This is a genomic window from Paenibacillus sp. GM2FR, assembly GCF_002803325.1.
In the GTDB taxonomy this organism is placed as follows: Bacteria; Bacillota; Bacilli; order Paenibacillales; family Paenibacillaceae; genus Paenibacillus_AQ; species Paenibacillus_AQ lautus.
In genome coordinates, this window is record NZ_MKZM01000008.1 from 3,455,044 (window position 1) to 3,512,714 (window position 57,671).

Genomic DNA, 57,671 nt, shown 5'->3' on the forward strand with positions numbered 1-57,671 from the left:
AACGATTGATTTCGACGGCCGGCTTTACGGCCGGCTCCATCCCGATCACCGGGATCGGATAAACCTTCCTCAGATCGGAAATCGCCATGCTTGTTGCCGTGTTGCATGCAACGACGATGGCTTTGACTTCTTCCTTCATGATCGTTTCCATCGCATGATGGATGTAAGATTTCACGTCTTCCTTGGCTTTGGTACCATATGGCACATGGAGGGTGTCCGCATAAAACAAAAAGTCTTCATGCGGCAGCTCCTTCATAGCCGCCGATAACACGGTTAAACCGCCTAAACCTGAATCAAAAAAAGCTATTCTCATGTTTTTCACCTATCGTTGTATGTTTTTCTGTCAGCATCATTACGTTCATGTCCTTATACATTATACTCCACTACCCGAATCCTCGCAGGGCCATCTGTGCGAATTGAATCGTAAGTGGATCAGGTTCAAAATACAGAACGACCCAGCCTTATTGTAATCTCAGAGGCCGGGTCGCGTGCGTCGTTCCTATGCGATTCTGAGAAGAATACGTAATTTCCTTCGCGGACATGAAGAAATACGTGTTTTACTCAAAACATTTCAACAGTGCCAAGGCCTCTTCATGATCAGGCTCCAGAACAAGCGCCTCACGCGTGTATTCCAGAGCCTCCTCGTCGAGACCCAGCTCATAACAGCAGATCGCCAAGCAATATAAAACCGTTGGCACCGGCTCGTCTTCATCCGTTTCCACGGATTCCTTCAGGAAGAACCTCGCATCCTCGTACATATCCATCTCGAACAGCACCAGCCCCGCGTCCAATGCCAGATCATAACGCTGCTCCATTACATAGTACGATGACCACATCTTGTAGATGCCTGTTCGAATATCCAGCATTTCTTCGTCATTGGCATCCGGCAGCAAATTCGAGATACGCTTTGCACTCTGAATGAAGAACTCGGCGTCATACCCGCCCAATCGCCAAAACGACAATATTTGCTGCATGCCCATGCTCTCAATATTCCGGTCGATCCATTCCTTCATGCAGAAGAATTCATCAGGTCCGAAGCGTTCAATAAATTGGCGGTAAGCGATCCGAGTATTCGTATAACTCATCGGTCCTTCCAGCATGAGGATACAGCCGATGTTAATATTTTTATAATGCTGCGTGGGGAAAATCGCCTGTGCGCCCCTTTGCTCAAACACATGCTGCAGTGCATGATAATTAGCCGTTAAAGAGAAGCTGCCATGGTAAATTAATTGCGGCGGTTCGGCGAACTTCCAATTATCGATACGATGATCTCCTTTATCCGCAGTGAGAAGCATGAAACCTGACGTTGATAACTGATTCAGTCGCTCCAGGCAGGTCAAACCCACCTCCGGAAACAGGATGTGTGAATCCTCCAGCTCTTGCTGGTAATAGGCAATCACATCGCGGTACGGGTAGGTATCCTCCTCGTATCTGGGTGCGCGGCTGTGCTCGTATGCCAGTTTCATACGTTCCAGTGCTTCAGCCGGCTTGAGCTTGTCGTGCTGATCCGGAAATTCGATGACAACATCGCTCTCATAAATCTTGCCTTCTCCCACGTAGATCAATTCTTGCGGAATGCCGTCAAAAAAATAGTTAGCCACAACCAGCAGCGGCTGCTTCAGATCTCCAGGACGTATCGTTGTCTTCGATACCACCAGGTTCAATTCTGTATCATGCACGGCATCAAATCTCGCGAAGTCCAGCAGTCCCTGTTCAATATAGGATTGCATGGCAGGATGTTGATTCCATGCCGTAACATTTTTAATCGGCAGATCGGTCATGACATAGCGGAAAGGGGGCAGCGCTATACCCGCAAAATCTCTCAGCTCACACAGCTTGTGCAGGACATGATAACCGAGGCGCCCGGCTCCGGCTCCCAGTTCCAGAATCGTAACCGTTTCGGTTAGATCGCCTTGATCGGCGCGGTCCCGAAGGAATCCGAATATAATTTCGGCGTAAGCCGTTGCAATCATAGGGTTGCTCGTAATATACTGCGGAACCTGGTCATTATTCCAAGCCTTCATCCCCAGTTCTTCGTAGTAAGTCCGCTGTAATTCCCAGATGGGTGCTTCACTGAAACGGAAGCGTTGTTGAATATTGTCCGTCATTCTTTATAACCCTGCTCTCTATGTATCTTTAAAGTACAATCTGATGACGTGCATGCTGATGCACCTGTCAACCAAAAACGTCTATTGAATCGTACCATATAACTCGGTTCTACCCAAACCCTTCTGATAATAAAATCCGTGTTAAGCTTGGACTTGATGGTGGATTCGCTATTCTCAGGCGTATAGGCACCTTTCCTTCCACACCCTAATATAGTGTAGGAGAACAGAAGGGCGGGATGTGCATGGGTACGAGCATGGAACGAGAACAATGGGCCATTTTTCTGGCAGCGATCTGCGGACAGACCTATACACAATTCACCAATACGGACGGCTCATTTGTCCTTCCGCTAAATTATTCGCTTTATGACACTATTGAGGCGAACTCCTTAATCAGCGTGTCCGAGCGCTTTGGTTTTATTCTAGAATCACCGGACGAAATTATTATTGCCTTTCGGGGAACAAGTTCAACGACAAACTGGATCTCAGATGCCATCGCCTCCCAAAAAAACTTCAAATATATGAAGGACTCTTCTCTCACACACCGCGGTTTCACTAACATCTACGCCTCTGCTCGCGGCCAGGTGATGTCGGCGCTTAACCGACTTCCTACACACAAGACACTGTTCATTACAGGCCACAGCCTTGGAGGAGCACTCGCAACCTTATGCGCAGTCGATGTTGCCGTCAACACGGACCACCAATCCCCCTATGTGTTTACCTACGGGTCCCCTCGTGTGGGAGATCCCGATTTTGCCAAGGCCTTTGCTAAATATGTTCGAAGCAGCTCCCGTATTGCCAACCTGTTCGATGTCGTAACGCATGCTCCGCCTCATATCTACAAGATGCCGAAACGGGAGAAGAAGTACTATTACAGCCACGTGCATACCCAATGGCCTTTGACCTTCCAGAATGGGTCGGTGAGCGGAAACCACGTGATCGGAAGTTATTATACGGAGCTTGCCAAGCTCCAGCCGCAATTTGCCGAACGCTTAAGTTCGACGAATCCCGAATTCTGTCCAGTTACAGAATCACCATTAGAGAAGGTGTAAGCTTATTATTCAGATCATATAAAGAAAGCGGATTTCCCTGAGAAGGGAATCCGCTCTTTTTCTTATTTAACCAAGAATAGATTACACAGGATTAACATAGGGAACAAAATCTTCATTTCAGCCTCATTCGGTCTTCTGCCATAGTCCGCAATTTCGAAAGGCTCTGCATATTGTACGCTGGCTGCATAATCTTGGCCATATTGCTTCGCAAGCGAAGGGAGCATTTCGTCCGAGACGCTCAGGAACCGATCCCAATACTTCAGAATAAAATCCCGCTTCTCTTCCCAAGTATTCGGTACCGCTTCCAAGAAACCGCCCTGCCAAGGTGCAAACTCATAGAATTGGGAAGCATGGGCATCGCAGGCCAGCAATTTCTTCTCGATGACGGCTCCTGCATCGAACACCATATCCGGTTGATACGTCGCTCGTGCCGCGTAATCCGGCATCAGCAGGAATATCGGGGATTTCTTCAATGACGGCACTTCAGGGACGGCATTCGGCACATTCGCAACAAAATCGGCCGCATCCCGCACGACCTTCCCGACATGGCGGTTATCTACATGACCGGGACCGTCCGGATGGAACGTAATGACGATATCCGCCTCCCAGCCACGGATTTGACGGATCATCTCCTTGCGTACTTCGAGCGTGGGCATCAATTCGCCATCGGGAATGGGCAGAACGACGTATTCCAGCACCCCAAGCCGCTTTGCTGCCTCATGAGCTTCTTGAATCCGACGTTCGACCAGCTGCTGCCCGCTCATTTCATGATGACCACAGCATCCATCGGTTAGCGTTACGAACTTGACCCGATGACCCATCTCCGCGTAAGCTGCCGAGATCGCGCCTGCATAGATTTCAGGTTCATCCGGATGTGCAGCAATGACAATAAGATTGAGAATATGAGACATCTGCTGCTCCCTCCTTGTAATTTCTTGAATGAACGATCAATATACCAATTACTTCGTTCGTTTCATCAATGGATGATCTTCCTTCAACTCCAGCAAATCCCACAGATTGCCGTATAAATCCTTAAATACCGCCACCATGCCGTAATCCGCTTCTTTGGGCTCTCTTACAAATTCAATCCCCCGCGATACCATTTCACGATAATCTCTCCAGAAATCATCCGTATTCAAGAACAGGAACACTCTGCCGCCCGACTGGTTGCCTATAAATGGCTCTTGCTCTGGCTTGGACGCCTTCGCAAGCAATATCGTTGTGCCGACCGATCCCGGTGGTGCTACGACCACCCAGCGTTTATCTTGTTCAGGCTGGTATGTATCTTCAATCAAGGTGAAATTCAGCTTTTCGGTATAAAATGCGATGGCCTCATCATAGTCCTTCACGACTAACGCGATATGAACAATGGATTGTATCATGCTCTCTCCCCCTCTGATATGATTTTTCATTTCCGTTTCTTATTTATTTTCTAGTACAATCATCATGATGTTCCCGTCCAGAGCTGTACATCTTCCCATAAGACCGGATCCGAAAGGTCCGGATGCCTTGTATACATTCTACCGATTTTTCCATAGGGTTACATCAATAAAAACAGAAGCTATCTTTTTCTGAATTAACGGGTTCCATTAGGTTGCAGCGGCACAACTGAGTTGGCGGACTGAATTAATTCTTGCTTATCTAACTTAGGCTGTCCTTCATTAAGAAAATATACAAATCTATACGTTAAGCCGTTATTTCTCCACCATAATGATTGAGCATCATCATCTTCTTCATAATATCCTTGAATGCCATGTTCCAGAGCGTGGCTTGTCTTCCCTCTCGCAATGGATTGTTCACTGTATATCTGGTCAGTCTCATCATACGTAATGATTAAATTATAAAGCTGCTGTTTATCATTATTCCTATGATGGTATACCACTTCCTGAAATTTCCCTTGCTTGGTTTCATACGATTCCAAAGAGGCGGTTTCTTCTGCCACATCAATCGGGATGTATATTGGAATCTCCGGAATGAATTCCAGTTTGGATTCAATAAGCTCAACCGGCTGCTCCGTTACATGCACATAATTTGTAGTTGAACCTTCAGAGTTGGTCTTACATGATGTAATGACAATCAACACAATAGTTTTGCTACCTTCATGAACCCCTCCAGATCGAAATTGGCATTATCGAGTCATTAAACCGGCGCCAAGAGTTTTTCCCTACTCTACCTTCCAATCATGTGCTAATTTTATGAGTTCTTCTTTGGCTTCTATTTCACTGTCGCCTATAACTTCTCCTTCAATATAATAAGTTCTTATGAGTTCGAGCCTCTCGGGCTGATTCCGCTTTCTCCTCATTATCGTTCCTACATATTTCGCACTAGATGATCCTTTCTAATTCCGTCAGCTTCTTTATGATGTTATCGGGCTGTATATGATCCGGCTTCATTTTGTTCATGCGATTGATCCAAACGGCTCGTATTCCCAATGTTTGAGCCCCTATAACATCACTTGTTAATGAGTCCCCGACATGCAGTACCTCCGTATTCTTTAAATCATACCTTCGAAGTGCTTCTGCAAATATTTCCGACCTAGGTTTATATGATCTAACGTCTTCACTCGTAATCACGCCAGTAACCTTTAATTCGTGAAACTTTATGGCTGCCATTACATCTGATGTATCAATATTAGAAATGATATATAGGGGCAATTCACACGACTTAAAAAATGAGAGAGCATCTTCATAAATGCCTGGCCTTTGCCAATGCTCAAATTGCTCCTGTATGATCTCCTCTGCAATGCAATCCGCTTTGAAGTAGTCTATCGTCATGCTTAGGGACATCCTACCCAGATTTCTTTGAGTATCAAAGTTTTCCCCGTAGCTTTCTTGAAACATCTTCGAGAATGATGTCCACCAGTATTGCCCTATTTCCTGAGTAGTACATTTTTTACGAGAACTTTCTTTAATTTTCCGGCGTATTAAAGGAATGATCTCATCATCTTCATGAACTACAGTCCCATAAAAGTCGAGGAAAATCGCTTTGGTTGTCAGCATAGCAAGCCCTTTAACGCTCTCAGTCGCAATAAAATTTCAGCAACATGTCCTTTCATACATACGCTGATGAATAACCCTTCATTGAATCGGTCACCGCGAACATAACTGGTCATCAATTTTCTAAGGGTTACCAGATCGGCGCTGCTAATGCTGCTCCCAATATGATTATTTAAATCTCGATAAACCTCGTTCTCCGCTAACCATTCGCTCCAGTTAAATACCATGAGGAAGCCGACATCATCTAAGGCTTTACGAAAACTTCGGATTTCCTGGCTTTCGCATCGATATCCATTAACATCGTGGTAAAAAACGGACCTGGGATTTTGAAAATAATCGAGGTATGAGAGCAATCGCTCCACATCTGAAGCAGTTAAGTCTGAATCATACGGCATACCATCACCTCACTTCATTTTCTGCGAAAGTTTCTTATGGCACCTCGGATAAACGCCCTAATGACTGTTAACGCCCCCTTAAAGCCTTCCTAGCCTCGTATGTCATCATCTGACCCGCAATTACAGGTTGATTCATCCAGCGATAGTCAGCCGACTTCGTAATCTCTTCGTATCCCTGCTTCTCCAGCATGAGTTCAAACTCATGCATCCCATACCAGCTTAGAGGAAACCGCTGCAGCTCGGTCTGAACCAGATGGCCTTCCTTCCATTTTTCATATTTCAGAATCGAGACGATGCGCTGATCAAGCAGATTGCATTCCGTACGTCTTTCCTCCAGAACGATGACTTCGTTATCGGAAGTTTCCCAGCTTCTAGTCGAGGTGTGATTCGCGTCTAAATCCGTAGGAATATACAGATCCACGATCAATCTACCCCCAGGCGTCAAATGAGAAGCATAATGTTTCAGAGCCGAATCCGCCCGCTCGCGTCCCTCCACTAACTGAAAAGATCCTGCTGGAATGATAATGGCGTCGTAGTCATCCGCCAACGAAAAGTTATGCATCTCGTCTTCAAACAGCTTAGCCTCAAGGCTCAATTCCGCTAATCTTCTTCTGCAGGAATCCAGCATCGCAGCCGAATTATCCACGCCTTCGATGTTGATGCCTGCTTGGAGCAACGGGATTAATACCCTGCCCGATCCACATCCAACTTCCAGCACCTTGCCCTTAACGTCTTTTAGGCGCTCTACATAATATTCCACGTCGCCAAACGAGAAACCTAACGGTTTGCTCAGATCATACACCTCCGTACACAGCGCTCCGTACAAACTATACATTGGAATAACCTCACTTTTTTATAAATGTTTTTTATTTCCCATTAACTCAGCTGTTATGATCACTCACTACACTTCCCGCTTCTCTTCCGGCCGATAGAGGATTCTTTGGTAGTCCCAATCTTTAGAATCCATATCACGAGGCAGCGCGCCATCGAATGTCGTGAACAGCGTCCCATCCTGAAACCATTCGTTTAGCTCATCAAGATGGCTACGGATGTCCCGGGGCGGGTCGTGGACCAAGACTTGATCGTCCTGATACACATTCAAATAAACTAATTAGGTAGTATGTGGTTTCGTGTTTTTGTATTCCTCGAATGTGATCAGCACTTCACTCGCGTCGCTCTTTTGATCCTATGAATATCTATAGCTATGAGGTCATTCCTTATATCATACAAATGAGCAGTAGGAAGCTGTATACCAACGATATTTATAAACATTCTTTACATAAAACGACTTCCGATCATCCTTCTGTTGACCTGAGCATTCTCAATCTATTTTACATCCTCATTTCCGTTTGGTAAAAATAGCAAAAGGACTCCCCCGGCTCATGAGATCATGACACAGGAAGTCCCCTATGTGTGGTTTCGTTTAAGCTACACTCTTAAAAAAGCAATATAATCCGTTATGATTCCTTTGTGTCCCAAATGCCGAAGCATGGTCGTGATATTGCCTCTATGGTAGGTTCCATGATTTACGACCTGCTGGAGAATCTCCGAAATCGAATTCTGAAATGCCTCACCCGCAGTATTGTGATAAGTCACAACCTTCCCCATATCGCCAACCGACGCTAAATATTCATGGTGCTCGGTTTGGAGCTGGCTCATGTATTGACGAACTGCTTCCATATTCGCGAATGGTCTCGCGGCAAGCGACGGAGGACTTTCCTCCTTGATCCGGGCAAACCAAACTTCCTCCGCAGCTGCAAGGTGACCGAAAACTTCGGCGATGGATTTGAAGCCCAGGTTCACTTCCTGGAGAAACACGCCTTCCGGCAAGGATTGCAAATGATTCCATACTCTTTCGTTCGCCCACATGTGATAGTCGTACAATTGAAGAAAAGGTTTGTTCATTCTGCTCTCTCCTTACTTGATTGCTATATCGGTAAGCCTGAGTTTACGATGCTAGCACCTGACACCTGACTAGGAAATTATACCATATGTTCCGAAAAAGGAGGCACGCGGATCAAACAAAATATAGAGCATATTCGGATTACTCTTTCACGCTGCCCAGCACGATGCCTTTGACGAAGAAACGCTGGAGGAAGGGATAGAGCAGCAGAATGGGCAGCGAGCCGATGAATATTTGCGCGGCTTTAAACGTTCGGTTGGACACTTCGGAAAGGGCCGCGGCATCGTCCGCATTGATCGACGTTAGATTGGTCTGAACGATAACGGTCTGCAGGTAACTGGACAGCGGGTATTTTTCCGGCGAATTCATGAGTAACAGTCCGTCGAACCATTCGTTCCATTGGCCGACGATCGTAAATAGCGTAACGGTAGCCATGGCCGGCAGCGACAGCGGCGCGTATATTTTCCACAGGCTGGTGATGTAGCTGCCGCCGTCAATAAAACAGGATTCCTCCAGCTCCTTAGGCAGGCCTCGAAAAAAATTGAGCAGCAAAATCACGTTGAACACCGCTACAGCGCCCGGGATGACCAACGCCCACATCGTGTCGATCAGCCCCGTATCCCTGATGGTCATATACCTCGGTATCAACCCTCCGGAGAACAGGGTCGTGAACACGAAGAACCAGGCATACTGCGTGCGGAATTTAAAATCCCGCGGTTCCTTCGACAGCGGATAGGCGATCAGCAATGTTAGCAGCATGCTGATCCCGGTCCCGAGAACGACACGCTGCACGGTGACCCACATCGCTACCATAAATTGCGGTTTATTCAGCACGTACTGATAGGAGCTAAGCGTGAAATCGACGGGCCACAGCTTTACGATCCCCGCCGTCGCCGCGCCTTTGGAGCTGAGGGAAACCGCCAGAATATGAACGATGGGAAGAAAGCAGAGCAGCCCCAGACCGATCAGAAAAGCGTAGGTGAAGCCAAGAAAGAATTTGCGGCTGAGTGACGGTTTATGCATAGGGACACCTTCCTTCCTAAAATATTCTGTAATTGGCGAACCTGGATGCCAGGGCGTAGGACGTCACGATAAAGACGAACGAGATCAAGGATTTGAACAAGCCGATCGCCGTGGCCACCCCGTACTGGGCGCCCTGCATGCCGATCCGGTAAATAAACGTATCCAGAATATCCCCGCTCTCATACACCTGCGGGCTGTACAAGTTGAACACCTGGTCAAAACCGGCATTCAGCACGTTCCCAAGCGAGAGGGTCGCCAGCAAAATGATGATCGGCATCATGCCGGGAAGCGTGATGTGCCAGGTCTGTTTCCAGCGGTTTGCGCCATCGACCGTAGCCGCCTCATACAGGGATGGATTGATGGAGGTTAACGCAGCCAAATAGACGATGGTGCTAAAGCCGAACTCCTTCCAGATGTCCGTTATGACGAGGGTATAAGGAAACCATTGGTTGCTGCCCAGGAAAAAAATCGGCTCGATGCCGAACCAGCCCAATACTTGGTTTACGATCCCGTTTGTCGGCGACAAAATGTCGATGAAAATTCCCCCGAGGATGACCCACGATAAAAAATGCGGCAAATAGACGAGCGTCTGCACGCCCCGTTTGATCAGCTCGTTCCTCAGCTCATTCAGCAGCAGCGAGACCAGGATCGGCACGACCAATCCTCCGATGATTTTCATGAAAGCGATAAACACCGTATTCCAAATGATTTGACCGGTTTCCGGCAAATCGAACACATAGCGGAAATTGTCCAGCCCAATCCAATCCGAGCCGAAAAGGCCTTTGAACGGCACGAATTTCTGAAAGGCCATGGCGATGCCGATCATCGGCCAATAGCTGTAAATCAATACGATGACGATGCCGGGCAAGATCATCAAATGAAGCGGCCACTGCCGCCGAAATTTTTTGCTTAACATGGCGATCCTCCTGTCTGTCAATGTATATCCCATTCGCCTTCAGCAGGTGGTGAAAAGAGAACAGGGGCGGGTGTCAGAAACCTCCCTCCCCTGTTCCCGTTAGCCGAACTTCTTATCTGGCGGCCTTCCATGCATTAACTTCTTCGGTAATCTTGTCGCCGCCGAGCTTCTTCCAATTGGTCACGAACTCATCAAAGGCGTCGATGCTTGCCTCGCCCAAAATGATTTTGATGAACGTCTCCTGTTCCAGCCGGTCGAGCGTCGCTTTTTTGTCGGCCATGGTCTCGGTCGGAGCGCCGACATAACCGTTCGAGATGACTTTGCCCGCATCGTTCAAATCGCGAAGCTGCTTCATGGAGCCTTCCGGACCATTGGCGGCATAGCCGGACCAGCCCATCGGATTGTTGCCTGCGAGATAGTCCTGAAACTCCTTGAACATGATCTTCGTTTCGGCGCTGGTGATGTCCGCGTCGCTTTCGGATTCCAGTGCTTTGGCCAGCTCCTCCTGCCGGATCAGGTCTTTGTTCGGATTGACGACCTCAACCAACGAATATTTGTTGACCCCGATGGATACGCCGTCTTCGATGATTTGGCCGTACTTGTCAAATTCGGCATTGTCGCTGTACAGCTTCTCATAATACTGGTTAGCCAGCTTGACGATGACCTCGGGATGCTCGTACCCCTTTTTGACCACGTAATATTGGGATACGGCAAAAGGCATCTGCACCGTCGCCGGACCGCCCTCCAAAGACGGGATCGGGTAGGACTTCCAATTCACCGATTCATCCTCTTTCACCATGTCCCAGAAAGGCCATGCCGGATACCAGCTCGGTCCGATCAGCATGCCGATTTTGTGGGTGGTCACGGATTCAAAGACCTTGACGGTATCCTTTACGCCGAACTCCGGGTCGATCAGCTTGTTATTGAACATCTCCTGCAGCTTGGCTAGCGCTTCCTTCATCTCCGGCTGAATGCTGCCGAACTGCAGTTGTCCCTCCGCGTCTTCGATCCAAATCTGCGGAAATCCGCCGAAGCCGTTAAAGAAACCTACCGAAGAGCTGTTTAATCCGATATCCTTAGTCAGCGCAAGTCCGTAGGTATCCGCCTTGCCGTTTCCGTCCGGATCCTGCTTGGCAAACGCCTCCGCAATGGCCACAAGGTCATCCATCGTGTTCGGTTCAGGCAGATTCAGCTTCTCCATCCAATCCTCCCGGACCCACAGCAGCGGAGCCGAGCCGCCGATGACCGGCTGGGTGGACGGGATCGCCAACAGCTTGCCGTCAAACGTCGCGGAAGGGAGCGCGTTTTTCTCGATCTCCATGACCTTCTTCAGGTCATCGCTGGCGAAATTCTCGAAAGCGGGCGTCAAGTCCGCCAATTGCCCGGCGTCCGCAAGCTGGCGCAGCTGCTCCGGCGTCACCTGCATGATATCCGGGAGGTCATTCGAAGCAATCGCGATATTCATTTTGGATTCATACTGCTCCTGACCCGTCACCACCCATTTATAGTTGAGGTTGATGCCCATTTCCTTATAAAGGTCGGTCCACACGTTGTTTTTAATATCCTGTCCGGACGGGAACTTCACTTCTTCTCCCACAAACCGGACGGCATCCAGCTGAATGGGGGGATCATACTTGCCGAACGGGTCGCCCGGCTCCAAGGCCGAGGCTTCGCTATCGGTGGATGAACCAACCGCGCTGCCTCCGCCATTTTCCCCTTTGCTGCAAGCGCTTAAAACAAACACGAAAGCCAGCATACTGATCCACAATACGGACAAGATCTTATTTCTCTTCATGTTTGCGACCTCCTTGAATTCGATGTTTGTTTAGAGTATAAGGGAACAAAAAAAGAGCTATCTACTCCAAGCTCTTTACTTTGATATCTTCTCTTTACATGTTGTGAAGTTCTCTGTATTCCTGCGGCGTCAAATGGGTCGTTTTTTTGAAAAAGCGGTAAAAATACGGCGGAGAACTGAAACCCACCGCGGCGGCAATGACATGGATTTTGTCCGTCGTTTCCTTCAGCAGCTGCTTCGCTTTGGCCAGCCGAGCCGCATTAATCGACTCGGACAGGCCCTCACCGGTCACTTGTTTGTACAATCTGGACAAATACGAAGGGTTGTGTCCCACCGCCTCCCCGATCTGCGTCAAGGACAGGTCGCCGCTTAAGTGATCCTCGATATACCGTTGAACTTTGGCAATCACCTCATGCTGCTGATCCTGCTTCCCCTGCTCTTTCCGGCTGAAGATGATGTCTGCCAGTCTTTCGAAATACCGGGCTGCCTCCGTCCAGGAATCATGTTCCTCCAGATGGGTCAGTGCGATATAATCGACCGCCCCTCCCCCTTCCACGTTCTGGCAAAATGCCTCCATATCCACCAAAGACGGCATCATCACGAACACCAGGCCGTAATATACCTCCATCTTCAGCAAATACTCAACCTCCGGCGGGAAGGAAGAGGTATCGGTCACCTCATGGAGCAGCTGCATGAATTCCTCCCGGTCCCCGTTGTCTAGACAGCCGCGCAGCAGCTCCATCCGCTTCAGATGCGAGCGAGAGCGCCCCGGAAAATGCCCCATACGATCCGGGCGGCTGCGCTCACCGGCTTCGGTCAACAAAGATTCGTGGCCGATCCCGAGGCCGCTGTCCAGCAGCTGCTTCAGCCCTTCGAATTTGTCCGGCAGCCGCTCCCAATCAACCCATTCGCCAGCCATGGCAAACGAAGTCTTCAATTTCAGAAGCGTTTTGCAAACGTCCTGAATTTGTTCCAGCATCCCGCAGACAAAACGCTGGACCCGTTCCGCCGCCGGACTTTGAACCTCCTCCGGATGCTCCTCCCCCTCCTCTTTGCGCTGCAAAATCCAGATCATCTTGGCCCTGCCGTACTCCACGGCCATGCCGACGGTCATCGGGCCGAGCAGCTCGCCGATGATGTTCTGGACCGCGTACAGCATCAGCGAATGGGCCGATGGACCATCCTGCCTTCGCCAGCCGTCCAGCCGGCATAACAGCAGCAGGCAAGGCTTGCCGGGATCCAGCTTCATCTCCAGCTCCGCAAAGCGCTGCTCCAGCTCCTCCCGCCGAATATGTCCGGATGCTTTTTGCATGAGCTCCAGCACGTACTGCTGCTGTAAAAACGGCAGCGACATGCGCATATTGTCCTTCGCTTTGGCAATCAGACTTCCCTCTTCCATCTCCTGGTCAAGCAGCTCCACGGTCTTCTCGATCGCGCTCAGCACGGCATCGTTTCCCTCCGCCTTAAGAACGTAATCGACGCTCCCTTGCCGGGTGGCCTCCTGGATATAAGAAAAGTCGTCGTATCCGGTCAAAAAAATCACTTTGCAATGGGGCCACTGCCTGGATATTTCCTTTTGCAGGGCGAGGCCGTTTAACCCCGGCATTTTGATATCCGACAAAACGATGTCCATTTTCGCCCGTTTTAGCCAGCTCAAGGCTTCCGATGAGGAATAAGCCTTATACACCTCAAGCTCGAGAAATTCCGCGCCAAGGCACAATTCCGCAAGCCCGTTCACGATAAAAGGTTCGTCATCCACGATCAGTATTCTGTACCTGCTCTTCATCCATCTCGCTCCTTTCTTGCTTTGGCAGTGTCATATCGATTCTCAAACCGCCTAATCGGCTTCTCGAAAAGGTCAATCCGCCCGCAGGCCCGAATTTTAATCGAAGGCGTCGATGCACGTTGGATAAACCGGTGATCTCTCCTTTCACGTCCGAATTCGCGATCATGGATTGCAGGTTCCGCAGCTTTTCGTCCGTCAACGTCTCCCCGTTATCCTCCACGATGATATGCAGGACATGCCGTTCAGCGGCCATGGTCACCCGGATTTGCCCGTCCGCTTCCTTCTCCTCAAGTCCGTGCTCGTATCCATTTTCGATTAAGGGCTGCAGGATGAGCAGCGGAACGTCCTGTCGCTCCCAATCACCGGGGATGTCATCCCAATACGCCGATATCCGGTTATGGAAACGGATGGACTGAATGTCCACGTAAGCCTTGGCATGCCCCACCTCCGCCTTCAACGAAACTTCGTCGGCAGCGTTGCGGGTAATGAACCTGAAATATTCCCCCAAATGCCTCGTAAAACGAACGATATTCTCGTAATCCTGCATCTCTCCCATTTGATGGAGCGTAAAGAAGCTGTTATATAAAAAATGGGGGTTGATCTGGGATTGGAGCTGCTTCAGCTCGGAACGCTGCGAACGGATTTTCTGCTCGAACACTTCGTGAATCAGTACCTGCAGACGCTTCACCATATGGTTAAACTGCTCGTACAGATCGTGGAACTCGTCATGATGCTTGTGGCGCAGCTCCACCCGGGGACTGTCGAAATCGATGTTGCGGAATGTCCTCACCATTCGCTGAAGCGGCTGATGAATCCGCCTGTAGATCCAACCCGAGAACAGAATAACCACAAGAAGGGAGAAGCCCGACAGCCCGAAGAATATCAGGCGGTATTTCCCAAGCGGGCCCAAAAATTCGTCCTCCGGCACATACACGACCAGATCGGCATTCAAAAAGGCGGAACGCTCCACGCTCACCCAATAATTGGCCCCATCCGCCCTTACCTTCGTGTTGTAGGGGAGCTTTGAAAACTCCGTGTTTGTTAGCGCTTCCATCTCAATGCGTTCGACTAACCGAGGCCCGATGCTGCCTGCGTCCTCCCGAGTCAGGACCCAGCTATTGTCCACGCCGATGAGAACAGCGCCCCCGTCCCCCGTGGCCAGTTGCAGGAGCGCCGTTTGCAATTTCGGTACGGAGAGCTCCGCGGCAATCGCAAAATTAGGCGGATTGTCGTTTCGCATTCGTTCCGGATATACCATACCCAGCAGAAGCTTGTTCTTCCACTCAAAAATGACCCGATCGGGATGCTCCTCAAGCGCCTTCATCTGTTCCGGCGGCATGGCTCCTTCGTACGACACCTGCTCAATCGTTTTCTCAATCAGCGGAATATAGGTTTTGGCCTCCTGAACGTATTGATTGGAGCTTTGCAGCAGCCGCATTTTGCCCTGGAGGCGGTTGATCGCCTGAAAATATTCGGAACGGCTCATGGCGGGCGCGATAGTGCTTAGCTTTTGCAAGTCCGAGTCCTGCGACAAATCGTTCATCAGCAGCACCGTCGATCGCAGCTCCTGTTCCAGCGTGCGCATAAAGAAATTAGTCCTCGCATTCAATGACTGGGTAATTTCCTGCTCCACGCTCGCAAGCCCGGACTCGTTCATATACAGGGCAGCGGCGTAAACCGGCGTAATGGCCAACAAAAAGCCGGCCACGATTTTGGGATAAATCGATTTGAACCACAGTAGCATCATCGTTCGCCTCCACTTCGTTACCATGATCGCTTCTCCTGGCCGATTGAAGACAGGAGGAATGCGGACAATAACGGTTACACGACTATTCACGACCGGTTGCCCGGCTTCAGCAAGGACGGCCAACAACTTCAGCATATCCGCTTTCGCCGGGTTGAACCTGTATCGTTAAGATGGTTTAAGTTTGCGGTACGGACCGTTTAGCCTTCCACCATCAAGCTTGCGATCTCTCCTCTTGTCGAGTCGGGGCCGACCTGAATGCGGAACTCGCCGGGCTCCACCACCGGCTTCAGGTCAAGGCCGATCAACTCCAGCTGCTCGCTGCCGATGGTGAACGTTACTTCCTGCGTCTCCCCGGCCTTCAGGAACACCTTGCGGAACCCTTTCAACGCCTTCTCGGGACGGGTCACGGAGGCGGCCAAATCCGAGACGTACAGCTGAACGACTTCCGCACCGTCCCGTGCTCCCGCGTTGGTCACGTCGATCCGGACCGTGGCTTCGCCGCCTATGGGGACGACGGCCGGCTCGACCGTCAGACGGTTGTAACGGAATTCCGTATAGCTTAAGCCGAAGCCGAACGGATACCGCGGCGCAAGATCCGTCTCCAAGTAACGTTTGCCCCGGGTCCGTCTGGCATTGTAAGAGACCGGCAGCTGGCCGACCTCCTTCGGAATGGACAGCGGCAGACGACCGGACGGGTTGATATCGCCAAACAGCATGTCCGCAATGGCACCGCCTCCCTCCTGGCCGGGATACCAAGCTTCGATGATCGCCGGAATAAACTCGTCGATCCACGGCTCCGTAATCGGCCGTCCGTTGATATAAACGACGATCACCGGCTTGCCGAGCTTATGGAGCTCCTGCAGCAGCTCCAGCTGCACACCCATCAGCGTCAGGGTCGAGCGGTCAATCCCTTCCCCGCATTCCATATCGCTCTTTGCATCCCCGCTCACGACCGAGGCACCGGTTCTGAGATCAATGGTGCCCTCCCCGAAATCCCGTGCGCTGGAGCCGCCAAGCACCATTACGATGACATCAGCTTGCTCGGCGCATGCCAGCGCCCGAGGGAAGCCTTCCCTTGAATCGCCTTGAATGCGACAGCCCGGGGCATACAGAACGCGGCTGTCTCCCAGCCGTCGGCGGATGCCGTCCAGCACCGTTACGATCTGCCCCGGCGGCTGGGGGGAGGTATAATCGCCAAGCTGATGGTACGGCGCATGGGCGTTGGGGCCAATGACGGCAATGGTCCCGCTGCTCGTATCCAGAGGCAGCAGGTTCCCCTCGTTCTTCAGGAGCACGATGCCTTCAGCCGCGGCCTGGTAGGCCAGAGCGATATGCTCTTTGCAGCCGATGACCTGCTCTGCCCAGGCTGGATCCACATAAGGCCGATCAAAAAGCCCCAGGCGAAACTTCAGTTCCAACACGCGTCCGGCTGCCATATTCAGATCGTCTTCAGAGATCAGCCCTTGCTCCAGCGCTTGGTGAAGATGGGCCCGGAACATGGTCCCGGACATCTCCATGTCGACTCCGGCCTTTAGCGACTGGGCCGCCGCCTCCACACCCGATCCGGCCGTATTGTGACCGCATGCCAACATATGGATCGCGCCGCAATCGGTAATGACAAAGCCGTCAAAGCCCCACGCCTCGCGAAGTACGTCTTGCAGCAGATGCCGGCTGGACGTGCAAGGGACTCCGTCGATTTCGTTATAAGCCGTCATAACCGACAAGGCGCCTGCTTCAACGGCCTTGCGGAACGGCAGCAGATCGATTTCGTGAAGCTCCCGGAGGCCCATGTGAACGGGGGCTCCGTTGCGTCCCCCTTCGGAAGCGCCGTAGCCTGCGAAATGCTTCAGCGTAGCCAGCAGGCTGGTATGCGAATCAAGGCGTTCGCCTTGCAGTCCCTGCACGGCGGCAACCGCGAATTCGGCCACCAAATGGGGGTCCTCGCCAAAGGTTTCTTCGGTCCGGCCCCAGCGGGGATCCCGTACCACGTCCAGCACCGGCGAATAGGTGGCCGCTCCCCCCTGAGCTCTTGTCTCGGCGGCAACGGCTCGGCTTATGCTGTGGAACAGCTCCGTGTTCCAGGTACTTCCGATCGTGAGCGGTACGGGGAACACCGTCGCCCCGATCGCCATATGTCCGTGGGAGCATTCTTCCCCGAACAGAATCGGAATCCCCAGCCGGGAGTGCTCCATCGCGTAACGCTGAATTGCATTAACCGCTTCCGCCCCTTCCCGCGGGGACAGTCCGTTTGCCAGCGTCACCCCGGTCCAGGGATCGGCCCGCAGCGTACCGTACAAGGAACCGATTCCTCCTTCCGCAAGCTGCGATTTGAACTCCTCGGTAAGCTTGATCGTACCGTCGTCGTTCCTTATGTAAGCCTTCCAGCCGAACGGCTGGATCAGCTGTCCGATTTTCTCCGCCGCCGTCATCCGCTCCAGCAAGTCCTCGACCCGCCGCGAAACCGGCCATGCAGCATCCTTGTAGTCCATAGCGCGCACACCCTTTCTTTTTGTTAAAAGCGTTCAAAATAATGACATGCTAACCGTTCATTGGAATGTTCCCACATCCTATTGGGGCTCGGCTTTAGGCTCTTCCCCATCGGATTCAAACGCCGCATAGCCCAAGCAGCAGCCCTTCCGACGTTCCCGATGGAAGAAAAAGGTTCCCCGGCACGATCCGATCGGCCGGAGAACCTCCCTCTATGCGTAACGTGCAGAAGGAGGCGCCGCACCGTGACTATCCAGGTCAACAGCAAGAACCCTCTTCCAACCGTTTGAGGGGCGAGTACGCCTCAAGATGGTTGGCTCTGCCGGATCCGTACCTCCGCCGGCCGGTATACGGTCCGCACTTGTCCCCCGGCATCGGTAGTAAACATCACGGTCCGTTCCCGTTCCAATTCGAAGGCGTAGACCGTCCCGGATGCCGGGTCCTTTACCTCAACTTCTGAGCTTGCCCCATGCTCGGAGACGAAAATGTACAAGCTTCCCTGTCCGAACGCCAGCTTGCGGCCGTAGATCCCGGGCAGCTCGCCTCCCTTTAGCCATTCCAGCTCCGGCGAAACGGCTGCGGAGCGGATAGCTTCCGCGTACAGCGCCTGGATCGGCTCCCAGCGATCGTTCATTTCGACCGGAAGCGGGCACCAGATGAATCGTCCCGAACCTAAGGTTACCGTGACGGGCTCTAGGCTCCCATCCAACCGGCCCGCCGGACGATCCACCGCCAGCGCGTTAATCTTCCGTTCACCGAACGAAACGGCGAAATGCGCTCCCGCCAGCTCCAGCGTTTCTTCGCGAAGAACGTTGGCATGGACGGTTTCGCCTATCTCCTGCCGCAGGCGATGCGGTGCCGGCCCCCAATACGCGTCGGTCCGAAGCGGGCCTGTCCACAAGACCGTGCTCCCTTCCTTTACCAAGTCGAGGAGCTGGGCAAACGCGGCCTCGTCGAAATTATGCGCACTCGGCACGATGATCAGCTTGGCCGGATAACGCTTCAGATCCTCGAGCTGATATTCGCCAATGCCCCGCGGATGGACGTTCATGCCGAACGTCAATGCGCGCATAGCCCTCGTCGTCGCTTCGTAGGCCAGCTTCCGGCTGGAAAAATCATTCGAATACGGGTAAACGACGGCGATATCCTCAAGCTGACGTTCATCGTCGAACAAGCCGGCTGCTTCCTTCATGAAGCGGCCGAAGTCATAGGACACATCGGCTTCGGGCTTCTGCGTTCCGTCCGCCCGAAGCGCCCCGATGTTGGATTCGTTGGCATTGTCCATGAAGTAGTTAATATTCCAAATCCACTGCACGGCACCCGCGCCCCCGGTCGAGAACGAATACGCATACTTCCGCTCCAGGATGCTGCGAAGCTCTTCCTCCGTCCGCTTGGCAATGCCGTCCGGACGCTGCACGTGCATGATGCCGGTCTCCTGAATCAAATTCGGCTTGTCCGGCGTTTTCGTAAATATGCCGTCCCAAGCCAGGTGATCGTTCTGCCACCAGGAGTGGACCGTCGTGTAATCGACGGCGGGGCCGTAGAACGAAGGCGACGGGCGCTGGGAGCAGATACCCTCATCCTGCCCGACCGTTACCAGCTGGCTGGGATCGGAGCGGCGAATGGTGGCGATGAGCTCGGATGCCCACCGATTATGCATGTCCATGGTGAACAGCGTGAAATCGATCCACGGTCCCCACTTCTTCGGCTGCAGCACGCTGTTGAACAGCTTGTCGTCCGGACTCGGCGCAGGCGCCGACTCGAATGAAGGCAGCTCGCCCGGCGTCATGTTCCAGCGCTCCTGAAGCAGTTCAAGATCCTCCCCGTGGCGCTGCCGGAGCCACTCGGACCAGGCCTGCCGCTCGAACCGGTCCCCGATCGATACCGGCCCCTCGAAGATTCGCTTCGGATCGAAAAGCGAAGGCTCGTTGATCAGGTCCCAATGCACGTTGGTTGTGCCCCTGTGACGTCCCACGATGGAGGCGACGAAGCGCTTTTGCGCCTCCACCGATCGCGGATCCAGGTAGGGGTTCACGCCTTCCCAGGCTTCGGGCGCAAACGAGAAGAACGTAAACGTCACTTCCAGCTCATGCCGCTTGGCCGTCAGGACAAAGGCATCAATCGCCCGCATAACGTCCTCGGCCGCATGGCCGTCGGCAAACATGATCATCCGGTACCCCGTCCATATGCCCGTCCGGATCAGGTTGATCCCTGCCCGCTTCATCTCCGCCATATCCGCATCCCAACGCTGCACGTTCGGCAGATGAAGAAATTTGCGCGCGACGTCCGAGGTCATGTACGTCATGCCAACGATCGGAACCGCCCGCCCGCCGCGGCGGAAGTAATCGCGTCCGCATTCCAACCGCTCTCCCGCCTGCAGCAGTGAACGGTCGACGCCCCATACCGCCTGGGTCAGGTTGCGGCGCTCCCCGGATTCGGACTCGGCTTCGCAAACGATCCGGTACAAGCCCGCATCCAGCCGTACCGGTACAGACAAGCGAAGCTGCCGCAGATCCCGCTGTTCGCTGCCGGCTTTCGACTTCGCGTGTCCGGTCCAGACGGTCTCACCGTCGCTTTCCTTGATGACGCTCACCGCAAAATGCCATGTGTGCGCCGGGGCGGACGTCCGGGACAGCGTCTGCAGCTGGATCGTCAATTGCATCTGCTCGCCCGGCTCGTAGGAGGCATAGTTCGGCTTCAGCCACAGCTCCGTCACGCCCGTGCCCGAGTATTCGGCCAGCTCCTTCAGGGCGTCCATCCCTTTCATCTCCCAGAACGATGCCCTAAGCTGCTGGTTGATCAGAATCCAGCGGCCCCCGGCGTAATCGCCCTTATGCTGCTCCAGCATGACAACCGGAGCGGACCGCTCGCGCTGATCACGGTCCACGCCGACCAGCAGCGGCGAGATGACGGCGTCCATCGGACCGCACGCCCCCATCTCGGCCGGGATGTCGCTCGCTTTGGTCGGATGCAGCGTCAAGCCCCAGGTCGGCTCCATGCCGAACAGCTCCTCGCGCCCCTGCAGGATCGGGAATTCGGCAGAGGCCTTCATCTCCCGGACGCGCGACACGTCGACCGCCAGCGCATCATGGATATCCATTCGCTGGTGATAAGCCAGCTGCTCGCGTTCGGCATGCCAGCTTCCGTTCAGCTCTCGAACCGGCCTGCGGAAAGGCACGCCCCCGGCATGAACCAGACCGCCGCCGGCCTTCAGATGGCCTTCGATGGCGGCCCAAGCCGCTTTCGGAAAGTACGGACCGTGCAGATGAACCAGCGCGTCCCAGCCGCCTTCCGTCAGCCGCTCAGCCACGTCCGCGGAACCTGCGATCTCCGCCCAGTCCCGCAATCGCCCCAGTGCCTCTGCAGACGGGCGTTCGCCTTCGTAAGGAAAATGCTCGTCGTAAAATACCAGCGTTCTCATCGTTTACTCCTTTCTCGACCGCGGCTGGCCGTCGACGTATACGGATGTGCCGCGCGTTCGGGCCCAGTCGGCGATCCGGGAAGGGTCGCCGGTCCAGAGTCGGTCCACTCCCCATTGATTGGTCTGCGGCCGCTCCTCGCATTCGATGCGGATGACCGGGAACAGCTCGGTCGGACGTTCCCGCGGCAGCCCTTCGATCCACAGCACGCCGTCCTCCTGCCGGAACGGCAGCTCCTGTCCCGTTGTCAGCAGCGTCACCCGTGTTACAGGCGTCACCAGATCCGCCAGCCTCAGCACCGGCCGCCCATCCCAGAAACGGATGATGAGATACAGATGATTGTCTTTCATGGTCTGCCGCCCGTAAGTAATAAACTCCGTAAGGTTTCCGCCGTCGGAGCCGTAGATGGCCTCGCCGTGAACGTCCAGCCACTCCCCGATCTTCAGCGCCCGCTCCACGAAAGCCGGCGGAAGCTGCCCGTCGGGCTGCGGTCCGACGTTAAGCAGCAGATTGCCGCCGACGGTGCCCCCTTTCTCCGCACACTCGCACAGCATGTCGAGCAGGACGTCGGCCGGACGCCATCGTTCGCCGTTCGTGTACCCCCACAACCTCCACGTGGTGACCTGGCTGGATTCCCAGAGCCGCTTCTGGTCCGGGACGATGACATGCTCCGGCGAGCCGAAGTCGCCCAGCACCTCGGAATCGCCCGAGCCGCCGCCGCCATCCGCATGCAGCTTCTCCTCCTCGGACAGTCCAAGACGGTTGTTGACCAGGATGTCCGGCTGAATCGACTTCATCCGTTCCACCAGCTTGATGCTGTCCAGGTCCTCCGCAGTTCGCGGCCAGACCCCGTCAAAAAAGAAATGGTCGATGCGCCCGTATTTCGTGACCAGCTCTTCCACCTGCGCATGCAAATACTGCTTCATCGTCTCCCAGCCCTCCGGGTCCTTCTCCGGTCCGTCGAAGTATGCCGGAATCCGCCAATCGATCCAGGAGTAATATAAGCCGACCCGAAGCCCCTGGGCCCGGAACGCATCGGTAAATTCGCGCACCAGATCCCTGCCGGGCGCCTGCTTCGCGCTGGAATAATCCGTTGTGGCCGTATCCCACAAGCAATATCCGTCATGATGCCTTGTCGTCAAGCAGGCATATTTCATCCCTGCCTTGCGCGCCGTGTATGCCCACAGCTCGGCGTCAAAGAACTCCGGATTCCACTCGCAGGCTTTCCGTGCATATTCGGCCTGGTCCAAATGTTCCCGGAACAGGACCTGCTCGCCCCGCCCGTATTGGGCATAAGGCCCGAAATGAATAAACATGCCGTACCGGCTTTCCGTAAACCATTGCCAGCCTTCTCGGATGGCTTGTGATTGCTTGTTCATTGAACAACGTCCTCCTTATGCTGCTCCGCTCTTATTGTGCGGTCAGTCTTGATCGTAATTGTCGTTTCTAGATCCAAGAGAAGCCTCGAGGCTTCGTATGACCTTTACTCTAGCCCGGGAATCCCTGTCTTGAACACTTTACTTTTGAGAGAAAACTTCGAATTTAGCTAATATCGGAGAATTGAAGCCGTAAGGCGGCGCCCATGATCACTCCTGAATCCCCTTAGACTCGACTCGAAATTCCACACGACCTTCTTCATGGCTAAAGCACGAAAAAAAGCAATTCCTCCCGGCACTAGCCGGGAGGAATTGCCCTGTTTAAAAATCATGTTCATTGCAGCCGATCGCGCCTGAACTTACGACTGACCGGCTCTCCATTCATCGAATTGCCGTTTGTATTCGTCAACGACCTCATCGAGACCAGCGGACTTCATTGCGGCCAGCATTTTATCGTAGGCGTCCTCGTATTTCACGACCCCGTGCATGACCGGATAAACGCTGGTCTTCAGCTCGGCAATGCAGTTAGCGTACTGCGATGCTACGTTGGTCGGATCGAAGGTAAAGCCGATTGTGATGCTGTTCACGGCATCGTCCGCAACCGTCGTACGGCGCTCCAGCCGAGCAGGATCCGTATTGGTCGGGTAACGGTTCATCTCGACGTGGCCGAGCAGCCAGTACGGAAGCTCATAAGCCGGGGAACCGTTCTCGTTCTTGGCCAGATAATCCTTCGTATTCTTGCCGGTATCCTTCCAATGCACGTCCTTCACACCGCTTTGTACGAGATCCATGTTCTCCTGGCTGCTGTACACCCAATTCAAAAATTGAATGCCGGCTTCCGGATGCGGAGACGTGGCCGAGATCCCGTTGGAATTCCGGATCGCGTAGGATCTAAACTTCGGCTGGTCGGCCAAATAGTAAATATCCAGCTTTGCGTCCGGGAATGACTGAAGAATAGCGTCGCTTAAGCCGACGTCGCCCGGTCGATACAGATAACGTCCGGCCAGCTCCTCCTGATTAATGACTTCCGTCGGCGTTGTGAGCAGATCACTCATAATCAGCCCGCGCTTGTATGCCTCGTTCATGTACAGCACGTCTTTTTTGAACTCCTCGGTTTCAAACCAAGACTTCACGTTCCCCTGCTGATCGATGTAAATCATGTTGTCCGCCACGGTAAACGGATAGGTGTCGTACGTCGTATGCAGGAAGTAGGCAGGCTCCTCCAGCATCTTGATATACACGTTCTTGTTGTCCTGCGGCCAGTTCTTCTGCAGTGTCTCGGCTGCATCGAGCAGCTCCTCCGGCGATGTCGGAGGTTTCAAGCCATTGGCTTCCAGCAGATCGGTGCGGATCGTGAACATGCCGTCGTTATAAGCGGTATCCGCCCAGAAATTCGGCACGTACGTGATCTTGCCGTTGATTTTCGACGATTCCCAGATCCAGTCCGGCATGGAAGCTTTCAGCTCGCTGCCGTATTGACCCAGCAAATCGTCGATCGGAATGATCCCGCCGCTGCCGGCAAGCACCGTCGGTCCTTTGGTATCGTGCATGATGGCGATCAGTTCGAATTCCTCGCCCGTTGACATCATGAGGTTGGTCTTCTGATCCCATACGTCCCATGCAATGTACGTCGGTTCGTAGGTGAGGTTCAGACCATCGGCCTCAAGCTTTTCGTTGATTGCTTTGACCGCCGACTCCAGATCCTGCGGCGCGGAGCCCGGAAGCAAATACCGGACCGGCAGCTTGTCCCCGCCGCCGTTCTCTCCGCTCGCCGATCCGCTCTCACCGTCGGTGTCGCCTCCGCCGGAGCAGCCCGCGATCACCGTAACCATGAATATCGCGGCCAACCATAGTGCTAGCGCTTTCCTTTTTTTCATGCGTGTCTCCCCCTGTCTTCATTTGGTTTGGTCATGCGGTACGATTCCTATCTTAAGGAGACATTAGGGATGACGTATACTTCAAAATGATTCTTTTCGCCATTTTAAAACGCTAGAAATGACCGTCACTGCGCCTTTTTCGTCTCGATCGCCTGCTGGCTTCGGAACTGGGCCGGCGAGATCTGGTAGTGCTTTTTAAACAGCGTATAGAAATAGGTTGTATTCAGAATGCCCACCTGCTCGCTGATCGATTGAACCGACTCCTCGGTGCTCGCGAGAAGCTCCCGTGCCTTTTCCAGTCGAACGGCATTCAGGTAATCGTTGAACGACAGCTCGCAATGCGCCTTGAACAGCTTGCCGACGTAGCTGCGGGACAGCTTCACCTCGCCCGCAACCTGCTCGAGCGACATGTCCGGCCTTGCATAATGCTTGCGTACGTACATCTGGATAAAATCAACCACCTCCGCATGCCTTACCGCTCCCGATTCCTCGGACAGGCTGCAGAGCCTAAGGGCAAGATCCTTCAGGGCATCCGCGGTTTCCTGCAGCGTCTGAAAGCGGGTAATCCGCCGCGTAAAGTCAAGAAAGAGATCCGCGCTTTCCCGATTTTTCACTGTATGGACATTGAGCTGCTTGTACAGGCCCCCGATGAACTGGTTGATGAAAAACATGACTTCATGATAGTTGTAATCGCGAATTTCCTTGATCCACTGATCGATTTCCTTCTCCAGTTTATCCCGCTGCTGCAGCTTGATGGCCTCGATAATGCGCTTCTCCCGTTTGTCCGGATACTGCGCCTCGGAATGCTCCACCTCCGCGGTGATGACCGGATCGCCATGGAGCATCTTCCCCTTGCCTTCGAAGAAACGCTGCTGGAAGCAGGACTGCGCGCAATCGAACGATTCGCGCAGCTCCTCGTATGTCTGCGCTCCCGTTCCGATGCCGACAGTGACGGACACGCGGAGCGTGCGGAGCAGCTCGCCCTGCAGCTCCTCCAGCATGCCCAATACATGGAGCGGAGGCCGGTTCTGCTTCATAGGAAGAATGATCGCCACGGTCCCGTCCCCCACCGTTGCCACGCTCGCTCCCTCCGGCTCCAGCATTTGCTGGGCCGCCCGGGCAACGGCTGCGCAGGAATACGATTGGAGCTCCTCGTCCTCGCCGCCGGGCGAGCCGTCCTGACTATCGAGCAAAAGAGCCGCCGCCAGGAAATAGGGGCCCTTGCCTTCCCCGGCCAAACGGCGGAATGCCGTCTCATCTCCTCCCTTGAGCAGCTGCAGAACATGGGCTTGGCGTGCAGCGGAAGCCGCGGACTCCATCGATTTCATTTTCTCCGTCATCTCGGCGTAGGTTGTGTCCAATATCGCAAATTCGTTGATCTGCCGACGGTCCTTTATCTTCGGAATGGCGCTCATTTTCTCCAGCAGATGGCGGATCGGGTTGTATGCATGATGCGTCAGCCAGATCGATAAAAACATGCTGACGGCGAAGCAGGCCAAAGCGAGAACCAGCGCCGACGTTCGGAGGGCCTGCATGTTGAACAGCAGATTATGATATTGGCTTACGCTGATATACGTCCAGTTCATATCCTTGGATTTGACATAGGTAACAAGGCTCTTGCTGCCGTCAATGGAGCGGGTGAAATAACCGCTCTCCGCATCCGATGCCAGAATGGACTGGACATAGGATTCCTGCGATATATCCTCCATGAAGCGGGACCGATCCGAATGGGTGATGATGGTTCCATTGTCGTCAATAACATGCAGCGAATCCACCGCTTCGTTGCGGTAGCCTCCGATCAGATCCTGGATGGTGTCGGTGCTCATGTTGATCACGATCGCTCCTTTGGAGCTTAGCGGCGAATAATAGCTCGGAAGGAGGACGAATGTAAGGACGTCTTCGCTCCGGTTCGCCGAAGTGGCAGAAGATATCTTGCGCGGGAACAGGTGAAAATAAGATGTATTCTTGCTGTTGATCTCCTCCAGCAGCGCCATTTCCTGCTCCTTGGTAATCCCCTTCGTATTCAAATACGTATTATTCGAGCCGTTGTAGATCCCGATCGAATGAATGAACGGGTATGTGGACTGGACTCGGTTAAGGGTGCCAAACACGCCATACTGTTTCACCGGATCGGCCTCTTTGTCCAACAGGGCGTTCACGATCTCCTTGTCGCTGAGCAGAAGGTTGCCCACGTTATACACCTGGTCGCGGATGACACTGGATACGGCGCTGTTCTGCTTCAGCATCGACTCGGATATGTTCCCTACCTCCTTCGCGGTGCTCCAGGAGAACATCATGTACAGGACGACGGTTACGAGGGCAATCATGGCTGCCGTGAGTAAAACAAAGCTGAGAAACATATTTCGATACACTGCATAACGGAATAATCGCTGCCGGATCATATTCTCCCTCCTTGCCATTTGGTCTGTATCGTTAAACTGAAATCTTCAATGCTCATGAATATTGCTAACATTATATGTAATCTATATGTCAATTTAGTAGTGTTTCCTAGCGATCCGATCACTTGGAACGGATTCATATTTTACTCTCATCTTACATTTGCTCAGGGCATTCATCAATATGAAAACGCATTCTTTATTTTCCTCCCCCATCTTTCATTTATAGACTTCATCGGCTAAATCCCTTATAAAACAAAGGCTTTTGGGCCTTTATTCAATCCGGACGACATGCTTCAAAATACTCAAATTCAAAGTTTTTTCCGTTTTTTAAAGCAGACGTTCCTCGCTTCAATCCGTTCAAACTCTATTTTCATAGTTTACTGCCCGCGGTAACTCTCTTTACACTCGAATCAGAACTGCAGACGCTTGCAACCGCCATCACAAACGAAAGGACGTGCTTACCAATGAAAAAAAGCCGCTCCGGCTTCCTGCGCGAAATCCGCTCGAACGGATCCGCCTACCTGCTCGTCGTACCGGCTGCCATCTATACGCTGGTCTTCGGATATTTCACGCTTCCGTACATGCTCATTGCGTTCCAGAAATTCAACTTCAAGACGGGACTCTTCAATTCCGCCTGGGTCGGCTTCGACAATTTCAAGTTCTTCTTCTCGTCACCCCGGGCGTGGGAGGTCACCTTCAACACCTTGAAGCTCAATTTTCTATTCATCATCGTTGGCACGCTCGCAGCCATGGCGCTGGCCATTCTGTTCAATGAGCTCCGCAGCCGCTGGTTCTCGAGGGTGACCCAATCTACGATTTTGTTCCCCCATTTCTTATCCTGGGTCATCGTCAGCTACATCATCTACAGCTTGCTGTCGACCGACTACGGTATCCTGAACCGGATCCTGGCGTTCTTCCATGTCGATCCCGTCAACTGGTATGCCTCTCCGCAATACTGGACGTGGATTCTTACGACCGCGGCGGTCTGGAAGGATCTCGGGATGAACCTCGTCATCTATCTGGCGGCCATTACGGGGATTGATGACAGTTATTACGAAGCCGGCCGGATCGACGGCGCTACCCGCTGGCAGCTCATCCGCCATATCACCATTCCGCTCATGCTGCCGACCATATCCATCTTGACCCTGCTCGCTTTGGGCAAAATCATGTACGGCAGCTTCGACATGATCTATGCCATCGTGAAGGACAACGGGCTGCTCTATCCGACCGTAGACGTCATCGACACATATGTGTTCCGTTCCCTCCGCACCATCGGGAATCCGGCACAGGCAATGGCTGTCGGACTGTATCAATCCGTCGTCGGCTTTATTCTCGTATGGGGAAGCAATAAAATCGTGAAAAAAGTGAATCCGGACCACGCCTTGTTCTAAAGCGAGCCGGAACCATTCGGAAAGGAGCCAAACTTAGATGACGTCCAGACCTAAATTTTTCGACGCCGTGAATGCAGCACTGATCGGCATCATCTCCATTCTCTGCATCCTGCCCATGCTGCTTGTGCTCATGGTGTCCTTTACCGACGAAGCCAGCATTAAGCAGTTCGGTTACCAGCTGTTTCCGACCGAGCTGTCGCTGGATGCATACAAGCTGCTCCTGTTCGGCAGCACGCCGCTGTACCGGAGTTACATGATCTCGATCCTCGTGACGGTGATCGGTACGATCCTTGCGGTCACCATTACATCTATGGCCGGATATACGCTGGCCGCCAAGCATATCCGTTACCGCAATGGGCTCGGACTGTTCTTTTTCATTACGATGGTGTTTAACACGGGCCTGGTTCCCTGGTACCTGATCAACCTCAATCTCGGCATGAACAATACGATTTGGGCCTTGATCATCCCGTCCCTGGTGTTCAACCCGTTCAACCTGTTTCTCGTCCGGAACTACATGTCCCAAATTCCGCCTTCTCTTACGGAGGCGGCCAAAATCGACGGCGCAAGCGACTTCTATATCGCGTTCCGAATCTTCTTCCCGCTATGCATGCCCGTCCTGGCCACGATTACGCTGTTCTACGGCATTGCTTACTGGAACAACTGGTTCAACGCCATCATGCTGGTGGACAACGAGAAGCTGTATCCCCTTCAGTACCTGCTGTTTAAGCTGAACTCCGAGATCAGCATGATCCAACAGATGCAGAGCAGCGGAGCCATCCTCGGCACCCAGACGCTGCCTCAGGAATCGGTGAAGATGGCCACCGCCATTCTGACGATCGGTCCGGTGGTGCTGTTCTATCCGTTCCTGCAGCGGTATTTCATTAAAGGGTTGTTGATTGGCTCTTTGAAGGAGTAGGGCTTCATCCGCATGCAATGGTCTTTAGGTCATAAGCCTTGGATCAGGCTTTACCGAAAACAAAGAGGCTAACCGATTTCACGGTTAGCCTCTTTTCTATGATGGCTGGCTGTTTGGATTCGTCTACTGCTTGGGATGGAGCATCGTGCACGGTGCTGGCTAACGTAGCGTTGTTGATTTGAACATGGACAGTAACGGTTACAGCTCTATGAAGAACGGAATGAACCCTAAAACGCCCGGCTTTTGACTTCTCCCTGATAAGCCAATGCATCCATGGCCCTTAATCGCTGAACTTCGCTTAGCTCCGACAGCTCGACCCATTTATACTCCGAATGCTCTGCGCTAAGGATAATTTCCGCCTGAGGCGGGATCGAACAACGAAAAATGCCGACCTGTGCATTGATGTGGCTGTGGTAATAAAATCCGGTCAAGACCACATCTTGTATGGTATGGCCCAGTTCTTCGCGGCATTCGCGAAAAATCGCTTCATGGATCGTTTCGCCGGGATCCACCCCGCCACCGGGCAAACTCCATCCCTTATTCCCATAGGTCCGTTTTAATAAGAGCAGCTTGCCGTCGGCATTCGATATGATGGCATGCACACCAAATCTGTACGTGTCATGAAATCCCAAAGTTTAATCCTCCCCATTCTGTCATTTTAAATGCCACTCCCAGTAAGACTACTGCCTCTCCCCAATGTCATTTCCGCACTTCGGACAATATTGGTACGCGTCATGTTTGATCGCTCTCCCGCAATACGGGCAGAAATTGAAATCGCCATCCTGTCTAAATTCTTCGTTGTTAACACTTTGCCTTGAATTCGCTTTAAGGTAAGGGTCTAATGGATCCGGTTCGTCGTCGGTAATATCATAGATCGACATGCGGTTAGCTCCAGTAGCATTTTTAAGATGAAAAATTCCCTGCACAATCGCGACCCCGACAAAGACGACTCCAAACAGAACAAAAAAGACAGGAGCCCCCATGCTTGCTGCCGATATCGTCCAGAAAATCCCGAAAATTCCAACCGCAACACTCCCAACCGCTCCCATGGCCGATGGTCCACGACCTGGTTTAATGCTTCTCATTTGAAGCTCCTCTCTGATATGTCTTCAATTATCCATATGTAGGAAGTCCAATTCTATATAGTGGAGCCAGGCCTACTCTCGATTATGTAGATACCTGATCTTATAAAATCCATTGGTATGTCGTTTTCTTTTCTACTTTCCATGATATCCATGAATGGACTTACTTCTAACTCCACCATGTGGATTTCGAGGAGTATGGTAACGACTGTTCATGCTGTGCAGCCATGAAGCCCCATTGTGCTACCTCAAGCGCTCCTTCATTTCCTCCAGCACAATTCCCCACCATGATGAGGAACGGACGGCAGTAAGGTCCATGTCTTTCAGTTCCAGCATCATTTGTTCGAAGGCCGCCTTCCACTCGTGCTGAGCTTGCAAGGCGTCCGGTCGGGTTCTCGGCTTGATCTCCCCTCTCCTGAACTTCTCAAGCATCAGGCGAGATTGTTCTACCGTCAAGATCATGGGAGGAGGATCGGGCTGCAAGCGCTCCTTTTGCTGTTTGAATCGAAGCACACGATCCATAAAGGCGAGCAGGCTCTCGATGGAGGCGTTCATATAGGTCGGTTTCTGTGTACCGCCCTCCGTTATTGCCCATACCACCCCTGTATCCCTTTTGATCGCGACATGAAGCCCTACGCTCCAGATTTCCCTTCCGATCGCGATATAGGCTCCATGAACATCCTGCAGCGGTAACGCTTCGTGAAACAGAAGACCCAAAGGAGGCTCCTGCGGATCAAAGTCCGGCATTCCCCAATGCACTAGCGTTTCCGCCATCTTATCGGGCATTCCCAGATGGTCCAAGCTTTCCCTCCTATAAGACAGCTTCCCGTGATCATACAACGTGTGATATTGCTGCTCCATTCTAACCCTCCCCTATAATCCTAAACGGGCACGCAAACTTGAACCTATTGTGATAAAGTGCGATTTATAGATATTCGCCGAAATAATACTGAAGCGCATCCCGGGAATACCCGTCGCTTCCTTGCCACTCCGACATCGAGAAAAAATCGTCGTTTCTCCTCGGACGCGTGCGAGGTGTATCCTGCGGAACCAGCACGCCGGCATATCCCCAAACTTCCATGAGCACGTCTCGTTCATGCTTGCTTGAAGGTAAAACATCCTTCCAGCGCTTCTCCAAATGACGTGGGCTTTCTTGTTCGGTACAGTCTTCAACGGCTTCTATCAGACCCCGCAGGATGGCGATATCTTCATCATCCACCGTTAAGCTCTCCTCATGGCTCAACAGCTCCAGATCAAGCCAGCAGTAGAGCAGGTGATTCAAACGGATGCCTCCCCATTTGACCCGTTCGAAATTAAGCACATTCAAGTCGGCATTCATATAATCCCGGTCGGACTGCAGCCCCGCGTGATTGCAATCCCCGCAGCTGCTGTAATTCGGCACGGCCGAGCGCCGCTCTTCGTACGTATGAAGAGGCTGGCGCGAGGTCAGCGCCCAGCTGGAGAGCGCGCTTCGCAAATGGACCTGTTTCGTGGACAAGCTGTGCAGAAAAGCAGCTGCCACCTTTTCTTTTGTAACCGTCTGATGCAGGCAGTGCAGCCGCTGGACCAGCTCATCATGTCTGATGGTGATGGGGTCGAACATCAGCCTCATGCTCTTCGCGTAATCAAAATCCTCCCCAACGAACGGCAAAGGACTGCTTTTCCAGCCGCTGGATGACCAGAACGTTTGGAGTAAAGTCTTTTTCGCTTTTTTATCCACCACTTCTCCTCACTTCCCACTATTTTCTTGTCCCTATCATATCAAAGTAAGCAAAAGAATTATTTAAATCCTTCGATCATTTCATTTATTTGTTTAATATGTCTTTGTTCATGCAAGTACAGTGATTTAACCCATTCAATTAATAACATCTCTTTAAAGACGGGGTGGGTGAAATGTCTTCTGCTTAGCACGGACGGGTCTTCTAATGAATGGAGCAGTTCCGTTAGCTTCTCTCTTGAATGATGCAGTTTCTCGACAATTTCTTGATATTCTATAATCTCATCGGTTGGTTTAGCAATGTCAGGTGCTTCTAACTTTCTACTTCTGTCCAGCAGAAATTCCAAAGGTTTATTCTCAATAATTGAATCTTCCTTGCCCTTCAATCCTCTTTTAATAGCAACCACATATAATTCTTCTGTCTTATATAGGTGTTGACATACCTGGCTGATACTCCAACTGTTTGAGTCTTTCTTCTGGTTTAATTGATCTCCGCTCAATCCATTAAGGATTCCAAGTAATTCGTCTCTTGTTTCTTTTAACTTTTGATTGATTTCTTGAAGTTCCATGGAAAACACTCCCTTTCCTTGATCAAAAGAATCCATAATTTCATATAACATCCTTGAATTCACAAAAAGCGCCCCAGCCTTAGATAGCATTGATCTTAGGCTGGGGCGCTTGCTGCCTGCTTCTTCCATGATTATACATCTGATGACCGAAGGACGTAAGCCACGAAGTGAGAATTTGCTTGAAAATTCATGCCTCTGGCATCTTCTTCTTCTGTGTGATGTCATAATTTTTGAGAGAAAGCACTGTAAAAACACTAATATATCAAGAGGCGTTTTCATAATTATTGAGAAGGACTATTAAGAAAACAAGAATAATCGTATTAAAATTCATAATTGATGAGAATATCAGCAATCGAGGAACTGAATAAATATACAAATTAATGTATTTAGTGTATACAATTAGTCTCCAATACGATTAATGCACAAAAAAAGACCTCGATAACTGATCGAGGTCTGACACTTAGCTTGTTTTACACTACTTTTTGAATCCTACTATATCTAGCGACTTCTGATGAAAACTCAGGAATTTCGTTACCTGCACAAACAAATTTCACACTAAATTTCTCTGAAAGGAATCTTAATAAATGAGTTAAAAAGAGACTATAGAGATTTAATCAATACAAATAGTGATAATACAATCGGTAGACCTTTTCTTCTGGAGAAATGTCTGTACCCCTTTTCTCCTCGTTGATTGAAGTCTTGATTTGTATGCTCATTTAAACTCCCCCATAAAATATCAAATTTTGAAATAAATTTATGTATTTTAGTAAGAATTTGTAATTATAATCGTTATATTATTGTACACCGCATTAAAGTAGCTGTAAGGGACACTTAAAAAACTTAAAAAAGGAGGGGGAAGTTAGTATTAAAGTAATTTTATGTATACTAATATAACGCTTACAAGGAGTGAGTAGTTTGACTTTAACTAGTAAAAAATTCGTAACATGTTTAGCAGTAGTGGCACTTTCGTTCTCTGCTTTTTCTACAAGTGCATTTGCCGCAACAAAAACTTGGACCAATAATACATTGACAAATTGGGACAAACCTATTTCCGGAACTTTTACAGCTGAAAAAATTTCATCCACTCTAGCATATAACGAGTTGGATTTTTGGTGGTCTGCTAGCCAAGTTGACTATATGTCATGGGTGGCAAATTACCCTACCTTTGATTTTAGGGATAATGGAAAGAGCGCTCTTGATTCTGGTGGCGGTGCCTCAAGTAACTTACCTGATCCTAAGTTCGATTTCGAGGATGATAATTCAGATGGAAAAGTTGATGAAATTGAGGTTGTAGCAGTCGGGAAAGCTGAAATTCAAGATTTGGTCGATTATAATTTTTATGCTTCATGGTCAAAGTCTGGTTCCAGTAACCCTTACATGATTGCTTATTCGTCTATGAGTGGCTCTCCATTATTTCCAGGTGGAGATTTCAATACTATTCCAAACTCTACAGATTCATTGGCAGGTCATTACTGGAATGATTTATCGACAATGTCAACTTTGATGTTAGATCAGTCTTACATACCAACCTGGGACGAAAAAATGGAAATATTGAATCAAATTGAGCTTCAGAGTAATGACTCCGAGGGACAGGTTGTGAGCCCTTCCTATAAAGGTCTGAAGACTGCAGATGACATTGCTTCATATATAAGTCTGGCCGATAGTGTCTTATCATCCGCTGTAGATCAAGAATACAAGTATAAAATTACTTTTAACAAACCTTTAACTCTTGAAGAAGTCACTACTATGAATGAGCAGAACCAACTTAGTTCTTCTGTATTTTATGCTCGTGCATTTAATGAAAAAGGGGATAGAGTTACAATTGCACTTAATGGTCTTAATGAAGATGTTCTAAAACAAATAGTAGAAAATCAAAATCTTGATTTCAAAGGCTTTATCGAAATCGAAGGTCAAGCAAGTAGTGATGATTTAAAAAAAGCTAGAGATTCAGAAGCTAATATTTTCTCCGTTGAAATCGGGACAGAAGGAATTCAGCCGAATGGCCTTTACTGGAAACTGGAGAATACAAGAAATTAAGAGCAATACCAATCTTATAAAAGTTACGAAATTAACAAGGCGATCGCTCTGTGAGAGTGATCGCCTTGTTAATTATTTTTCTAGATCAGTTACTTTGTTAATTACGGAAGGGAGAATGATTATAGAGCATCTCGATAAATATAAAGGTTTTTGTTACTTAGGAAGTGACGTTTGTTTTACCAAAAGCAAGCATTGTAGCTATGCCTCCCCAGAAAGCAAGAACTAACAATATTAAATGTAAAAAAAGCCCCAGTAAACTTGTCGACGAGAAATCTGCACTTCCCACATAAAACCACAAAAATAGTGGAGGTAATTGCGCTAAAATTAGTAATAACATGGAAAAAAGCGTGATTCCTAAAATAAAGCGTTTATAACGTTGGCTTTGTGATAAATTATATAAGAAAGAACCGGCAAATAATCCGAAACCACCAAAAACAGCAAATAATGCCCACTTTTCTGTAGCCATCGTGGCTTGAGTTATTTCTGGACCGAGAGATATCGGTAATCCTAAATTTAGAAAATAAGGTAGGTACAAAAAACCAGTAAAAACTGATAATAAAGAAACTAATCTGATGATGAATGGGAAGTTTCTAAATCTTGTAACAGTCATAATCTTAATGCCCCTTTCATGTTATAGATTACATTGTCTTTATAAATTATATATTATTATATACATTTTAATCCTTTATATCCAATTTTATTTATTTCCTGCATTGAGTTTAGATGGATCTGTCATGGGAAGGGACTTATGGCTATTCATTTTGGGAATTAACATCTACAACTATCAAAAGCGTTTCAACCTCCACATCTTGCTACAGCAATAACTTAAGACTAAGCAATGTAATAATTTCTGTGAAGTGAGTTCAGGTACATCAATGAGACTAATCCAAACTATGAATTAGGAGGAACAGAAATGAAAAAAGCCAAAACATTAATAACGATATTACTATGTTGCACAATCATTGGTTGCAATCAATCCAAGGTAGAGAAAGGTGACTTTATTTTTGATAAGGTAATTAACGATGATAACACACCTATGATTGCGGTCGTACGAAATATATCTAAAAATGACGCAGCCAATAATGAGTTGTCCGACTATTTAAATAATGATAATCCAGACGATGTTATTTATTACCACATAACAGATATTAAATTATACGAGGATCTAGAAATTGGTGAGAGAGTTACGGTAACAGCTCCAACTACTTTGCTTACGAGCCCGCCTCAAGCTATAGCGATAGAAGTTAAAAGATATGAAGATAAAAATTAAAAACCGAAATGTTAAAAAAACGGATCCTCTGATAGTAAGTGAATTTACAGTAAATGCTAACAACAAAAAAAATTTCAATAAATGGTTAACCTATCACGAGGTTTATGCGTTCTATAAATAGAGCCAAAAATTTATTGAAGGGATTGAGGTTGTGAAGAGAAAATTGTCATCATTTATAATAATTGTCTCATCGTTCTTTTTGATAACAGGAACGGCTTTTTCTGAAACCAAACAAGTATCTGTCTCAAGTAATCTGGAAAGCAATGAAAGAGGGGAAATTAAAGTAGACCTTGGCCCCGCGCCTCCAAACGCCATTAAGTCAGTTATTCCTTTTGAAGAAAGTAATCCTGAGAAAACTAAACGGGATGAGGATCATGGAGAAATCTCTATCTATTTGCAAACAAATTATAGTGATATTTATGGGGGAACCTATACCTCTATTGAAGGCCAAAAATATTTTCTATTAACCGAAGTAACCCCTGAAATAGAGTTGGAAATTCGGAAATTAAGTGATTTTCCGGATACTTTTGAGATTAAACAAGTACAATATTCAGAAAAGCAACTGGAAGCTGTGAAAAACAGTCTGTCCCAATCGGCTAAAGCCTTTGATTTGCAAGGCGTTGGACTAGATATTGAAAACAATCGTGTTTTAGCCATTACTACTACTCAACCTAATAAAGCAAATGAAGCAGCTATTTTAAAAGAGGGGAATTCTGATATTATCCACTGGAAAGTAAACGAAGAGAAAGCGGTTTACGAACCGTTAGCCTATAATATGTATCCCGGAGAACAAATTGATATGCAATCAACAGCAAGCACGAATTTTTGTTCATTATCCTTTAACGGCAGAGCAAATTTAAAGGACGTTGGGGTAACGGCGGGACATTGTGGAAACCGGACTTGGTATGACGTATCTGATGGATCATCCTCCATTGGTAAAATGAGTAACGCTGTTTTCTCAGATAATTCATTGTTTGATGCCGGGTTCATCGAGTATGTTAGCGGGGTTAATCCAAGCTATTATTTGAAATTATTGTCATAACTTGTCTTAGTAATGATAGGCGGGTTTACCGTCGAAGGATTGTAAGTTATGTAAACATAATTATACATTTCATAATCCATCTCTAATTCTGGCACCCAAAATGCTACACCAGACACGACTTTTCTATTACCAAATAAATTACTAATCTCTTCCGAATTCAATACTAGTTCATTGATAGCTCCATGACTTCCTAAATAAACATCGGTTTGACCTACTCTAGTTGCGGATATACCATCGACACCTGGTTCTGGCGAACAACAACCATAATAACCATGTGGAATAGTCTCACCATTCGTCTCCACATCTTGATGAACGAAGTAAACATTCATTGGATAGTTAGGGCTATCCGAACTAGAAAGATCAATTACATCGTTAGTAAAGACTACCTCTTCAATTTCGTCAGTGTACATCTCATACGTATCAATATAAATTTTGTTTGAATAATCATATGCAAAAAAAGATACAGTTGAAGGATCAATTACTAAAGGATACTGAAGCCCCGAATCGTCAAGCTTTATTTTTAAATTATATCCATCCTTTGTTTTGGTTAAGTCTATTCCAATCTTCTCGAAATGTTTTATTTCGCTGTTTTTACCCTTCACCCACATAGGTGGAATCTCAAATTTTTTGATACCGTTTACATCAAAAAAAGAAACAGACTGATCTTCATTTTGAACTGCCTCTAATCCTTGAGTTTTAATATTAAAGTTAAACTCATCTTGGGCCTTTGCATCCTTAATAACGATATACATTTTAATTGAATTATTAGTTACTGAATAAATAAGATCGGTATATTTCCATAATTCAGAGTATGATACAGTATTCTCTACTATTTTCACTCTGCTACCTGTCTCGATATTGGCCGGTTCATATTTAATCGAGTAAGAATCCATTTTGATTCTAACTCCTGGATAATCTTTCATGATGTCCACTGTATAGTTGTTTTCATCCATCACACCTATAGAGTCACTTGTAGTTTTTCTCTTGAAATTAGTATTTATTTCTTTCCATTCCCCATTACTAAAATAGTGCTCTGGTTGATTAGCATAACGAACTGTCTTTTTATTTCCTGGGCCTTTAAACGTCTTCGAGTTAATCGTTCTTTCATTTAGGACTTCAACGCCACTTTGCTTTATTTGTCTGTCAGTACGCTTATCACCAATAATTGAATCTACTAAAGGAATATCAAGTTTATCATCATACGTAAGTACTTGATTGTCCCCTTCAACATGTGGTTGCATCAAAAAGGTGAACATTAGCACTATTACCATTGTCCTAACAATAAAATGTTTACGCATTACCTCGGTAAACCTACCTCTCAAATTAAAATGGATACTCTTGGGGCAACGATAAAAAGTTAAACTTTAAGCCTTCAAAGAATTTGATATTCACGAAACTCCTTGCTGATACACGTACCGATAACCGCATAATGAGTATGAATGGCTATCATTTTAGTGAATGTTCCTATGTATGAAATTACTATTTAATCAAACTTAGTATCTTCAATCACCCTCCTAATAATTATTAAATTTTCTTGAATACTCCAAAAATATAAGTTGTAAATTCAATAATAGTAAATAAGAATATTTGTTGTTTCATGTCGAAAAAGTGCCGTTCTGTGTAAAGAATAGTATTTAAATTGTAAAACGGGTGATTTTGCAGTCATAATGCAACAAATTCAGGCATCTGGTATCTCACTTTCTTGTAGATATTTGATCTTGGATTAATGCATACCTTCCTTTTAAAAAAACAGTGGCAGCCCTACTTTCTGCATGCTATCAGAATCATTTATGTCAGAAGCCAAATAAGTAAAGGGAGCGAACTATCTGTATAAATCCACAGAATACTTAGGCATTATTAATGAACTAATCACACCGCTGATCATAAGATTCGTCACTCGCCACCATGATATGAATGAGGGTCCAGAATCCGAACATCTTTTCGCACAAAATTGAGATTTTGACATAACTTTCACGGACAACCTGTGTTGTAGACAAGTTTTTTATTTCACTTTCCATGGATATAAAGCTTGTTTTTTAGAATGTAAGTTAAAGAGGCCTGGCTGATATCCACAACCAGGCTTTAGACCATTACTTACTGAGCTCAAAATGAGTTTCAATTTGTTTAATGGGTGTCGTAGGATCGGACAAAGCCCCCCTTGCCCTTGGATAACGGTAGGCGCTCGCCAGCCCCTGTTCAGGACTTTCACCCTAGTGATACGCCGATGCAGCGCGTACATTAAAAAGCCGGAGTCCCATTAGACTCCGGCTTTTCCCATCTCAACTGCGGCTTTTTTTCGTCTTGACTTTTTGCTATTAACCATAAGTTTTTCTTTGAATCTATCTTCTGCGTCAGTTTCGCTGCTGATGGCTGATGCTAAATCAAAATTCATATCCGTAAAAGGATTAATTACATATGGCCTAGCTACCTGTTTTAGTTTTGGCAGTGCCTGAGCCATATGAATTTCTGAGATTTGATCAGCGCCTTGCAGAGCTGCAAAGTAGGTAGCCCTTTCCATCAGCTTCATGACATAAAATGGAATACCCTTTGAGATGTAATAAATCTTAGCGGCCAAATGTGGATCTGCTATGTTCGAAGGATTAGGAAATGGAAGATCCATATCTATTTTCTTTAAAAAAGCACGGAACATAATGATCTCTTCACTAGGGCGTGTATGTAAACCTAAGCGAGCCAGACCATAATGGATGCCAGCGTTAAAAAAGCCTTGAATGAGCTTGCTAACTTATCAAAGCGAGTCGCCAACCGACGATAATGTTTGACTTTATTGAAAAAACATTCAATGAGATGCCGTTCTTTGTAAATTTCGTTATCCCATTTTCTTGGTTTGCGGCGATTTTTCTTACTGGGTATCACAGGTGTAGCTGAGAGCATCAACCACGGCGTGAATTTTGGTGGTTAGTCCGCCACGAGAACGCCCTATTGCTTGCTTGAGGCCCCCCCTTTTGCTCCCGATCCATGTTGGTGGACACGGACGATTGTCGCGTCAATCATGACGCTTTCCCAATCAGGTTCAATGGAGACATGCTCTAAGATTTTGTCCCAAATGCCGGCGATTTGCCAGCGGCGAAATCGGCTGTAAACGCTGGACCAAGAGCCGTAGTATTCCGGTAAATCCCGCCAAGGGGCACCGGTGCGTGCAATCCATAACATGGCATTCAGCATATGACGATGGTCTTTCGGGGGTCTCCCTCCTTGTGGTTTTCGTTCCGGTGGCAGTAGGTCCTTAATCTTTTCCCATTGGTCGTCACGTATTTCATATCGTCTCATCATACTTATTAATTACCCAAATTATAGGGTCACAGTTTGCATACACGCCCTAGATTAACTAAATATTTTATAAGTGTGGAATGTCACCAACAACATGCATATCAATTGTATAAAAATACATTTCTCGCTAATTGTGAAAAAGTTTTCTCATAAATTATGAAAATATTATCACTAATTATGACAACGCACATCTTCTCCGAAAAGTACATACCGCTTTTGTACATTACTTCATCACTTTGGCAAGCTCGGTGAAAATAACCCCGAGCGCGTGTGCGCCCGCATCCGGGTATCCGATGCTGCGTTCGCCTACCGTCCCCGCTCTTCCCATTCGGGCAACGATGTCTGCCGTCTTCTGCGCTCCGAGAACCGCTGCCTCTGCCGCCTTGATCGCTGCCGGCTTCATCTCTTCGCCCTGCTCTGCACTATGTGTCCAGGCATCCGCGAACGGCACGAGTGCATCGATCAATGTCTTGTCGCCGACGACCGCTCCTCTTCCGAACGATCTTTCGCCCGTATCCTGGATCCCTTTCACAACGGCCTGCATCATATCTGCGACCTCTTGAACGGACAATTCCTGCTTCTGACTGGCAGATTTACTCGCTGCACGGAATGCGGATCCCCAGATCGGTCCGGAAGCCCCGCCGCAATGCTCCATGATGATCATCGAGCAGGCGTCGAGGAAATCGCCGATATCACGAAGATGGTGGGTTAGAATATCATCCCACTCCGCCTTGAGCTGCTTGAAGCCCTTAGCGACACTCATGCCGAAATCCCCGTCTCCGGCATGGGCGTCAAGCTCGCAGAACGGCACCTCGTTCTCGATGATGACCTCGCTCATTTGATCGATCAGATATACGATATTTTGCAAGGATAACCGGTTGTTCTTAATCACTGCTGCGTCAGCATCCGTATTGTTTTTATACGATACCGTGTTCTCTGACTTCTGTTCATGGATAACCTCGGTATAGTTCACGGGCTCAAAAGATCCCTTAACCGACAGTGCTGGCGTATCGCATGGCGCAGACAGCCACTTCTTGAGCGTCTCGTCCAGCTTCATGATCGTCACCGATGCGCCTGCCATATCGATGCTGGTCATATAGTTGCCGACGAAGACTTTGAATACCCGCTTGTTCCGGGAAGCCAATTCGCGCATCACGGAATTGTTCAGCAAGTACAGCTCCTGCAGCGGCGTGCCGCCAAATCCATTGATTAATACGGCAACTTCGTGCTCCGCAGAATCATTCATCTGCAAGTTGTCCAGCAAAGACGTGACCATCCGCTGCGCCAGCTCATCTGCAGGAACGGCTTTCTCCCTGCGGATTCCCGGTTCGCCATGAATGCCGACGCCGTATTCCATCTCGTCAGCTTCGATATGAAACGTCGGAGTTCCCTTGGCGGGCACGGTGCAGGAGGTAAACGCAAAGCCGATGCTGCGAACATGGTTAATCGCATGCTGCGCCGCTTCTTTCACTTCCGGCAGGGACAGTCCCGCTTCTGCGGCCGCTCCGGCTACCTTATGAACGAGCACCGTTCCGGCAACCCCTCTTCTCCCTACTGTATAGAGACTGTCTTCAACGGCGATGTCATCGTCGACCTTCACATAATCCACTTGGATACCGTCCTCGCTCGCAAGGTGGGCCGCATTTTTGAAGTTCATGATGTCGCCGCTGTAATTTTTGATAATAAGCAGCGTTCCCTTATTGCTCGCGGAGCTGCGGATCGCTTGATACACCTGAATTTGGGATGGGGAAGCAAACACATCGCCGCACACGGCCGCATCCAGCATGCCGCTTCCAACGAATCCGGCATGGGCGGGTTCGTGCCCGCTTCCGCCGCCGCTGATCAGCGTAACTTTATTGGGGTTGATTTCTTTTTTGGAAATCACTTTAAATTTAGGGTTGAACGCCAGCTCAGGATGCGCCAGCACAAGCCCATTGCACATTTCCCGAACCAAGGTTTCCGGCTTGTTCATGATTTTCTTCATCTTATATCTCCTTACTTAATTTGTATTGACGGCCCAACTGGTCAGCGGCCATAATCGCGGATGCTACCGCTTCCTCCGAAATCGGGAATGGCATTGAATGAATGGATTCCTCGGCAATACATGCCTTCTTGGCCACTTCGAGCAATTCCTCGTAGGTCACTTGCTCTACTCCGATATCCGCCAGGCATACAGGGAGACCAATCGACAGGCAGAAGTCCAGCACTTCCTTCATTTCCTCCCGGTCCGCATTCTCAAGCACCAATTGAGCAATCGTGCTGAAGGCTACCTTCTCGCCGTGATAATAATGATGGGTTCCTTCCAAAGCCGTCAAGCCATTGTGTATCGCGTGAATCGCTGCCAAACCGCCGCTCTCGAAGCCTAGTCCCGATAACAGAATATTCGTCTCGACGATATTCTCCAAGGCTGGTGTCACGATATTTTGATCACAGGCCAGTTTTGCTCTGTATCCGTTCTCAAGCAGTGTGTCATAGCATAGCTTTGCAAGCCCCAGCGATGTAATCGTCCCTTTGGCCTCGCCGCACACGCCTTCGCGAACGCCGCATGGCAAACCAGCATTGACATTGGAATACGATTGAGCCGTCGCTCTTGCTTCGAAATAGGTAGAGAGCGAGTCTCCCATTCCAGCAACAAGGAATCTAGTCGGTGCTTTGGCAATAACCGTTGTATCAATCATAACAACGCTAGGACTTTGTTTGAAATAAGCATAATCATCGAATTCGCCTTCCGGGGTATAGAGGACCGCCGAATGGCTTGTCGGTGCATCGGTTGCCGCAATCGTCGGGACAATAATCAGAGCCTCGCCTTCGGCTACGCATTTTGCCGTATCAATGGCTTTGCCTCCGCCGAGGCCAACCGTGCAGGCACATTGATGCTCCTTCGCCAAAGCTTGCAATCGGGCAACCTCCTGCCGGGAGCATTCCCCACGGAAGCCGCTTTCAACTAGCGTTATATTGAATTTCTGTTTCGTTGACTCCAGCTTGTCTTTCACCCGTGCAACATCATCGGGATGGGCAATCAGCAGAGCGGAATCTCCGAATGTCTTTACAAAATAACCTAAATTCAACAGTTCGTTCTCACCTTGCACATATTTTGTCGGACTGATAAACGCCCTTCTCATTTTTCATTCCTCCTAGATTGACTATATGTATTATTATAGATTTCACTCATTAGGGAAGCATGAAACAATGAGATCGGAATAAAGCGTTTTCTTATCGTGTTTTTTTGTCATTCACATGGTAAATTGTATTATCTTGTCCTTTAGTAGAATTATTCGCTATAATATTCAATAGAATTTCTATTATGTTCATAGGAGAATATCGTCATGTCCAAATCCCGGTTCGATTTAGAAGAAATCATTGATTTGGAGAAGTGGGAGAAGCTGCAGGATTCCTTATCGCTCGTGACCAAAATGGCAATCCTTACGGTCGATTACAAGGGCGTTCCCGTGACCAAACACAGCTACTGTCAGCCTTTCTGCCAAGGCGTGCGCCAGGATGGCCATCTTTCGCAGTATTGTCAAAAATGCGACGCGCGAGCCGGTATTGAAGCGGTTCGCCAGAACAAACCATACATCTATCTGTGCCATTTCAACATTATCGATATCGCCATTCCGATCATCATCGATAACCAATATCTTGGTGCGATCATGGCCGGACAGCTTAAGCTCCGGGAACCTGACGCGCCAATGCTGGAGCAGATCGTGTCTCGGCCGCCCAATGTGGAGTCAAACCGGAAGTTTAAAGAACTCGAAGCGGACTACAACGCCCTGCCAATCTTGTCTTACGAGGAAGTAACGAAGTGTGTGGACTTGCTGCTGCAATTAAGCACTTATATCGTGGAGGAAGCGATTCAAAAGCATACCACGGTTGATATGTACAAAAAAGTGCTCACGGCTAACATGGACGCGCCCACTTCCGTTGAGACTTTTAACGAATCCGATCGTGCGGTCCGCAGCATTCAATCCATACAGCAGGAGCTGTCGGGTGCACTGATCGATACGAAATTGAAGAATGGCGCTGGGCGGTTTATCTCTTCGAATGCAGTGCTTCAACCCGCGTTCGACTATATTTTTGCGCACAAGCATGAGAATTTCAGCCTGAAAGAGATGGCCAAGCTTTGCCACATCAGCCCCAGCTATTTTAGCCGCACATTTACGAAGGAGACAGGGGAGAATTTCTCCGTTTTCATCGCCCGGCTCAAGATTGAATGGGCCAAGCAGCTGCTGGAATCAACCGATTCGCCGATCCATCAAGTGAGCGATGACTTGGGCTTCTGCGATACGGGCTATTTCATCAAAACGTTCAAAAAGTTCGAGAACCTCACCCCGGCCGTGTACCGGAACATGTATGCCGGGAGATCCGCTAAGTAATCGGCTTACCTGCTGATCATTCCATGTAAAACCCCTTCGTTCATGAACGAGGGGGTTTTACGATGAGTGTTATTCGGCCAAGGCCCGTTAAGGGACGTTATTCGGATTCCGGTAGTCATCCAATACAATCGAATATAATTTCAGATCTTCATGTTTCCCTTTAACGAGTATCGTCTGTCTTATTAAACCTTCATAGGTCATGCCGACCTTTTCCATCACTCTCGCTGAACCTAGGTTTAACGGTAGACAGCTTGCTTCGATTCTTACCAGCTGCATTCTGTCAAATCCAAAAGAGAGGATGGCCCTGATTACTTCGGTCATGTAACCGAGATTCCAATAATCCTTGGACAAGACATATCCCAACTCCGCCTTAGCATGATGGACGTTCCAAGCCATAAATCCCGAAGTTCCGATGATCTTTCCGGTTTCTTTGTCCACGATTCCCCAAGGGGCGACTGCATGATGATCATATTTCTGCAGCACCTTCGTTAAATAGATACGGGTATCTTCCATCGTTCGATGCGTCGGCCAAGCGGTATATCTCGATACGTCATCATCCGATCCGTATTGAAAGATATCTTGTTCGTCTTCGCTTCTTAATTTTCTTAGAATCGTTCTCTCTGTTTCCAATGTTGGGAGATCCGAAAAGATATCTTCGATCCGCATATCATTCACCCTCCAAGGCTTGCAAAATATCCTTTAACAAAGTTTTGGATATCGTGTCACGATTGAATTCATTCAAGCTGATGATACTTACTTCCTTCTGATATTTAATTTTATCTATTTCAGGGTGACTCTCTACGGGTATCGTCCCAAGAACAATCCGATGATCAGAAATAATCTCTTGTACTATTTTTTGAAAAGAGGCAGATAGCATTTGCATAAATCCCATTTCATCGATGACAATGATTTTCTTGGAGGACAAGGCGTCTTCTAGTATGTTCACGGCAAAATCCTCGAATGCTTCTACATCCATTCCGTATCTTCCAATACGGGTGCTGCTGGGACTATCTACATGTGCAATCTCGACGCTTTCCCCGCTAACGGACACGCATTTGAAACCTATTCGATCACTCGAGTTCGTTATTTCCTCCGTATAGAATCCACCGCAAAGATCAGGGCCGAGGTGATGTACGAGTTCCTTGATCATCGTCGTTTTACCCATCCGAGGCTCCCCCGTGAGTAAAAATGCCGTTTTGACATTCAGCGGTTCCCCGTCCAATCTGGACAGCAGCTTATACCGAGGCGGGTTCAAATCCCAAGTCTCATACGGGGCCGAACTCTCTGCACGGATGGCATCAAACAAGCGTGATTTGATCTGAGGCCTTGTTATGTATTTATCCAGGTTCGTATCATCCAAGTCTACAAATTTCGCTTCCACAATTTCTTCAGGTTGAATGGTTATTTCTCCGCTGACGTATTCCGCATGAAAAACGACGGACAAGACATGAAGCCTCTCGTTGTAATAAACGCCGGATATGCTTACAGGGCGTATCACCATTCCCGTTTCCTCCAGAAACTCCCGGCACACCGCCTGATCCAACGGCTCGCCAGCATCTACGAAGCCACCTGGCAGTTCCCACGTATCCGAACGCAAACGCGTACGAACCATTAGCACATGTCCATCCTCATTCTTCACTAAAGCTGAAACAGCAACGAAATGTTTGGACTGTTCATGCATCGTATAACACCCCCCGTTTCATGACTGATGTTTCGCTTCAATGACTAATCAAGTGTAATTATCGATCGAATCAAATGATTCCATAATTATACATCCGATTAACCAAGGGCGATAGCCCTGCGGCTTGAAGTGAGGTTGATTTCATATTCCGATTTCCTGCATTCTCACCATAACTTTCTGGGCCCTGCCATCCATATCCGTTCCCACAAACTTGGGAAGCTTGAGTTCACTTACCATTTTCCCATCGCGCATAAACATGATGCGCTCCGTCCGCGCTGCAACTTGTGCATCGTGAGTGACAAGCATGACCGCGGTACCGTCTGCATTGATTTCAGAAAATATGTCCATGATTTCCTGAGCGGATATGGAGTTGAGTGCCCCCGTAGGCTCGTCGCCGAAAATAATTCTCGGGCTGTTCACTAGCGCCCGGCATATTCCCGCGCGCTGAAGTTGACCACCCGAAACTTGGGTAATGCTGCGTTTTTCAAGCTCTGCAATGCCTACCCTTTTCATAAGCTCTTTTGCCTTGAGTGAAATTTTCGCCGCGTTTTTCCGGTTATCCCGCATGGATGGAAGAATGATGTTGTCGAGGATATTCAGATTTTTCAGCATCGTCGGCTGCTGGAACACAAAACCCATTTTGGTTCTGCGTATATCTGCAAGCTCATTCTCCCCAAGCGTCGATAAATCCTTACCATCAAAAACGACTTTTCCGCCATCCACGCCATCCGTCCCGCTCAGTGCAAACATTAGCGTTGACTTTCCCGATCCAGATGGTCCCATAACAGCAACGAACTCGCCCTCGTTAACATAGACGGACACCCCGTCCAGAACATTACGCTGTTCGTCGCCCTCGCCGAAAGATTTTACGATATGATCACCGATAATCATCTTTTCCATATGCCTACTCCTTCATATATTCGGATATTTTTATTTGTCCTGCGCCCGATATGGCGATGATCGTTGCGATAAGCACCGAGGCTATCATCATAAGCGGGCTATACAGATACGCCGAAAGCGGATGGACCGCAAAATGAAACGTCGACGCTCCAAACGAAGAGATAACCGCACCCGCAAGCATTTCTCCGAGCGTGTTTGCCAGGAGAGTTCCGAGAACAATACCGACAATCAGAACAAATACCAAACGCGAAGCATATTGCAACTTCATGTCCGAGTTCGTAAAACCGAGGGCTTTCATAACGGCAATGGGATATCTGTCCTTAGCAATAAGCATTTTCATAAACAACAGTGTAATCAGTCCCGATATCATCAGCGCAATAGCCATAGCAGCGTGAGAGGCCTTCTTAACAGAATTTATCGTTGAACCGAATGTCTGTGCAATAAATTCATCAATGTCTGAAATCTTGGCAAAATCAAACCTATCCGCAAAGTCCGAAATCCTCGCGGCGGCAAGAGATTTATCCGAAAGTTCAGCGGAGATCATGCTCCACATCATATCCGCCGAATTGTCGGTGAATACCGCCTTTGCGGTTTTGCCGCCGTTGGTAATGTCGGAATATATTCCGCTTACCGTTAGATTCTTCTCCCGGCCCTCCATCACCAGTGTAATGACATCACCGACCTTCTTGCTCAGCTCATCAGCGTTCAAAGCCGACAGTGCAATTTCATTCTCTGCGGCGGGTGCTCTGCCTTTGGAATAGGCAATTGGGAATATGGAATGGTCGCCAAGTTCGACCTTTATGTTTTCCTCTGAACCGTCTTCTCTTTTGATTTTAAATGCCTTTGTTGTAAGGACGGCAACCTTAGATATGGCACGGTCGTTGTTCATCGCATTTCGTAGTTCAGCCGTTTTCTCTGAAATGTTATCCGTCTGCTGTATGTCAGCACGTATATCGTAGTTTCCGATCCCCATATATTCGATAAAGCTTGTAGATGAAATGGTGTTGTACAGATTTTGTGGAACTATCATGATAAATGCAGAAATCACCAGTACCGTTAGGCTTGTAGCATAAAGCTTTTTCCGTGCGAGAACGTCTTTGATACCGAGGAAAACATTCGTATTCAACAGCCTGTTTCCACTTAGATTAAAACGTTTGGCGCCTGTGTTTTTTTCCTGCGAAGTACCAAAGCGTATGGCTTCTGCAGCGGATATGTTCCGAAAGCGCTTCAACACTCCGCTTACGAAGGCGAGCATGGCAAGGAATACAAGCAGTATGCCGATGATTCCGAACAACAAAGCATAAGAGGAATTTTCACTTTCCCCCATATAAAGCCGTATATTTTCAAGAAGTATGCCTTTGAACATAACCGACAGTGCAAAACCGAGCATACTACCCACCGCGGCAATCGCTGCGTACTTCGCAAGATACATCTTCTTTATGTCGGAAACCCGCAGCCCTATTGCCTTCATCACGCCAATCTCACGATAGTCGTCTTCGATTTTCGCCAGGAGCGTAAAACGTATACACATCAATGCGATGGCCACGACAAGCGCGCTCACAAGCAGTATAACCGCGATCATCATCTCATCGGAAAGTGCGTTCATCATTTTGAAAAGCTTATATGTAACGGTTGGTCCGTTTGCTTCAAGGCCTGCGGAGGCATAAGCCGCTTCAAATGAACCGAGCTCGGACAAATCCTTTAATCTAAACTCAATCAGATACTCCGTGCTGCCGAGGCTCTTAATTTCCGCGTAATCATGTTTATGTACAAGAAATCTCTTGGAGGAGGAGAGCGCAGAGTTCATCTGTGAATCCCGAAGGAATCCTGCAACGATAAACTCCTTCCCGCTAATAACCGCCTTATCACCGACCTTGGTGGTACCATCCTTCATATAGCTTACTGGAACATACAACTCGCCGATGGCGGGATTAATGATGCTACCGTTGAGATCAAGAAGATAATCGAATTTTTGGCTCTGCATGCTAAATCCGTTATCCTGGACACTATTCGCAAGTGAATGTTCGCCTAATCGTATCCGCGCACCGTCCATATTGAGAAATTCCATCACCTGAACATCATCCACATTGTGATGTTGCTCCGCAAAAGCTGAAAGTCGCGCAGAATCTATTTCACCGGAATGCATCTGCATAAAATGCGGGGTTTTGGCTTGTGTCATCAATGTGTTCAGCGCACCCGAGAGATTGACGACGAGGATCGCCGCGAGCGAAACAAGCATAGCCGCAGCAGCAACAAATATCATGGTTGTTAGCGTAGTGGCCTTGCTTTTTAAAAGATCATTGCGGATTATTCTGGAGTACATAAGACACCTCTGTTTCAAGCATTTTAACCGACTTTAACTTATACAGAATGACGAAAGACTTCCCTGATTTATTCAAGGCTGCTTTCATCTCCTCCACCAAACATCTGCATAACGTCCATAAGACTTCCGCTTGCTGCACCGAGCAGCCTCTCGACATTGAAAACAAAGGCCAGAACACGCTTCCCTCGTTCCTTGTCCGTCATAGCAACCATATCGTCATCAAACACGGTATTCGCATAGATCACCACCATTTCCATGCATTCATACGGGTACGGCGTGCTGAACATCCCCTGCTCGATGCCTTCGCGGATGATGCCCGTCAGAATCGACGGAACGCCATGGATGATGACCTTTTGAATCTTCTGATGCATTAGCGCATTCTGCGGCTTGTGAATATGCTCCATGATTTCCTTGCTGCTTCCATTTTCGTCGCTGCCACTTATGTTCAATGCCATCACAACGCGGATGATGCGCTCAACTACAGGTATGCTCTTGTCCGCGGCAATTACCTGTGCTCCTTCCAACAGCCGGACGGTATACCGGTCAATCAGCGCATCCATGATATCCTCCTTTGACTTGAAGTGATGATACAAGGTTCCACGCGCAATCCCGACCATTTCGAGAATTTCGTTTGTACTTGTGCCGTCAAAGCCCTTCTGACCAAAAAGCTCCTCCGCCGCGTTAAGGATTTCGTTCCTGCGTTCTTCCGCTTTTTTTACGACTCGCATGATTCCCCTCCTTTTCTAGACCGACTGTCTGTCGGTAATATAGTAACATGCTTCTTGTTATTGTCAATATGCTGTTAAATGAATCGATGAGGTTTTCTTAAAACAGTATTAATCATACGTTCAATCGGTATAAGGAACTTCTTTGTCGAATGGTTCAACTAATCATACAAAAGCAGCCCATCCTCTCACGAGGAATGAGCCGCTTTTGGGTTCTTCATTTCATTCAACTATCTCAGTATTACTGTCTAATTACGAGGATGTCTTGAGGCGGTCTAGCAGTTCTTTGGATTTGGGATATTTCAGCGTCCGTAAGATTGCGTCCTACAACAATGAACGAAGATGTCACATTGTTAAAGTTAAAATTCGCCAAGTTCGCTACGTTTTGGCTGCCACGGAACACACGGAACGCTCCCTGAAAGTTAATTCTCGAAAACAATACAAGCGTTATTTCAGAGCTCTGCGCAACATTTCTGAGTCGGAAACTCGAAAGAACATTGTCAAACCGAAACGCTCCAAGGTCTCGAACCGCAACGCCTCCTCGTCTGAAGAGAATCCGACGAACGGAAAAATTAGTGCCTGACCAAAGCGCAAGACGTACATCACTGTTTGCCATTTATATCACTCCTTGTTTGGGAATGATATAGTATATTACCAGAGTTATAGAATGGTTAAAGACAAAAATACCCGTTTAATCGTTTGTTTTCGGATTCTACTTCCCTACCATTCCTTAGCTATTCTCTCAAAGATATTCATCCCTTAAAAGACCATAATACACAAGGTCTATGCTCCACCATATGAACCGGCATGCCTACACCATTGTCCTTGATGCGGATTACAGCATTTTCTCCTGTATCCGCAATCTGCACGGCAATAGCTGTTTATTCCTTTTTTGGGTGACGGGTTAAGGATGAGACGACTTTTTCAAGTAGACTTCCAATGCCCGTATGACGACTTCTTCATGGATCCCGCTCATTGTATGTATTCGTTTTGCCCATTCCTCGATATCCTTCAGCTGAGGCTCCACTTTTCGGCCTTCCTTGGAACTTAGGTAGCTTTCGTAATTATCGAATTCCCAATGGAGAACCTGCTGATCCGTAAAAATCCGCTTTTCCACAAGCGGATCGCTGAACAGGCGCTGCGTTTTTTGCCCCGCTTCGATCAATGCCTCATCGGATATGGGCGTCAAGTCGAATTCTTGGCTGCTTTCCTTTCCGTTTGGTCTTCTGTAGGTTACCCAGAGACGATTCGCTTGGGTGTTCAGTTTAATGAACGAACCTGGAAAAAAACCATCCACAAACTCTTCCGTATACGCTTCATGGCCCGGTTCCAACAAAATAGGATCAATCCATTGATCTCCAAGATCGCAGAAATATTTGTGGCCCTCTTCGTTGACGGCGACCACGGCGACATGCAAATGCTCCGTTAGCACTCCATAACAGGGTACTTTGTTCTGTCTGAATTCATCGATTAACCAAATCGCCAAATCAAAACAATTGCCCGACGTTCCATATAATGCTCGATGCTCTTTCATGACATCCGTTGTTCGTTGTTTACATTCCGGGTCTATTAGGCTGTGCCAGGCTTTAGTTAAGGTTTCCATTGGAAAGTCGTTGAACTTCCTCCATACCTGCATGATATCTTCAGTCGCGCGCATATCCCTTCCTCCCTTCGCAGCTACTCATCCATGATACATGTTCGGACATCCATTCCTATTCTTTCGGATAATAAATTTCCGTTACGCCATTCGGCTGCAAGGTGTCGTTAAATGTTTCAAATCGTGCCTTGGCTGCATTGACGCCATATTTGTTCCGATGATCGGTTTCGCAGAAATACTGCCAGAATGAACAAATATGTTTCTCTTCAAACCGGAAAACCTCGTACTCCTCTTCCGGAAGATTCAATGATACCATGCCCTCCGGGATATCCCCGATACGACTTACCATCAATGCTACCGTCATCTTCGACCCGTCATCATGGATCACCATGTACGTATTCGGATCAGCTGTTTGATGCTGTATTTCATCTCTTCTGGCTTTAAGGGTTGCAAACAAGCGCTGTTCGTCCTCGTAAGACTGTGGAAGTTGATTCTGAACGCCGATTAACCATCGATTACCTAAACGTTCTCTTCGAACCGACCACAGGTCTTCCATACGGACTTGGCTGATCTCCGTCACTTCCTATCCCCTTTCTAATTCCCATTTTACGTGCACTACTGTTTTCGGATCCTTCCATTCCTCATGCGGGAGCTAGTAACACCATTATATTCCAAAAACCGCAAGACCCCAATATGAAAAATGACCCACCTATAAACAGAGGGAAATAGGCCGCTGCACTGCTACTCCTAATGAATGTAAAAAAGGTCTTGACCGGTATAAACACCGGACCAAGACCCTGTATGCTAGGCTATTTATAAACTTTACTGGTTGATTTGGCCGCCATCCACGGTATATATGGATTGCGTGACATAAGAGGCATCGTCAGACAGTAGGAAAACGGCGACGTTGGCTACCTCTTCCGCTTCCCCATATCTTCCGAGCGGAACGGCGGCGCCAAATGCTTTTCTTGCACCTTCCGCATCCTCAGGAACGGTGTTTTTCTCAATTTGACGCATCATGCGGGTATTGATCACCCCAGGCGCTACGGCATTCACTCTGACGCCGAACGGAGCAGCTTCCAATGCTACCACTTTTGTCATGCCGATCACGGCATGCTTGGAGCTATTGTATCCGACAAATCCTGGCGAACCGATAAGGCCTGCACCGGAGGAGGTATTTACGATGCTGCCATATCCTTGTTTTTTCATCACCGGCACAACGTATTTCAAACCAAGGAAGGCCCCCTTCACGTTGACATTGAAGACCATTTCAAAAGTCTCGGTTGGATAATCCTCTACATTTGCGGTGATTCCTTCGATCCCTGCATTATTGAAAAAGCCGTCGATTTTGCCAAACTTCTCGACCGTGGCATCCACATAGGCTTTGACTTCCTCTTCTATGGCGACATTGGCTTGCAGCGCAATCGCTCTGGAATCATCCAGACCCAAATCGGAGAGCACTTGTTGGACGGCTTCCAGGTTCAAATCGACCAGGGCAAGGTTGGCACCTTGCTCCGCCAGCTTTTTCGCGGCTGCCGTTCCGATCCCGCCTGCTGCGCCAGTAATTACAATCACTTTTCCATCAAATTTGCTCATGGTGTATACCTCCTAGTAAGATGTCATGATTCTCTCTACGTTTAAGCTCACCCATTATTGGGCTGTATATCCACCGTCAACCGTCAGGGTATTTCCCGTCATGAATGAAGAGTCATCCGATGCCATAAACAGAACAGCCTTTGCCATTTCTTCAGCTTGTCCCAGACGCTTCATCGGAGTGGCCGCTGCCAACGCTTGCTTGCTCTCCTCCGGAATGATCGGTGTGTCGATAAAGCCCGGGCATAGTGCGTTGATCCGGATATTTTGCTCCGCATACTCCAGTGCCAGGGAACGCGTCAAGTTAATAACCCCGCCTTTAGCTGCATTATAGGCTGCGGAACCAGGCGAGCCGACCCAGCCGTACATGGATGCGGTATTGACGATCGTGCCTCCGCCAGCTTTTAACATTTCACGGATAGCTTCGCGTGCCACCAGGAATACGCCGTCCAGGTCCACGTTTACGGTGTTGCGCCACTCGGAGTACTCCAGATCATGCGAAGAATGAACGCGCCCGATCCCTGCGTTGTTAAATACAACGTCAACTTTACCGAAGGCGTCAATCGCTTGTTTGAAGATGCCCGCTACTTCTTCCTCGCTTGTTATATTCGCTTTGACGAACAGCGCCTCGTGATGATTCGCTTTCAGTTCGGCTTCAAACGCCTTACCTTTTTCCTCATTTAAATCAACAAGCACCACCTTGGCTCCCTCTTCAACGAAGAGGCGTGCTGTTGCCGCACCGATGCCGGATGCACCACCGGTAATTACAGCTACTTTGTTTAGTAATTTCCCCATCTTGGATACCCCCGTATAATGGATTAAAATAGTACTATATTAATTAGAAGCAATTTAAGATATTAAATTTAGTACTATTTTTGCTACAATTCAATTGTACTATTCTGTTCACATTTCACAATCATTAACCTGTTATGAAGTGTCGATCTAGTCAACACTTAGAACAAAACTGTCTTTTTGGGGGGCGCTCTTTTCGTGAATCATGAACAAATCGTGACATCGGCGCGAAAAAATCGTACGAAAGAACATCTGAAATCCGCCTTTATTCAACTTGTAAAAGAGAAGGGATATCATGCCGTGACGGTGAAAGACATCGTGGATAAGGCTTCTTATAACCGCAGCACCTTTTATGTCCATTACCAGGATAAAATCGAGTTAGCCGAGGATTTGCTGGCCTCCATGCTACGTGGCCTGGAAGAATCGGTGGGCAAGCCTTACATCCCGGGGCACAAAGTATATACGGCAAACCTCAGTGCGCCGTCCTTCAATATCGTTGCCTACATTTACGAGCATCGTGATTTTTTTGAGCTGATTAAATACGAGGATACCTTGCCGGGACTACACACGGAATTCCCTCAAACGATTGTAAAAATCTACAAGGAACGATTTATATTCGAAACGATTAACCATACTCCGGTTAACATGGATTACTTTAAACGGTACACGGCCTACGGCTTCCACGGACTGATTCTGAACTGGATCCGAAACGATTTCAGGGAATCCCAGGAGGATTTTATTAAAGAGGTCATTGATTTAACGAGGACGCATATATACTCGGTGGAATATGTGAGGGAGTAAGGTGGACGGAGCAACAACAACTCAAACCTTTATTGAGCCGCAATGCTGCCTAAAAAAGTCCGGTAGGGGGTAACGATGGCACCTCCCGGACTTATTCGATCTATTATTTTCTAGCAGACGTGTGCGGGATCGCTACTGTCAAGTATTCTTGATCCAATATCTTTTAACTACGTTTCCGTCTTCCTCTATGTAATCGGTATCCGGCTTCCCACCATTTTTGATAATGGTTCTTTCAGATCCCACATTACCGGCATCACAGACAACTAAGACATCGTTTATCCCCAGTTTCTTAGCCTCAATCAAGGACAATTCCAATAGTTTTGTCGCATAGCCTCTTAATCTTGCTGACGGGCGGATACCATAGCCAATATGCCCGCCAGCATGATACAAATGTTCGGTTAGTTGATGTCTAATATTAGCCGCACCTAATACTCTATGATGATTATCGACTAACCAAAAGGTTGAATCTGCGACCCAGCCTTCTTTTACACCAATGCCCTCCTCTTGATTAGAGAGCTCCTGCAACATTCCCTGAAAATCACTTGGATCCTTGCTGATGACCCAAGGAATCATATCCTCACCGGATTCTCTCCATTCTTGATAAAATGATAAGTAGTCATCTTTCAGCTCTAGCTGAGGCTTAACTAAGCTTACATCGTTCATATGTTTCAACGCCCTTTCATGGTTTTTATGTTCTTCAAACGGGAATATAGTACAAAATAGGCTGCCCTAAAAGGCAGCCTATTCTTGATATTGTGTTTACTTGCTGGCGGAGAGAATGAATTTTTCAAGCGCCCCTGTATCGGTAATACTGTGATTACATGCTTGGCTATCCAAACATACGTATTGGCCAATGAACGAAAGATTATCCGGTGAAGCAACGGCCGGCTTGGTCTTGACCGAGAACAAGGCAAGCTCTTGATGCCGGTTGCAGAACAGACAGTACCCTTTCTTGTTGGTCGGCGTAATTCTTCCCTCAATCCCGATGAATCTTCCTTCGAAGGGATACACGATAAATAACTTGTTAGTGGCTATATCCACCCAGCCCAAATACGTTACATATCGAAAGTCGATCGATTGCAGATCCGGAACTTTCAGCTTCTTATTTTTAGGAAATAACTTCTGAATCTGTTTCAGCGTAATCGTCGGATAAGGCTCCAGATAAGGTTCTAATCCGTTAAGATATCTCTGGAAATCATCGGCCTTCTCGATGGTCGATATTTCTCCCAGCATCCGCTTCTGATCCTCTGTCATAGCCGGAAATGTTTCCATAATGTTCATTACGGAACGATACCTGACCGTTTCCAGTACTTTTCTATCCGCGATCGTTCGCAATGTTTTCAGAAGGAAATCCGATTGTTTTTTAATCACATTAAACTGGTGGTTTCTAATAAATGGTGTACTCATAGCTTTCAGCCCCTTATTTTTATTAAAAATGAAGGTGCAAAGCCTGTTATTAGAAACGATAAAGTTAAGGTTGGGCGATCGAATTCATCCTATCGCACCCCACGCAAAGTATCGCCCCAGATCAGGCTTTGCATGAGGACTTCCTAGCTAATGAGCAATCCAGCATTGCCATCGGTATAACCCCCAATCACATATCATACGCAAAATTATAACAGGAAGACCCAAATGGCGCAATTTATTCCGTTGGAATGGGACACCGTCTATCTCAACCTTAAAATCTATTTAATGGTGTCATACAAGTCTGCTTCCATATGATTCACTTCCCCATGTCCCCATTCATCCGAAATCTCCAGATGCCAGGATCTAAGCAGTCGTTCATGGTTATTTTCTAGTATCCAGTGATGGAGCTTTTCATATGTATTTCTAATTTCGTAATTAGGCCCCTTGTGTTGTTGGACTGCATATTTTTGTTTTGGAATGACTAAAGAAACCATCCCTTCAGGAACTTGTTTCATGTCATTCACCTCAACGCATACCCAATAACCATCTTCCTCTTCCGATACATCCTCAACCATGAATGCACCAACAAGTCTTACCGGCTTTACGACGTCACGAATCTCATGCAATCTTTCTTTAAGTTCAACAGAAGCCTTGGGGATCTCATTGACATACTGGTCGCCGGGACATACTACTCTTATTCCGATTAATTTCATTTCATGAAGTTCGACTACCTTCACAGAGATCACTCTCTTTCGTTGAGTTTTTATTTATAATGGCCAGATGCGTGAAAATGTTGTTAAACGAAGCATTTGTATTTCCTGAGTTATCTTCACGCTTGTTCCTTCTAGAACTCAATATATACCGGCTCATCAACTAGTCTTAAGCAAACTT

The 57,671-nt window shown here is 48.5% G+C and carries 52 protein-coding genes and 1 pseudogene (2 of these 53 only partly in view); 8 read left to right on the forward strand and 45 right to left on the reverse strand.

Features of this window, described 5'->3' with window-relative positions; translation table 11 throughout:
* Together murI and PAEVO_RS15675 are read right to left on the reverse strand one after the other, a co-directional pair.
* On the reverse strand, positions 1–313 hold the 5' portion of the coding sequence (gene murI / locus PAEVO_RS15670) for a glutamate racemase (RefSeq protein WP_100538374.1). 464 nt of this gene lie to the left of the window's left edge; the window shows 313 of its 777 coding nt (coding positions 1–313); it begins with the start codon at positions 311–313; its stop codon lies off the left edge, out of view.
* 244 nt (positions 314–557) lie between these two features.
* On the reverse strand, positions 558–2,108 hold the full coding sequence (locus tag PAEVO_RS15675) for a tetratricopeptide repeat protein (protein ID WP_100538375.1): 1,551 nt from the start codon (positions 2,106–2,108) through the stop codon (positions 558–560).
* Positions 2,109–2,350: 242 nt separating this feature from the next.
* On the opposite strand from PAEVO_RS15675, the gene PAEVO_RS15680 reads away from it, so the two are divergent.
* Positions 2,351–3,157, forward strand: a complete 807-nt coding sequence (locus PAEVO_RS15680) for a lipase family protein (protein ID WP_100538376.1) — start codon at positions 2,351–2,353, stop codon at positions 3,155–3,157.
* A 62-nt stretch (positions 3,158–3,219) separates the two neighbouring features.
* On the opposite strand, the gene PAEVO_RS15685 is transcribed toward PAEVO_RS15680, so the two are convergent.
* The 18 genes from PAEVO_RS15685 to PAEVO_RS15765 form a co-directional block, all read right to left on the reverse strand.
* The gene (locus PAEVO_RS15685; protein WP_100538377.1) at positions 3,220–4,068 is read right to left on the reverse strand and encodes a PIG-L deacetylase family protein; all 849 of its coding nucleotides are present in this window, start codon (positions 4,066–4,068) and stop codon (positions 3,220–3,222) included.
* A gap of 48 nt (positions 4,069–4,116) precedes the next feature.
* Positions 4,117–4,539 (reverse strand): VOC family protein, encoded by a 423-nt coding sequence (locus PAEVO_RS15690; protein WP_071219842.1) that lies wholly within the window; start codon positions 4,537–4,539, stop codon positions 4,117–4,119.
* 194 nt (positions 4,540–4,733) lie between these two features.
* The gene (locus PAEVO_RS15695; protein ID WP_100538378.1) at positions 4,734–5,240 is read right to left on the reverse strand and encodes a hypothetical protein; all 507 of its coding nucleotides are present in this window, start codon (positions 5,238–5,240) and stop codon (positions 4,734–4,736) included.
* 241 nt (positions 5,241–5,481) lie between these two features.
* Positions 5,482–6,156, reverse strand: a complete 675-nt coding sequence (locus PAEVO_RS15700; RefSeq protein WP_243390793.1) for an HAD family hydrolase — start codon at positions 6,154–6,156, stop codon at positions 5,482–5,484.
* A complete protein-coding gene (locus PAEVO_RS15705) occupies positions 6,150–6,548 on the reverse strand; it encodes a DUF6508 domain-containing protein (protein ID WP_100538379.1) in 399 nt (132 codons plus the stop codon). The genes PAEVO_RS15700 and PAEVO_RS15705 overlap by 7 nt, the downstream gene beginning before the upstream one ends.
* A 67-nt stretch (positions 6,549–6,615) precedes the next feature.
* Positions 6,616–7,383: a class I SAM-dependent methyltransferase gene (locus PAEVO_RS15710; RefSeq protein WP_100538380.1), complete on the reverse strand. Its 768-nt coding sequence runs from the start codon at positions 7,381–7,383 to the stop codon at positions 6,616–6,618.
* 66 nt (positions 7,384–7,449) lie between these two features.
* Entirely contained in the window at positions 7,450–7,623 is a 174-nt protein-coding gene (locus PAEVO_RS33855) for a hypothetical protein (RefSeq protein ID WP_165789594.1), read from the reverse strand.
* A 353-nt stretch (positions 7,624–7,976) separates the two neighbouring features.
* Positions 7,977–8,453: a DinB family protein gene (locus PAEVO_RS15715; protein WP_100538381.1), complete on the reverse strand. Its 477-nt coding sequence runs from the start codon at positions 8,451–8,453 to the stop codon at positions 7,977–7,979.
* 139 nt (positions 8,454–8,592) lie between these two features.
* Positions 8,593–9,474: a carbohydrate ABC transporter permease gene (locus PAEVO_RS15720; RefSeq protein ID WP_100538382.1), complete on the reverse strand. Its 882-nt coding sequence runs from the start codon at positions 9,472–9,474 to the stop codon at positions 8,593–8,595.
* A gap of 16 nt (positions 9,475–9,490) precedes the next feature.
* Positions 9,491–10,390 (reverse strand): ABC transporter permease, encoded by a 900-nt coding sequence (locus PAEVO_RS15725; protein ID WP_100538383.1) that lies wholly within the window; start codon positions 10,388–10,390, stop codon positions 9,491–9,493.
* 112 nt (positions 10,391–10,502) lie between these two features.
* Positions 10,503–12,185: an extracellular solute-binding protein gene (locus PAEVO_RS15730; RefSeq protein ID WP_100538384.1), complete on the reverse strand. Its 1,683-nt coding sequence runs from the start codon at positions 12,183–12,185 to the stop codon at positions 10,503–10,505.
* A 94-nt stretch (positions 12,186–12,279) separates the two neighbouring features.
* Complete coding sequence (locus PAEVO_RS15735) at positions 12,280–13,971, reverse strand: response regulator (protein ID WP_100538385.1); 1,692 nt, start codon at positions 13,969–13,971, stop codon at positions 12,280–12,282.
* On the reverse strand, positions 13,937–15,853 hold the full coding sequence (locus PAEVO_RS15740; protein ID WP_243390794.1) for a sensor histidine kinase: 1,917 nt from the start codon (positions 15,851–15,853) through the stop codon (positions 13,937–13,939). Before PAEVO_RS15740 ends, PAEVO_RS15735 begins: the two co-directional genes overlap by 35 nt.
* A 62-nt stretch (positions 15,854–15,915) precedes the next feature.
* Entirely contained in the window at positions 15,916–18,207 is a 2,292-nt protein-coding gene (locus tag PAEVO_RS15745) for a glycoside hydrolase family 3 N-terminal domain-containing protein (protein WP_100538386.1), read from the reverse strand.
* Between the two features lie 302 nt (positions 18,208–18,509).
* Positions 18,510–21,626 (reverse strand): glycoside hydrolase 5 family protein, encoded by a 3,117-nt coding sequence (locus tag PAEVO_RS15750; RefSeq protein ID WP_100538387.1) that lies wholly within the window; start codon positions 21,624–21,626, stop codon positions 18,510–18,512.
* Positions 21,627–21,629: 3 nt separating this feature from the next.
* The gene (locus PAEVO_RS15755; RefSeq protein WP_100538388.1) at positions 21,630–23,003 is read right to left on the reverse strand and encodes an alpha-L-fucosidase; all 1,374 of its coding nucleotides are present in this window, start codon (positions 23,001–23,003) and stop codon (positions 21,630–21,632) included.
* A gap of 356 nt (positions 23,004–23,359) precedes the next feature.
* Positions 23,360–24,877 (reverse strand): extracellular solute-binding protein, encoded by a 1,518-nt coding sequence (locus PAEVO_RS15760; protein WP_100538389.1) that lies wholly within the window; start codon positions 24,875–24,877, stop codon positions 23,360–23,362.
* Positions 24,878–25,002: 125 nt separating this feature from the next.
* Positions 25,003–27,279, reverse strand: a complete 2,277-nt coding sequence (locus PAEVO_RS15765; protein ID WP_100538390.1) for a helix-turn-helix domain-containing protein — start codon at positions 27,277–27,279, stop codon at positions 25,003–25,005.
* Between the two features lie 461 nt (positions 27,280–27,740).
* On the opposite strand from PAEVO_RS15765, the gene PAEVO_RS15770 reads away from it, so the two are divergent.
* A complete protein-coding gene (locus tag PAEVO_RS15770; RefSeq protein WP_100538391.1) occupies positions 27,741–28,667 on the forward strand; it encodes an ABC transporter permease in 927 nt (308 codons plus the stop codon).
* 37 nt (positions 28,668–28,704) lie between these two features.
* Positions 28,705–29,583, forward strand: a complete 879-nt coding sequence (locus PAEVO_RS15775) for a carbohydrate ABC transporter permease (protein WP_100538392.1) — start codon at positions 28,705–28,707, stop codon at positions 29,581–29,583.
* 227 nt (positions 29,584–29,810) lie between these two features.
* On the opposite strand, the gene PAEVO_RS15780 is transcribed toward PAEVO_RS15775, so the two are convergent.
* The 5 genes from PAEVO_RS15780 to PAEVO_RS15800 form a co-directional block, all read right to left on the reverse strand.
* Complete coding sequence (locus PAEVO_RS15780) at positions 29,811–30,215, reverse strand: NUDIX hydrolase (protein WP_100538393.1); 405 nt, start codon at positions 30,213–30,215, stop codon at positions 29,811–29,813.
* A gap of 48 nt (positions 30,216–30,263) precedes the next feature.
* Positions 30,264–30,668: a zinc ribbon domain-containing protein gene (locus PAEVO_RS15785; protein ID WP_100538394.1), complete on the reverse strand. Its 405-nt coding sequence runs from the start codon at positions 30,666–30,668 to the stop codon at positions 30,264–30,266.
* A 240-nt stretch (positions 30,669–30,908) separates the two neighbouring features.
* Positions 30,909–31,526 (reverse strand): SUKH-4 family immunity protein, encoded by a 618-nt coding sequence (locus PAEVO_RS15790; RefSeq protein ID WP_100538395.1) that lies wholly within the window; start codon positions 31,524–31,526, stop codon positions 30,909–30,911.
* A 64-nt stretch (positions 31,527–31,590) separates the two neighbouring features.
* The gene (locus PAEVO_RS15795; RefSeq protein ID WP_100538396.1) at positions 31,591–32,385 is read right to left on the reverse strand and encodes a hypothetical protein; all 795 of its coding nucleotides are present in this window, start codon (positions 32,383–32,385) and stop codon (positions 31,591–31,593) included.
* Positions 32,386–32,444: 59 nt separating this feature from the next.
* The gene (locus tag PAEVO_RS15800) at positions 32,445–33,080 is read right to left on the reverse strand and encodes a DinB family protein (protein WP_243390795.1); all 636 of its coding nucleotides are present in this window, start codon (positions 33,078–33,080) and stop codon (positions 32,445–32,447) included.
* Positions 33,081–33,857: 777 nt separating this feature from the next.
* Here PAEVO_RS15800 and PAEVO_RS15805 point away from each other — a divergent pair.
* A complete protein-coding gene (locus PAEVO_RS15805; RefSeq protein ID WP_165789673.1) occupies positions 33,858–34,988 on the forward strand; it encodes a hypothetical protein in 1,131 nt (376 codons plus the stop codon).
* Positions 34,989–35,145: 157 nt separating this feature from the next.
* Here the strand turns inward: PAEVO_RS15805 and PAEVO_RS33505 are convergent, their stop codons facing one another.
* Positions 35,146–35,598: a hypothetical protein gene (locus PAEVO_RS33505; RefSeq protein ID WP_133120331.1), complete on the reverse strand. Its 453-nt coding sequence runs from the start codon at positions 35,596–35,598 to the stop codon at positions 35,146–35,148.
* A 303-nt stretch (positions 35,599–35,901) separates the two neighbouring features.
* Here PAEVO_RS33505 and PAEVO_RS15810 point away from each other — a divergent pair, with 303 nt between their 5' ends.
* Both PAEVO_RS15810 and PAEVO_RS15815 read left to right on the forward strand, forming a co-directional pair.
* Positions 35,902–36,258, forward strand: a complete 357-nt coding sequence (locus PAEVO_RS15810) for a DUF3221 domain-containing protein (protein WP_009590036.1) — start codon at positions 35,902–35,904, stop codon at positions 36,256–36,258.
* A gap of 151 nt (positions 36,259–36,409) precedes the next feature.
* Positions 36,410–37,300: a chymotrypsin family serine protease gene (locus PAEVO_RS15815; protein ID WP_100538397.1), complete on the forward strand. Its 891-nt coding sequence runs from the start codon at positions 36,410–36,412 to the stop codon at positions 37,298–37,300.
* On the opposite strand, the gene PAEVO_RS15820 is transcribed toward PAEVO_RS15815, so the two are convergent.
* From PAEVO_RS15820 to PAEVO_RS15840, 5 genes and pseudogenes are all read right to left on the reverse strand, one after another.
* Positions 37,279–38,541 (reverse strand): hypothetical protein, encoded by a 1,263-nt coding sequence (locus PAEVO_RS15820; RefSeq protein ID WP_165789674.1) that lies wholly within the window; start codon positions 38,539–38,541, stop codon positions 37,279–37,281. The two genes, PAEVO_RS15815 and PAEVO_RS15820, sit on opposite strands and share 22 nt — an antisense overlap.
* 1,016 nt (positions 38,542–39,557) lie before the next feature.
* Positions 39,558–39,950 (reverse strand): hypothetical protein, encoded by a 393-nt coding sequence (locus PAEVO_RS15825; RefSeq protein ID WP_100538399.1) that lies wholly within the window; start codon positions 39,948–39,950, stop codon positions 39,558–39,560.
* Positions 39,951–39,982: 32 nt separating this feature from the next.
* Positions 39,983–40,588, reverse strand: a pseudogene (locus tag PAEVO_RS15830) (IS5 family transposase).
* A gap of 223 nt (positions 40,589–40,811) precedes the next feature.
* A complete protein-coding gene (gene dhaK / locus PAEVO_RS15835; RefSeq protein WP_100538400.1) occupies positions 40,812–42,572 on the reverse strand; it encodes a dihydroxyacetone kinase subunit DhaK in 1,761 nt (586 codons plus the stop codon).
* A 1-nt stretch (position 42,573) separates the two neighbouring features.
* Complete coding sequence (locus tag PAEVO_RS15840; RefSeq protein WP_100538401.1) at positions 42,574–43,710, reverse strand: glycerol dehydrogenase; 1,137 nt, start codon at positions 43,708–43,710, stop codon at positions 42,574–42,576.
* Positions 43,711–43,914: 204 nt separating this feature from the next.
* On the opposite strand from PAEVO_RS15840, the gene PAEVO_RS15845 reads away from it, so the two are divergent.
* The gene (locus PAEVO_RS15845; RefSeq protein WP_100538402.1) at positions 43,915–44,961 is read left to right on the forward strand and encodes a PocR ligand-binding domain-containing protein; all 1,047 of its coding nucleotides are present in this window, start codon (positions 43,915–43,917) and stop codon (positions 44,959–44,961) included.
* 87 nt (positions 44,962–45,048) lie between these two features.
* On the opposite strand, the gene PAEVO_RS15850 is transcribed toward PAEVO_RS15845, so the two are convergent.
* The 10 genes from PAEVO_RS15850 to PAEVO_RS15895 all read right to left on the reverse strand — a co-directional run bounded on the left by PAEVO_RS15850 (position 45,049) and on the right by PAEVO_RS15895 (position 54,575).
* On the reverse strand, positions 45,049–45,627 hold the full coding sequence (locus tag PAEVO_RS15850; RefSeq protein ID WP_100538403.1) for a GNAT family N-acetyltransferase: 579 nt from the start codon (positions 45,625–45,627) through the stop codon (positions 45,049–45,051).
* Position 45,628: 1 nt separating this feature from the next.
* Positions 45,629–46,642 (reverse strand): nucleoside-triphosphatase, encoded by a 1,014-nt coding sequence (locus PAEVO_RS34795; protein ID WP_100538404.1) that lies wholly within the window; start codon positions 46,640–46,642, stop codon positions 45,629–45,631.
* Positions 46,643–46,783: 141 nt separating this feature from the next.
* The gene (locus tag PAEVO_RS15860) at positions 46,784–47,542 is read right to left on the reverse strand and encodes an ABC transporter ATP-binding protein (protein ID WP_100538405.1); all 759 of its coding nucleotides are present in this window, start codon (positions 47,540–47,542) and stop codon (positions 46,784–46,786) included.
* Positions 47,543–47,546: 4 nt separating this feature from the next.
* Entirely contained in the window at positions 47,547–49,865 is a 2,319-nt protein-coding gene (locus tag PAEVO_RS15865; RefSeq protein ID WP_100538406.1) for an ABC transporter permease, read from the reverse strand.
* Positions 49,866–49,933: 68 nt separating this feature from the next.
* Entirely contained in the window at positions 49,934–50,593 is a 660-nt protein-coding gene (locus tag PAEVO_RS15870) for a TetR/AcrR family transcriptional regulator (RefSeq protein WP_100538407.1), read from the reverse strand.
* Between the two features lie 238 nt (positions 50,594–50,831).
* On the reverse strand, positions 50,832–51,206 hold the full coding sequence (locus tag PAEVO_RS34800) for a hypothetical protein (protein WP_100538408.1): 375 nt from the start codon (positions 51,204–51,206) through the stop codon (positions 50,832–50,834).
* A gap of 288 nt (positions 51,207–51,494) precedes the next feature.
* Positions 51,495–52,247, reverse strand: coding sequence for a hypothetical protein (locus PAEVO_RS15880; protein WP_100538409.1), 753 nt, complete (start codon positions 52,245–52,247; stop codon positions 51,495–51,497).
* A gap of 55 nt (positions 52,248–52,302) precedes the next feature.
* A complete protein-coding gene (locus PAEVO_RS15885; RefSeq protein ID WP_100538410.1) occupies positions 52,303–52,767 on the reverse strand; it encodes a GyrI-like domain-containing protein in 465 nt (154 codons plus the stop codon).
* A 242-nt stretch (positions 52,768–53,009) separates the two neighbouring features.
* Positions 53,010–53,783, reverse strand: a complete 774-nt coding sequence (locus PAEVO_RS15890) for an SDR family NAD(P)-dependent oxidoreductase (protein ID WP_100538411.1) — start codon at positions 53,781–53,783, stop codon at positions 53,010–53,012.
* A 54-nt stretch (positions 53,784–53,837) separates the two neighbouring features.
* Positions 53,838–54,575, reverse strand: a complete 738-nt coding sequence (locus tag PAEVO_RS15895) for an SDR family NAD(P)-dependent oxidoreductase (protein ID WP_100538412.1) — start codon at positions 54,573–54,575, stop codon at positions 53,838–53,840.
* 195 nt (positions 54,576–54,770) lie between these two features.
* Between PAEVO_RS15895 and PAEVO_RS15900 the strand changes: the two genes are divergently transcribed.
* On the forward strand, positions 54,771–55,373 hold the full coding sequence (locus tag PAEVO_RS15900) for a TetR/AcrR family transcriptional regulator (protein ID WP_100538413.1): 603 nt from the start codon (positions 54,771–54,773) through the stop codon (positions 55,371–55,373).
* Between the two features lie 138 nt (positions 55,374–55,511).
* Here the strand turns inward: PAEVO_RS15900 and PAEVO_RS15905 are convergent, their stop codons facing one another.
* The 4 genes from PAEVO_RS15905 to PAEVO_RS15920 all read right to left on the reverse strand — a co-directional run.
* A complete protein-coding gene (locus tag PAEVO_RS15905; protein ID WP_100538414.1) occupies positions 55,512–56,036 on the reverse strand; it encodes a GNAT family N-acetyltransferase in 525 nt (174 codons plus the stop codon).
* Positions 56,037–56,132: 96 nt separating this feature from the next.
* Complete coding sequence (locus tag PAEVO_RS15910) at positions 56,133–56,780, reverse strand: FusB/FusC family EF-G-binding protein (protein ID WP_100538415.1); 648 nt, start codon at positions 56,778–56,780, stop codon at positions 56,133–56,135.
* Between the two features lie 278 nt (positions 56,781–57,058).
* On the reverse strand, positions 57,059–57,517 hold the full coding sequence (locus tag PAEVO_RS15915) for a GyrI-like domain-containing protein (protein WP_100538416.1): 459 nt from the start codon (positions 57,515–57,517) through the stop codon (positions 57,059–57,061).
* A 107-nt stretch (positions 57,518–57,624) separates the two neighbouring features.
* Positions 57,625–57,671, reverse strand: partial view of an NUDIX hydrolase gene (locus tag PAEVO_RS15920; RefSeq protein ID WP_207797482.1) — the end only. Its footprint extends 361 nt past the window's final position; the window shows 47 of its 408 coding nt (coding positions 362–408); the start codon falls outside the window, past its right edge; its stop codon occupies positions 57,625–57,627.

Bases quoted from the DNA above. Each gene is read 5' to 3' on its own strand.
- PAEVO_RS15675 (WP_100538375.1), bottom strand. From the start codon at position 2,108: ATGACGGACAATATTCAACAACGCTTCCGTTTCAGTGAAGCACCCATC.
- PAEVO_RS15680 (WP_100538376.1), top strand. From the start codon at position 2,351: ATGGGTACGAGCATGGAACGAGAACAATGGGCCATTTTTCTGGCAGCG.
- PAEVO_RS15685 (WP_100538377.1), bottom strand. From the start codon at position 4,068: ATGTCTCATATTCTCAATCTTATTGTCATTGCTGCACATCCGGATGAA.
- PAEVO_RS15690 (WP_071219842.1), bottom strand. From the start codon at position 4,539: ATGATACAATCCATTGTTCATATCGCGTTAGTCGTGAAGGACTATGAT.
- PAEVO_RS15700 (WP_243390793.1), bottom strand. From the start codon at position 6,156: ATGCTGACAACCAAAGCGATTTTCCTCGACTTTTATGGGACTGTAGTT.
- PAEVO_RS15705 (WP_100538379.1), bottom strand. From the start codon at position 6,548: ATGCCGTATGATTCAGACTTAACTGCTTCAGATGTGGAGCGATTGCTC.
- PAEVO_RS15710 (WP_100538380.1), bottom strand. From the start codon at position 7,383: ATGTATAGTTTGTACGGAGCGCTGTGTACGGAGGTGTATGATCTGAGC.
- PAEVO_RS15715 (WP_100538381.1), bottom strand. From the start codon at position 8,453: ATGAACAAACCTTTTCTTCAATTGTACGACTATCACATGTGGGCGAAC.
- PAEVO_RS15720 (WP_100538382.1), bottom strand. From the start codon at position 9,474: ATGCATAAACCGTCACTCAGCCGCAAATTCTTTCTTGGCTTCACCTAC.
- PAEVO_RS15725 (WP_100538383.1), bottom strand. From the start codon at position 10,390: ATGTTAAGCAAAAAATTTCGGCGGCAGTGGCCGCTTCATTTGATGATC.
- PAEVO_RS15730 (WP_100538384.1), bottom strand. From the start codon at position 12,185: ATGAAGAGAAATAAGATCTTGTCCGTATTGTGGATCAGTATGCTGGCT.
- PAEVO_RS15735 (WP_100538385.1), bottom strand. From the start codon at position 13,971: ATGAAGAGCAGGTACAGAATACTGATCGTGGATGACGAACCTTTTATC.
- PAEVO_RS15740 (WP_243390794.1), bottom strand. From the start codon at position 15,853: ATGCTGAAGTTGTTGGCCGTCCTTGCTGAAGCCGGGCAACCGGTCGTG.
- PAEVO_RS15745 (WP_100538386.1), bottom strand. From the start codon at position 18,207: ATGGACTACAAGGATGCTGCATGGCCGGTTTCGCGGCGGGTCGAGGAC.
- PAEVO_RS15750 (WP_100538387.1), bottom strand. From the start codon at position 21,626: ATGAGAACGCTGGTATTTTACGACGAGCATTTTCCTTACGAAGGCGAA.
- PAEVO_RS15755 (WP_100538388.1), bottom strand. From the start codon at position 23,003: ATGAACAAGCAATCACAAGCCATCCGAGAAGGCTGGCAATGGTTTACG.
- PAEVO_RS15760 (WP_100538389.1), bottom strand. From the start codon at position 24,877: ATGAAAAAAAGGAAAGCGCTAGCACTATGGTTGGCCGCGATATTCATG.
- PAEVO_RS15765 (WP_100538390.1), bottom strand. From the start codon at position 27,279: ATGATCCGGCAGCGATTATTCCGTTATGCAGTGTATCGAAATATGTTT.
- PAEVO_RS15770 (WP_100538391.1), top strand. From the start codon at position 27,741: ATGAAAAAAAGCCGCTCCGGCTTCCTGCGCGAAATCCGCTCGAACGGA.
- PAEVO_RS15775 (WP_100538392.1), top strand. From the start codon at position 28,705: ATGACGTCCAGACCTAAATTTTTCGACGCCGTGAATGCAGCACTGATC.
- PAEVO_RS15785 (WP_100538394.1), bottom strand. From the start codon at position 30,668: ATGAGAAGCATTAAACCAGGTCGTGGACCATCGGCCATGGGAGCGGTT.
- PAEVO_RS15790 (WP_100538395.1), bottom strand. From the start codon at position 31,526: ATGGAGCAGCAATATCACACGTTGTATGATCACGGGAAGCTGTCTTAT.
- PAEVO_RS15800 (WP_243390795.1), bottom strand. From the start codon at position 33,080: ATGGAAGAAGCAGGCAGCAAGCGCCCCAGCCTAAGATCAATGCTATCT.
- PAEVO_RS33505 (WP_133120331.1), bottom strand. From the start codon at position 35,598: ATGACTGTTACAAGATTTAGAAACTTCCCATTCATCATCAGATTAGTT.
- PAEVO_RS15810 (WP_009590036.1), top strand. From the start codon at position 35,902: ATGAAAAAAGCCAAAACATTAATAACGATATTACTATGTTGCACAATC.
- PAEVO_RS15820 (WP_165789674.1), bottom strand. From the start codon at position 38,541: ATGCAACCACATGTTGAAGGGGACAATCAAGTACTTACGTATGATGAT.
- PAEVO_RS15825 (WP_100538399.1), bottom strand. From the start codon at position 39,950: ATGTTCCGTGCTTTTTTAAAGAAAATAGATATGGATCTTCCATTTCCT.
- dhaK (WP_100538400.1), bottom strand. From the start codon at position 42,572: ATGAAGAAAATCATGAACAAGCCGGAAACCTTGGTTCGGGAAATGTGC.
- PAEVO_RS15840 (WP_100538401.1), bottom strand. From the start codon at position 43,710: ATGAGAAGGGCGTTTATCAGTCCGACAAAATATGTGCAAGGTGAGAAC.
- PAEVO_RS15845 (WP_100538402.1), top strand. From the start codon at position 43,915: ATGTCCAAATCCCGGTTCGATTTAGAAGAAATCATTGATTTGGAGAAG.
- PAEVO_RS15850 (WP_100538403.1), bottom strand. From the start codon at position 45,627: ATGCGGATCGAAGATATCTTTTCGGATCTCCCAACATTGGAAACAGAG.
- PAEVO_RS34795 (WP_100538404.1), bottom strand. From the start codon at position 46,642: ATGCATGAACAGTCCAAACATTTCGTTGCTGTTTCAGCTTTAGTGAAG.
- PAEVO_RS15860 (WP_100538405.1), bottom strand. From the start codon at position 47,542: ATGGAAAAGATGATTATCGGTGATCATATCGTAAAATCTTTCGGCGAG.
- PAEVO_RS15865 (WP_100538406.1), bottom strand. From the start codon at position 49,865: ATGTACTCCAGAATAATCCGCAATGATCTTTTAAAAAGCAAGGCCACT.
- PAEVO_RS15870 (WP_100538407.1), bottom strand. From the start codon at position 50,593: ATGCGAGTCGTAAAAAAAGCGGAAGAACGCAGGAACGAAATCCTTAAC.
- PAEVO_RS34800 (WP_100538408.1), bottom strand. From the start codon at position 51,206: ATGGCAAACAGTGATGTACGTCTTGCGCTTTGGTCAGGCACTAATTTT.
- PAEVO_RS15880 (WP_100538409.1), bottom strand. From the start codon at position 52,247: ATGCGCGCGACTGAAGATATCATGCAGGTATGGAGGAAGTTCAACGAC.
- PAEVO_RS15890 (WP_100538411.1), bottom strand. From the start codon at position 53,783: ATGAGCAAATTTGATGGAAAAGTGATTGTAATTACTGGCGCAGCAGGC.
- PAEVO_RS15895 (WP_100538412.1), bottom strand. From the start codon at position 54,575: ATGGGGAAATTACTAAACAAAGTAGCTGTAATTACCGGTGGTGCATCC.
- PAEVO_RS15905 (WP_100538414.1), bottom strand. From the start codon at position 56,036: ATGAACGATGTAAGCTTAGTTAAGCCTCAGCTAGAGCTGAAAGATGAC.
- PAEVO_RS15910 (WP_100538415.1), bottom strand. From the start codon at position 56,780: ATGAGTACACCATTTATTAGAAACCACCAGTTTAATGTGATTAAAAAA.